Consider the following 57,671-nt stretch of genomic DNA (forward strand, 5'->3'; position numbering starts at 1 on the left):
GCGCGACTGCTTCGACCCAGCGGTCCGGCTCCCGCGGGTCGTCGGCCGGTGGAGCGTACGGACGCGCCCCCCGGCCGCCGTGCGGTGACGGCTGGCCGGGCGGCGCGCGCCGCCCGGCCCCTCAGGCGGCCGGGGCGAGCGAGGCCCCGGCCGCCTCGACCGCCTGACGGGCCTTCGCCCGGTGGCCGCCGAAGCGATCGGCCGGCGCGTCCGGCGCGAACCGGTTCGCGTTTGCCTCCCGTTCGATCCCCTCGCCGCCGCTGCCGGCCACGTCCAGGGCCGGGGCGACAAGGGCGAGCTGGAGGAAGTTCCGGTACGCGTCGAGCCGGCGAGCTCCGCGGCCGGGAGCCGGGGCGGCAGGGGCAGCGCCGTCGCTCCCAGACCGAGGGGTGCCGTGCGCGCGGCGGTCACACCGCCGCCGGGACGAAGGAGCGCAGTTCGTCGGTGCCGGGCCGGATGACCCCGTAGGCGCTCTCCGGCACTTCGTTCCACGCGCCCGGCAGATCGCCCAGGGGCTCGGACACGACGAGACGGGTCTCCTCGGAGATGTCCCGCAGGAACGTGACATCGGGATGCAGTCTGCGCAGAGTCTCCACCCGGCCGCTGTAGAACAGCGACCGGGAGGCGTGCCCGCTGGAGTAGCGGAAGACCCAGGTGCGTTCGCCGTCGGTGATGGCCAGCGTCATCTGGAGGGGGAGCGCCACGCCGTGTTCGTGACCGGCGCGTTCCACCACCCCCGCCATGCGGGCGACCGCGGCGGGCGGGTCCTGTTCCAGGCCGAAGGTGAGGCACAGCAGGAACATCACCTCGGAGTCCGTCGTCCCCTCGATGTCGGCGTACAGGCCGGGGTCCACGAGCATGGTGAGGTCGCGGCGCACGAGGTGGAAGTCGGCGATGGCTCCGTTGTGCATGAACATCCAGCGGCCGTGCCGGAAGGGGTGGCAGTTCGACTGCTGCACCGCGGTCCCGGTCGACGCCCGGATGTGGGCGAAGAACAGGTGGGAATCGACGTGGTCCGCCAGCTCCCGTAGGTTCCGGTTGCTCCAGGCCGGCCCGATCTCCCTGAAGAGGGCCGGGGACTCGCTGTTCCCCGTGTACCAGCCGACTCCGAAGCCGTCGCCGTTCGTGGTCTCCACCCCGAGTTTCGAGTGCAGGCTCTGGTCGATCAGGGAGTGGGCCGGTTTGTAGAGGATGGTGTCGAGCAGTACGGGAGTGCCCGAGTACGCGAGCCATCGGCACATAGGTCACCACCTGGGCCCCTGCCGTGTTGCGGGACGGGGAATCCGCCGAGCCCGGCGGACCCCGGCGCCTTTCCCGCGGGGCCGGGACGGCATCGACGGGCGGCGTCGGTCCTCCCATTCTCGGCCCCTTCGCCCGGTGGTGCCAGGCGTGCCTCCCCGGCGGACGGCGCCCAGGCGTCCGCCCTGGACGAGCGGATACGCCGGCCGTCGCCCGTCGCCCGTCGCCCGTCGCCCGTCGCCTGCCGTCCGTCGCCTGTCGCCTGGCGTCCGTCGCCCGTCGCCTGGCGTCCACGCCGCGAACGAGGGCGGCGCCGGCCCTACGGCGTGGCGCCGGTCATCTTCCGTCGGCGCAAGCCTCCGCCTCCGCCAGGTACCGCGCCACCGGCCCCAGAGTCAGCAGCCCGCTCGCCCCGCCCGCGTGTTCGGCGCGGGCGGGGCGCAGGGCCGTCGCCGCGCGGGCGGCGGCCGGACGCTCGCCGAGGCGGGCGGCGGCGTGGGCGGTCAGGCACCAGAGTGCCTCCTGCAGGTGATCGAGGGGCGGTGCGGGCGCCACGGCCAGGGCGGTACGGGCCTCCTCGTCCCGGCCGCGGGCGAGCAGCACCAACGGGTGCGTCCAGGGACGGTACGGGCCCCAGTCGAGGGCGGGATCGGTGGGCGCGGGACGGCCGTGCAGGAGACGCAGGCCCAGCAGGGCGAGGGCGAACAGGCCCCGGTGCAGTCCCGGCATGCCCGCTGTCTCGGCGAGGGCCTCTTCGGCGGCGCGGTACCGCGCCGCGGCCGCGGCGGCGGTCGGCCCGCCCGGTTCGGCGCTGCGGGCGGCCGTGACCCGGGCCCGGAACCAGCCGGTGAGCACGGGGACGAGCGACGCCTCGGTGCTGACGGCGAGCCGCTCGGCGGCCTCGGCGTGTGCGGTCGCGGCGTCGAGGTCACCGAGGGCGGAGGCGGACTGCAGGCGGACGAGCCGGCCGAGCACGGCGAAGCCCGGCAGCTCGTGCCGGGTGGCCAGGTCGAGGATCTCGGCGCCGATCACGTCCCGTGCCGCCGCGAGCCCGGGCCGGGTGAAGGACTGGAGGAACACGCCGTTGAGGGCGAACAGCAGCAGGGCGGGATCGCCCAGCTCCCGGGCCAGCGCCTCGGCCTCGCGCGCCGCCCGCCCGGCGCGCCCCCGCTCGGTCGCGGACAGATCGGCGCTGCGGCTCTCGACCGCGACGGTGGCCAGCAGGCGGGCGCGCAGCTCGGCGGGGCCGTCGGGGCCGAGCGCGGCGAGCGTACGCTCGGCCGCCGCGACGACGGCACGGGACTGGTCGGGGTCGTCGGCCCGGCTCCAGAGGGCGGGCACGTCGTAGGCGCCGATGACGCGGGCGGTCAGGGCGACGTCTCCGGTGCGCTCCGCCGCCCGGACGGCGGCGAGGCGGTCGCGCCGTGAGTGGACGAGGGCGTCCCCGCCCGCCAGGGCCAGGGTCCGCGCCAGTTCCACGGTGGTGCGCGGGCCCAGCCGTACGCCCGCGGTCCACACGGTGCGCGGGGGCTGGAGCGTCGTGGCTCCGCGGAGGATGTCCGTCTCCAGACGTCGGAGGCCGGCACCGGGGTCGAGCCCGAGCTGGTCCGCCAGCATCGTGCGGGCGCGGCGCAGGGTGGCCAGGGCGTCCGCCTGACGGCCCGCCCGGTGCAGCGCGCGGGCCAGCAGTTCCCAGGCCGGTTCGCGCCAGGGGTGCTCGGCGACGTGGGCGCCCAGTTCGGCGACCAGCTCGGCGCCCGAACCGGAGTCGAGGACGAGGCGGGCGCGCAGCTCCACCCCCTCCAGCCTCAGCTCCTCCAGCCGGGTCCGCTCGCGCTGGGCCCACGCGGAGCCGGTCACGTCGGCGTAGGCCGGACCGCGCCAGTCCGCGAGCGCCGCGTCGAGGCCGGCCAGCCCGTCGGGTGCGCGCCGGGCCCGGGCCAGGGCGCCCTCGAACCGGTGGACGTCCACGGCGTCGCGCGGCAGGCGCAGCGCGTAGCCGGGTCCTTCCGTGATGAGGACGCGCGACGGAGTGCGGGGCGGCCGGTCGGGTTCGAGGGCGCGGCGCAGCGCGGCGACGAACGTACGCAACGCACCCACGGCGCGCACCGGCGGCTCGGGCCACAGGTCGTCCACGAGGGTGTCGGTGGGGACCATGCGTCCCCCGGCGGCGACGAGCCGGGCGAGAACCTCGCGGTGGCGGGGCCCGCCCAGGTCGATCGCGGTGCCGTCGTCGCGGAGGGCCCGCACGGCACCGAGTACGTCGATTCGCATGTCCTCCATCCTCCGTGCCGCCGGCCCGCGACGTCGAAGCGTACTGATCGGCTGCTGATCGCCGTCGCCCACGCTGGTTCCGTCAGTCCCCGGGCCGAGGCTTTCGCCCTGGTTCCGTCCGTCCTCGGGCCGAGGCTTTCGCCGACCCCGACCCCCGACCCCGACCCCGACCCCCGAGAGGGCCTTCTCATGACCCCCACCCTTCCCGGCTTCGACCACGTCCGTCTGCCCGGCGCCGACGGAGTGGAGCTGGCCGCCGCCGTCGGCGGCAGCGGCAGCCCGGTCGTGCTGCTGCACGGCTTCCCCCAGACCCACCTGATGTGGCGGCACGTCGCCCGGCGGCTCGCCGGCGAGCACACGGTGATCTGTCCCGACCTGCGCGGTTACGGCGCCAGCGACAAGCCGACGGCCACCGGCCCCGAGGTGTACTCCAAGCGCACCATGGCCGCCGACGTCGTCGCCCTGGCGGCGGCGCTCGGCCACGAGCGCTTCGCCCTGGTCGGCCACGACAGGGGCGCCCTGGTCGCCTTCCGGGCGGGCCTGGACCATCCGGAGACCCTCACCCACCTGGGCATCCTCGATGTCGTGCCGACCCTGGACATGTGGAACGTCCTGCACGGCGTCCCGGCGGCGGTCGGCTACCACCTGTTCCTCATGGCGCAGCCGCCGGGGCTGCCGGAGACGATGATCGCCAACAGCGCCGACGCCTTCTTCGGCTCCTTCCTCGACGCCTGGGCCAGGGACCCGGCCGCGATGCCGGAACCGGTCCGGGCCGCGTACCTGCGGGCGAGCGCGGCGGCCGTGCCGTCGATCGTCGCGGACTACCGGGCCTCGGCGGGCATCGACACGACGCACGACCAGGCGGACCAGGACGCCGGCTCCCAGCTGGCCATGCCCGTGACGGTCGTGCAGCAGGACTGGGGCGCGCGACTGGGCTACGACGCCGCCGCGGTCTGGCGCGCGTGGGCGCCGGACCTGGACCACCGGCTGACCGGCGCGGGGCACTTCATGGCCGAGGAGGCGCCCGAGGAGATCACGGAGGCGATCCGCGACCTGCTGCTCCGCTGAGTCCTCCTTCCCCCCGAGGCCGCGGGAGGCTGTGCCCGAGGCCCGATTTCGGCGCCGCCGCCTCGGGCACCGTGTCGGCGCGCGGACCGGTGGTACGCCTGGCTTGCCCGGTTCAGACCTGGAGGGCGGCGAGCCAGTCGGTCAGCAGGCGGTTGACTTCGTCGGGGCGTTCCTGCTGGACCCAGTGGCCGCAGCCGTCCAGGAGGTGGGAGGCGGACAGGGCGGGGAGCGTGGTGGGGTAGGCGTCGATGGCGTCGGACATCCAGGTGGTGGAGGCGTCCAGGGCACCGCCGACGAACAGCGACGGCTGCGCGATCGGGGCTCCGCGGTGGCGGGCGAGGTCTTCCCAGTCGCGGTCCATGTTGCGGTACCGGTTGAGCGCGCCGGTCAGACCGGTGCGCTCGAACTCCCCGGCGTAGACGTCGAGGTCGTCCTCGCTCAACCAGGCCGGGAGCGGGCCGCCGGGGAAGCGGTCGCGCAGCCGGCCGCCGCGGGTGACGAAGTGCGGATCGGGCTCGTCCCCGGCCGGCATGGTGTCGGCGGACAGGGCGGCGTAGAAGCCGGCGAGCCAGCCCCGCACATCGGGCTCGATCTCGGCTTCGGCGCGGCCGGGCTCCTGGAAGTAGGAGACGTAGAACTCCTGCTCCTGGCCGCCGATCCGGTCGAAGACGTCGGTGGGACGGGGGCCGCCGGGCGGCGCGTACGGCACGCTCAGCAAGCCGACCGCGTGGAAGACCTCGGGGTGCAACAGGGCGGAGGCGGCGGCGATGTTGGAGCCCCAGTCGTGGCCGACGACCACCGCCCTCTCCTCGCCGAGGGCGCGCACGACGGCGACGTTGTCCTCCACCAGGTCGAGCATCCGGTAGGCGTCGACCGCCTCAGGCCTGGAGGAGCGGCCGTAACCGCGCACGTCGATCGCCACCGCCCGGTAGCCGGCCGCGGCGAGGGCCGGGAGCTGCCGGCGCCAGGAGTACCAGGTCTCGGGGAAGCCGTGCACGAGCAGGACCAGCGGACCGGCGCCCTGCTCGACCAGGTGCAGACGTCCGGCCGGGGCCGCGACGGTGCGATGGTGGGGTTCGGTGGTCGGATCGGGCTGCATGGGCTTCTCCTCGGTTCGCGGCGACGCGGCTACGCATCGATCATGCGGCGCGCCGCCCGCCCGACGCGATCACCCTTGCCGTTCTGGCAAGCTCGCAGGTCAGCCAGGTGAAGCGGCACGACGGGAAGGAGCGGGGACGGTGCCAGGGAACGGAGCGGCCCAGGCACTGGCGTCGATGGGGGCCCGACTGCGGGCCGTGCGCGAGCGCCGTGGCCTCACGCTCGCCGGCGTCGGCGACGCCACCGGCATATCGTCCAGCACGCTGTCGCGGATCGAGACCGGGCGGCGCAAGCCCACCCTGGAGGTGGTGCTGCGGCTGGCGGAGGAGTACGGAGTCTCCCTGGACGAACTGGCCGCTCCCGCTCCCGCTCCTGCGACCGAGCGCCGTAGCCCGGCGCCTCGCACCGCCCGCGCCGACAAGACGGTGCTGCCGCTGACCCGCTACGTCGGCGGCCTGCACGCCCACAAGCACGTCCTGCCCGCCGTGGGGGAGCCGCCCGGACGGCCCCGACAGGTGTCCCACGAGGGTTACGAGTGGCTGTGCGTCCTGTACGGGCGGCTGTGGCTGGCCCTCGGCGACCAGGACCTCGTCCTGACCGCCGGGGAGGTCGCCGAGTTCGACACCCGCACCCCCCACGGAGTCGCGAACGCCGGCTCCTCCGGACCGGTCGAGTATCTGATCATGTTCGGGCCGCAAGGAGAACGCCTACGACCGCGCACCCCTCCAGTAGGTAAGCAGCGTTGACGGAAAGTTCGCTGAACGCGCTGAACGCGCTGAACGCGCCGGACGGTGTGTCCGGTGGCGTCGCCGTGCCGGATCGCGGCGGTCGGTGCGAGGCCGCGTTGCACGGCGCGGGCCGTGACACCTCCGGGCACGCGCCCTCGGCGCCGTTCGAGGGCAAGTCGTCCCAGGTAGTCCCGTGCTCCGGGCCGAGCCCTCGCCCCTTCGGCAAGTCGGCGAGGGTGCCGCGGCGCAGGGTGTGGACGCGGAGCCTTCCGCCGGAGGGCCGGGCCCTGCTCGTCGCGGCCTGCTGACGCACGGACCTGACCGCATGTCGGCTCGTCCCGCCGCTTGGGACCTCGAAGTCGGCGGTGGACCGGATCACCGCCGATTCACGAGGGAACACGCCGCTCGGCGGCGTCGAACGCGGCCGCGAGCGGGGACAGCGCCGCGCGGAGCTGGTCGGGCAGCGGGCCGGAGGGCACGACCAGTTCTCCGGCGCCGGAACTCCCGGCGGCCCCTGTGTTCCCGGCCGGTCGGAGCCAGCCTTCCAACGCGATGCGAACCGCCGCGGCCACGCTCGCCGCGAGGACGCGGGCCGTGTGCGGTCCGGCGTCACCCAGGCGCTCGGCGATCACCGCCGTGAGAGGGGGCTCGATGCCGGCGGTGGCGTCGAGGAACGCGTCGCGCAGCGCGGTCCGGGTGGTGATCAGCAGCAGCGCCTCGTGCGCGCGCTCACCGGTGTCCGTGTACTGCTCGACCACCGCTTCGGTGACGGCGTCAGCCAGGCGCACTCCCGCGGGCCGGGCCGCGACCGCTGCCGCGATGCGCGCCTCCCGGTCCGCGGTGACGGCGGAGACGATCGCCTGCTCGCGGCTGGCGAAGTAGTTGTTGTAGGTGCGCGGCGAGACCCCCGCCGCCTCGGCGATGTCCTCGACCCGTACCTGGTCGGGGCCGCGCTCCACGGCCAGGCGCAGGGCCGCTTCGCGTAGCGCCTCGCGCGTGGCCCGCTTCTTCCGCTCCCGCAGCCCCGGTGGTGGTGTCGTCACGGTGCCAGCGTTCCACACGGGGCTGCGTGCGCGCAAAGTTGCGCACACGCGAAGTTGCGCGCACGCGAAGTTGCGCGCACGCGAAGTTGCGGGTACGAAAAGTTGCGTGCACGCAGTTTTTCTGTCAGTCTCGGCCGACCGAGACCGGCAGAGAGAGGACGTCACCGTGCGAGCAAGAGGAATGACCTACGACACCGGGTTCGTCCTGCACGGCCGGACATCGCGCGAGCACTTCAGCCCCGCGGTGGTCCGGCGCGAACTCGCCGTCATCCGCGACGACCTGCACTGCAACGCGGTCCAGATCATCGGCGGTGACCCGGACCGACTGGAGCTGGCCGCCGGCGCCGCCGCCGAACTCGGCCTGGAGGTCTGGTTCTCGCCCTATCCGCTGGAGCTGGACCCGGAGCAGATCCTCACGCTCTTCCGCGACTGCGCCGAGCGAGCCGAACGGCTCCGGCGGCAGGGGGCCGCCGTCGTCTTCGTCGCAGGCGTCGAGCTGAGCGTGATGAACCGCGGCTTCCTGCCCGGGGAGAGCCCCGAGGAACGGGTCGAGCAGCTGATGGGCCGACCCGAGCGACGGGCCGAGGCGATGCGCGAGCTCGGCGTGCGCGTCAACGCGTTCCTCCGTGACGCCGTGGCCACGGTCCGCGAGTGCTTCCAGGGCAAGCTCACCTACGCGTCCATTCAGTTCGAACAGGTCGACTGGACTCCCTTCGACATCGTGACGTTCGAGCTGATCCGCTCCGCCGAGGTCGCCGACCGGTTCCGGGACGCGGTGCGCGCCCTGGCCCGAGGCCCGAAGCCGCTCGCCGTCACCGGGTTCGGCACCGCGGCCTACCGCGACGCGGGAGACCGCGGCGGGCGGGTGCTGGACGTGGTCGAGCACGACCCGGAGACCAGGGCCCCTGTACGGCTGAACGGCGTGTACGAGCGTGACGAGGCGGGCCAGGCCGCGTATCTGGGCGAACTGCTGGAGATCTTCGAGACCGAGGGCGTCGACAGCGCGTTCGTGTTCCTGTTCGCCTTGTCCGGCTATCCGCACCGTCCGGACGGAGACCCCAGGGACGACCTGGATCGCGCCGGCCTGGGCATCGTCAAACTCCTCGAAGGGCGCCGGGGGCAGACCTACCCCGACATGGAATGGGAACCCAAGGCCGCCTTCGCGGCCGTGGCGCAGCGGTACCGGAGGTGACAGGTCCCGCACACGACGGCCACGGCTCGGGATCCGAACCGCCCCGCCACGCGGATCCCGAGCCGAGGGAAGCGGCACTCGCCGTACTCGCCGTACTCGCCGCAGAGTTCGCGCCGGTCCGCCGCCGCGGCCTGCGGGCCGACGGCGTGCCGTACCTGCGCGGCTTACCGACGCCGTACCTGCGCGGCTTGCTCACGCCGGGCCTTTCGGGCCGGGCGTCCGCCTGCCCCGTCCGCGTTCCACGGGGTCCGCGGGCGGTACGCGGGCGGGTTCAGGCCGTGCGCTCGGCGACGAAGACGGGGATCTCCCGGTCGGTGTGGCGCTGGTAGTCGGCGTAGTCCGCGAAAGCCTCGACCGCGCGCTCCCACCAGATCCGGCGTTCCTCGCCCGTGACGAGACGGACCTTCATGTCCCACTGCCGGGTCCCGTCCCGCAGTTCGACGAGAGGGGAGGCGACGAGGTTGTGGTACCAGACGGGGTGGGTGACCGAGCCGCCGTTGGAGGCGACGAGGGCGTAGGCCCCCTCGTGCTCCACGCGCATGAGGGGGGTCTTGCGGAGCCTGCCGCTCTTCGCGCCGACGCTCGTGACCAGGACGACCGGCAGGCCGCGCATCGTGGTTCCCTCGGTGCCGCCGGACGATTCGTACAGTGCGACCTGTTCACGGACCCGTTCGTTCGTGCTGGGCTCATAGGTGCCGGTGAGGGGCATCGGGTGTTCACCTTTCCGAGAGGGACGGGGTGCGACCGGGGGCGGCGCACCGGGGTTCTGCCGACGCTATCGGACGGTCCCGCGCCCGCCCACCGGACACGGGACCCGGGCGATGCGGAAGGGCCCGGACTTCCCCGGCTGCGCCTTCGGCCCGGACCGCCCCGCCGCCGGACCGCCCGGAGCAGCTCTGTGGGCGGGTCCGGCGGACGAGGACGAGGTGCCGGGCGAGTCCGAGCTCGCCGGCCTCAGGACGCATGAGGTCGCTGGAGTCCCTGAAGGAGGAGGGCGATCAGGCGTCGGGGGTCGTAGCGGGGGTCGTCGTCGCGGCCGATGCAGAGGTTGCCGATGCCGCGCATCAGCTCGTACGGCTGTGTGCCGGGCCTGATGTCGCCGGCCTCGACCGTGGCGTCGAGCAGTTGGGCGCAGACGGGCAGCAGGCGGTCGAGGAAGTGGGCGTGCAGCGCGGCGAAGCGGTCGTCGTCGGACTGGAGGGCGTCGGCGAGTCCGTGCTTGGTGACCAGGAAGTCGACGAAGAGGTCGATCCACTGGCGCAGTGCTTCGAAGGGGGAGTCGGTGCGGGCCAGCAGGTTCGGGCCCGCTTCGGCGCACGCCTCGATCTGGTGGTGGTAGACGGCCGTGACGAGATCCGCCCGGGTCGGGAAGTGGCGGTAGATCGTGGCCATCCCGACGCCCGCCCGTGCCGCGATCCGGCGGATCGGTGCGTCGACGCCGGAGGTGACGAACACCTCGGCGGCGGCGGTGAGCACCGTCTGCCGGTTGCGCTGGGCGTCGGCCCGCTTGCCTCGGGACGGCGCGTCCCCTGCGGGGCTCTCGGTGGCCATCGCGTCTTCCTCCCACACCGATTGACAAAACGGAGCAGCGCTCCGGATAGTAAATGGAGCAGCGCTCCGTTTCAGGTTAGCCGAAACGGAACGCCCCTGACCGCCATGCCGCCCGCCGGACGCAGGAGACCGCCGGGCGACGTGCGCCACCGAAAGGGAACCCCACCGTGAGCACACCCACCGCCACCGCCATCGACGCCTTGGGCTCGCCCGTCCCGGTCCTGTCCTTCAGCCCCGTGGTCCTCTCCGTGCCCGGACGTCCCGTGGACCTCCAGGTGCGCGTCTCCGCACCCGCGACCGGAACCGGCCTCCCCGTCATCCTCCTCTCCCACGGCCACGGCCCCTCGTACCACCTCTCCTCGCTCAACGGCTACGCGCCGCTCGCCGACTTCTGGGCCGCGCACGGATTCGTCGTCGTCCAGCCCACCCACCTCACCTCCCGGACGCTGAGCCACCTGGTCGCCGACGCACCCGGCGCGCCCGACTTCTGGCGCTCCCGCGCCGAGGACATGATCCACATCCTCGACCGGCTCGACCTGCTGGAACGCACCGTGCCGCAGCTCGCGGGGCGGATCGACCCCGCCAAGGTCGCCGTCGCCGGGCACTCGCTCGGCGGCTTCACCGCCGCCCTCCTGCTCGGCGCCGGCCTCGCCGACCCCGACACCGGCAGCGTGGTGCACCTCGTCGAGCCCCGGATCAAGGCGGGCGTACTGCTCGCCGCGCCCGGCAGGGGCGGCGACGTCCTCAACGGGCCCATGGCCGAGCAGTGGCCGATCATCGGGGCCGTCGACTTCTCCACCATGACCGCACCCGCACTGGTCGTCGCCGGCGACAAGGACGACTCCCGGCACTTCACGGACATGGGCCCGGCCTGGCACGCCGACCCCTACACCCTCGCCCCCGGCCCCAAGACCCTGCTCACCCTGTTCGGCGCGGAGCACGGTCTCGGCGGGATCGCCGGATACGACGCCGCCGAGACCACGGACGAGAACCCCGGGCGAGTCGCCGCCCTCGCCCGACTCGCCGCGGCCTACCTCGACACCCAGCTCCACCCCGGCGCCCCCACGTGGCCGCACGCGTGCGAGGCCCTGGCGACCGACCCCGACCCGGTGGGACGGGTCGAGTCCAAGTAAGCCCCCATAGCCGGTCGGCCAGCCGGGCGGACGGGCATGCGAGGCGGAAGGCACATCGGGCCGTCCACCGCCCCGAGCCCCACCGCAACCCCCACCGCACCCCGGCCGACGCCCCCGACCGCCCCACGCGCCGAACCGGCGCCACCACCCGGGGGCAGTGACGCCGGCTCGACGGGGGCCGGCCCTCAACGGGCCGTCGTCACCTGCCGATCCACGCGTTGCTGATCGACAGCGTGGAGGTGTTGCCCTGCCGGTCCGTGACCTCGGCGGCGAGCGCGATCCCCGCGCCCTTCGCCGGGTTCCTCACGAGGATCCGGCCGCCGAGGACGGGCACGGCCTGCCACGTCTTCCCGTCGTCGTAACTGACCTTCACGGTCAGCGACTTGAGGTTCTTCCCGGCCGCCGAGCCCTGCACGGTCACCGGGACCGAGGCCCACGTCCGCTCCGGCGCCCGCGTCTCCAGGTCCACCGGCGCCGCGAAACGGACCGTAGACACCGGGAGGGCGGTGGTCTCCGCGACCTGTTCCGACCGGAACGCGAACGAGGTCTCGACCCGGGTGGACGCCCCGGCGACCTCCGCCGGCCGCTCCGCCGAGGTGACGAGGCGGTACGCGGCGTCGGCGCCGTCGACGACGAAGGGCTCCGAGCCGCTCAGCGGGTCCTCGTTCGACGCGACCTTCTCGCCGTCGCGGTACAGCGTCGTCGTGGCCGAGGAGTACAGGGTGGAGCCCGCGTGGCCCCGGCCGTCGGCCAGCAGGGGCACCGCGCCGACGAGCCGCTGCTCGCCCGTCGCCGGATCGGGCGCCGTGCGGAAGACCCCCGTGCCCTCGCCCAGGAGCGGGCCGAAGACGCCGGAGTTGAACCGCTCGCCGTACGTCCGGCCCGCCTCGTACCGCTTCGGCGCGGCCATCTCGTAGCTGCCCTCGAAGGCCGGGTAGCCCCACTCGTCGGGTGCGCCCAGCTGGTTGAACCGGGTCAGCCAGCGGACGCCGTCCGCCGTGGAGACGTGGAAGGTGCGCGTGCCGGGCGCCGGCTGCGGGGCGGAGAAGGCGTTGCCCTCGGGCGCCCCCGGCAGGTGGGCGTACGGGGAGGCGAGCGCGGACTTGCCGGGCGCGGAGGCGCCGAGCTCCACCTTCAGGGTGGCGAACTCCTCCGCCTTCACGTGCCGGGCGTAACCGGTCGCGACCGTCTCCGCCTTCCCGCCGAAGGCCACCGCGTACTGGCTGGTGGCGTCCTTCAGGAAGTGCGCGTCCCAGGTCTGGAGCAGCGAGCCGTCGGTGACGGCCGGACCCTGGTGGGCGGTCCGGAAGCCGGCGAAACCGCGCAGCACCCAGCCGTTGCCGACCCGCCCGATCTCGGTGTTCCGCTCGTAGTAGGTGCCCGCGTAGTCCGCCCGGTCGATCCCCGGCACGGTCAGGTCCACGGGCTTCGTCGTGCGCGCGTCGACCGTGACCGTGGTGTCACCGGAGACGTCGAGCCTCGGCTGCGCGATCCAGTCGGTTCCCTTGGCGTAGTCCGAAGGGTCCTCGTAGACGGCGGTGTTGAGGGTGTACGACCCCTTGGGCACGCGGATCGTGTGGCTGCCCGGCTCGTTGTCGATCCGGGTCTGGAAGCCGGCCGCCGGACCGGCGACGCCGGTCAGGGTGTTGGCGAAGTCCTGGGCGTCGGCGCCGTCGCGGCCGAGCGTGCGGACGGTGAGGTCGTACGACTCCGCCTCCCGCACGGCCACCGCGGCCGTGCGCACCGACTGCCCCGCACCCGTGGCGGTGACGTACCCGGTGAAGGTGCCGTCGGTCCCGCCCACGCGGGTGTCGGCGGTGAGCTCGACCTCCGCCGACCCGCCGGCCGGCACGGTGAGCCGGGTGGCGCCGAGCGTGAAGAAGCCCTCCGGGGCGGGCCTGCCCGCCGGGTCCAGGCCGGAGACCGACAGGTCGAGGGTGACGTCGGTCGTCCCGAGGTTGCGGTAGCCGACCTTCCGGGTGACCGGCTCGTCGTCGGCGTGCGGCCACCGGGCCGTGCCGAAGTTCAGCGACACCGGCCCGGGGACCACGGTCCCGGCCAGCGCCCGGTCGACCCGGACGCGGCCGGTGCCCTGCTGGAAGGCGGTGAGGCCGGCGCCGCCCTCGGCGGACCCGGTCAGCGCGCCCTTGAGTTCGGCGGCCGTCCAGTCGGGGTGCCGCTGCTTCAGGAGCGCGGCCGCGCCCGCCACGTGCGGGGTCGCCATCGAGGTCCCGTCGATCTGGAGGTAGCCCGGCGCCGGGTGCGGGGTGCCGGGGCGGGTGTCGATCGCGCTGCCGGGCGCGGCGGCGGCCGTGATGGCGACACCGGGCGCGGTCACGTCGGGCTTGACGGCGCCGTCGCCGAGGCGCGGGCCGGTCCCGGAGAAGGGGGCGAGCCGGTCGTCGTGGTCGACGGCGCCGACGGTCAGCGCGGCGTCCGCGCTGCCGGGCGAGCCGATCGTCGAGGCGCCGGCCTCGCCGTCGTTGCCGGCGGCGACGGCGAAGAGGATCCCCTTCTCGGCGGAGATCCGGTCGATCGCCGCCTCCAGCGGGTCGACACCGGGGCTGTCCGGGCTGCCGAGGCTGAGGTTGACCACGTCGGCGCCCTCGGCGGCGGCCCACTCCATGCCCGCGAGGACGGCGGAGTCGTCGCCGTACCCGTCGTCGTCGAGGACCTTCCCGCTGATCACCTCGGCGCCCGGCGCCACGCCCTTGAACCGGCCGCCCGACCGCGCGCCGGTGCCGGCGGCGATGGAGGCGACGTGGGTGCCGTGGCCGACGCGGTCCGCCGCGTCGGGGGAGGCGGAGAAGTTCTTCTCGCCGACGACCCGGGTCCGCAGGTCCTCGTGGGTCTTGTCGACACCGGTGTCGAGGACCGCGATCCGCACGCCGGTGCCGTCGAAGCCGGCCTCCCAGGCCCGGTCGGCGCCGATCCGGCGGACGCTGCGGTCGAGGCTCGCGCCCCGCACCCCGTCCAGCCAGACCGTGCCGATGCCGGCGGCCGCGGCCCGGGCGCCGCTCGCCCGACGGTCGGTCAGCGCCTCCCAGACCCGGGCCAGGTCGTCCTGGGAGGCGAGCAGGGCGTCGGCGCCGAGCGTCGGGAAGGTGCGGCGCACCTCGGTGTCCCCGGCCGCGCGGAGCGACGCCCGCGCGGAGGCGGCGCTCCCGTCGTACCGGACGATCAGCTTCAGCCCGGAGCGGTGGCTCGCCCGCAACCGGGGGTCGGTGAGCACGGAGAGGTCGAAGAGCCGCTGGTCGAGCCGGCCGTCCGCGATCAGGGGCCGCGCGTCGGCGGGCACCACGAGGGTGCGGTCGCCGGTGCGCCGCACCTCGACGGGTATGCGCTCGCGGCCGGGAGCGGCTTCGAACCGCACCATCCGGCCCTCGGCGTCCACCACCACCCGGTCGCCGGTGACGAGCGGGATCCGCTGGTCACCGCCGATCCGGGCCGGGTGCGGAGCCGAGGCGTCCGAGGTGCGCGGGGTGGTCGGGACGTTCGCGGTGGCCGGGCCGGTCATGCCCGCCACGAGGGCCACCGAGGTGGCCGCCGCGATCGTGAGGGCGCGTGCTTTCTGCACGGGTGCGCGCAAGTCTCCCCCAGGAGCTTGGGATGAGGTCGAGTGGTCGAATCCGGCCAGCGGCGCGAACGGCGCCCGCGGTCGGTCAGCGCAGTATCCGAGGTCACCGGGATGGTGATCAACGGCGGTGGGGGAGTGGGGCCTTGGAGCGCATGGTTTCCGGCCATGCCGGAGGGCGTGAGTTCGATGGGGTGACGACGGGTGTGTGACGAGCGTGTGACACCCGTGCGATGCCTGCGCGACAGCGGCGCCGGACGAAGCGCCGACACCCCAGGTGCGGAGGGGTTTTCCGGGCGCGCCGCCGCCCCGGCCGGAGCGCCCCTCTCCGATTGGCCGTATCCGGGCCGCAGACCCCGAAGTGCCCCAGGACGTCGCCGCCCGACTGCGCTCGCGCCTGATGGCCGCACGACGTGCCGTGGCCGCGACCAGGCGCGCCCAGGACGCCCGGGCCGAACGCGCTGCCCGGACCCGGGCGCACGCCGCGAAAGTCGTCACGGGACGGCGCCCGGGCGCGGACGGGCCGCTTCGGTCGCCGGCCCGTCCGTGGCGCTCAGCCCCTCCGCCGGGCCGCCTCCCCCCGGCACCGTAGACGCTCGGACATCTTTCTGCGACGGGAAGATATTCAGCGGCTCCTTCGATCTTCCTAATGTGGAGGCACACGAGGGGCGGTCGCCCCCAAGACCACCACCACAACAGGGAGTTCACCATGCGCGCTGTCATCCAGAAGTCCTTCGGCGGCCCCGAAGTCCTCGAACTCGCCGAGAGGGACAAGCCCGCCCCGCTCGGCGGCGAGGTCCTGGTCCGCGTTCACGCGAGCGGTGTCAACCCGGTCGACGTGGCCGTGCGTTCCGGCGCCTACCCGCTCCTGGGCGAGCCCCCGTTCGGTGTCGGCTGGGACATATCCGGCGTCGTCGAGGAAGCCGGACCCGGTGCCCGCTTCAAGCCCGGGGACGAGGTCTTCGGCATGCCGTTCTTTCCGCGCGCCGCCACCGGCTACGCCGACTACGTGGCGGTGCCCTCGCGCCAGGTGGCCCGCAAGCCCGCGACGCTCGACCACGTGCGGGCCGCCTCCGTGCCGCTCGCCGCCCTCACCGCCTGGCAGGGCCTGGTCGACGCGGCCCGAGTCGCCGAAGGGCAGCGGGTGTTGATCCACCGGGCGGCCGGTGGCGTCGGCCACTTCGCGGTGCAGATCGCCAAGGCGCGCGGCGCCCACGTCACGGCCCTGACGAGCGCCGCCAACCACGATTTCGTACGCGAACTCGGGGCGGACGAGATCATCGACCACCGCACCACCGACTACACCGAAGCGGCCGAGGAGATCGACGTCGTCTTCGACTCCAGCTCCGAGGGCGAGCGCGCGCTGAGCGTCCTGAAGCCCGGCGGCACCCTGGTCAGCATCATGGAGCACTGGAACACCGAGCTCGCCGCCTGCGTCGAGAGCGAAGGCCGCCGCTTCGCCGGGGTCTCGGTCGAACCGGACTACGCCTCCCTGGAGGCGATCGCGGCCCTGATCGACGCCGGCCGCATCCGCCCGCACGTCTCCGTGTCGCTCCCGCTCGAACAGGCGGCGAAGGCCCATGAGCTGGTCGGTTCCGGCCGCACCCGCGGCAAGGTCGTCCTGACCGTGGCCTGAGCGGGGCGGGTTAGAGTGCGGAAGAAGACCGGAGTCCCACGGAGAGGGGCGGGAGTTGGACATCCTCACCGAGGTGCTGGCCTCGATGCGCACCGGCCGACCGGTCTCCGTCCGCACCACCGGACGCGTGCCCTTCGGACTGAGGCTGCCCCCCGTGGCCGGCGCGGGATTCCACGTGGTGCTGTCGGGTACGTGCTGGCTCGTCCCGCTGGAAGACACGGCCCCCCAGCCGCCCCTCCCGCTCGGCCCGGGCGACGTGGTCTTCCTGCGGGACGGGTGCGGTCACATCCTGGCCGACCACCCCGACACCCCCGCCGAGGTCGAGCGGGCCTCCCAGTTCAGCCCGGGCTCACCGCTCGGCACGGTCACCGTCGGCGGCGAGGGCGCCCCCACCAACCTGCTGTGCGGCAACTACCACCTCGACCAGGCCCGCCCCCACCCCCTCGTACGGCAGCTGCCCGAGATCATCCATCTGCCCGCGCACCCCCTCCGGCACCCCGAACTGGCTTCGGCCGTACAGCTGTTGCGCACGGAACTGGAGCAGCCGCGGCCGGGCTCCGCCGGCATCGTGCCCGCGCTGATCGACTCGCTGCTCCTGTACATCCTGCGCGCCTGGCTGGAGGAACGTCCGGCCGCGCAGGCCAAGGGCTGGGCCGCCGCGCTCGCCGACACGGCGGTCGCGCCGGCCCTGGCGGCGATCCACGAGAAGCCGGCCTTCCGGTGGACCGTGGAGTCGCTGGCCACCCGCGCGGGTCTGTCCCGCGCGGCCTTCGCCCGCCGCTTCAACGACCTCGTCGGGGAGCCGCCCATGGCGTACCTGACCCGCTGGCGCATGACGACCGCCGCGCGACTCCTCCGGGAGTCCGAGGCCCCGCTGTCCACGGTCGCCGCGCGCACCGGCTACGGCTCCGAGTACGCCTTCGCCAAGGCTTTCAAGCGCGAGTACGGCCAGGCCCCGGGCGGCTACCGGCGCGAGGCCCGCGCGGCCTGACCGGGAACCCCACCGCAGCGGAGCTTCCGTGGAAGGCGCCACCCTTCGAGGGAGGCCGTGTCCCGCTCGCCGAGGCGGCGGATCTCGGCGTGGGTGGTGCGGTGGCGGCGCTGCCACCGCTTGAGGCGCCGGCCCCGAAACGGAGCGGTAGGCGATCGCGCTCCCGATACCGAACCGGGCGTGGGTCTCACCGCACCACAACCGCACCGGATCACGCGGAGAGCGGGGGAAACCATGGTGAGACGGTGGCTGACCCGGAGAAAGGGACCGCGGTGATCTACAGCTGAACGGCGGGATCGATCGCGCTCACCACGTGACCACCTGTGGTCCCGCCCGTGCATTCCCAGACCGCGGTCTCCTGGAAGTAACCCACATGCAGACCACGGCCGTGCTCGCCGCAGACGGGCCAGGTCACGCGATGGTGGCTCATGACGAATTCCTGCACTCCTTCCGCCACGGCACCCAGAACCTCTGCCGAATCGGGTGTGGAGACCTCCGCCGACTTGATGTGGACCACGCCGACCGGTCCCAGGTCCGGGTCGCGGACGTAGTCGATGAAGCAGAAGTCGTCGCCGGTGGCCGCTTTCCCGGTGTCCTGCTCCGCCGACTCGGTGACCGTCTCGAAGGACCGTCTCGCCATGGAGAAGGTTCGCGCGGTCCAGGATTCACAGAACTCCGACTCCGGGATTTCTCCACGCTCGCCGTACAGCTCGGCCATCCACGTCAGCACCTCCTCGGGGAGTCGCTCCCCGTGCCGCCAGACCGCTCGCAGCATCCGGTCCTGCCAGTCCGAGAAATCCGACATCATCGTTGCCTCCTCATGGCAATGAAAGCCGGGGGAGAAGCGGCTGCCCACTTCTCCCCCAGCGGTGATCAACCCGAAGGATCTCAGGTGAGGAGACCGTTGACGTCCAGCGTCGGGTTCCTGACGCAGATGTTCATGACGGTGAGCTTCTTCGACCTGTGGCGTGGATCGGGTAGTCGGCGTGACAGACGAGTGAAGCCCCCGGGAGACAGGTTCACGGCCGAGAGCACCCGCGTCGCCAGAGGCTCGACGTGCTTGTCCACCCGTCCGGACCGGACCTGTCCAGCGCGTATCTCCATTTCCTCACCGCCCGCGTCCGCGAACGCCGCCGTGCGATCGGCAGCCGGTGGTGCCGGTCGAGCGCCGGCCGACAGGCCCTGCCCGCCCTCGCTCGCCGGGGCAACGGACATCCCTACGCCCAGCTCGTGGCCGGGTTCGGCATCGGTGCAACCACGGCCCACCGGTCCATCACCGAAGCCGTCGATCTCCTGACCGCCCTGGCCCACCCAGCGGGACAGCTCATCTCTCGCCGTTTCGATGCCGAGATCCGTGACGGACAGTACCCCTGCCGGGCCTGGCCAGACGCATCGCCTCGGCGATCGCCGTGGACAGGTGCTCGCTGTGCCCGCCGCCGTAACCCCAACCGGCCACTCCTCCTGCGCGCAGGAGGCGATCATCGAAAGGACCACGGCCGGAATCGACGGAGAAACGGAGCCGGGCGTGTGCGCGGTTGACGGCTGCCTGTCGGGTGGCGTGGGGTCGTCCCGGGCGGCGTTCGAACGGCACCCGGGACGTTCCGCCGGTTCCTGCACAGGCATTGTTCGACGAACGCGGGGATCTGCGGCCTTTCACGGGCCGTGACGATGCGATGGGTGCGGGCGGTGGTGATGCAGCCGTGCGGCCGGGCGATGCCGGCGCGTACTGGATCAGCCCGCCGGCGGACCCGGTGACGGCCTGGATGTCCACTCCGTGCCGTCGGGCCTTGCCCGGCGCAGGGCCTGTGTCAGGGGCGGTGCCCTCGCGTGGCCCGGCCGCCTGCGCGGCCACGCCCGAGGTTCAGGCGACGGACGGACGCCTTGGATCGGTCGGGACGATCGCGTGCTCGTCGAAGAGCTGTTCAAGGGCTTCGTGGCCGTGCTCTCGGCGGTATGCCATCTCGGCTGCGGTGACCGGCAGGGCCCAGAGGATGCGGGCATGGCCGTCCGGCAGCGGGCAGTGCTCCAGGCCGGGACCATGGAGGTAGGGGAGGCTGATCAGCAGGTGGTCGCAGGGGGATCCGGGCAGCCACGGCTCTCCGATGGGCAGGCTGTGCTCGACATCGAGGTGGTGATCGGCGTGGTAGCAGGCGATCATGGCCAGGAGATCGTTGAAGCGTTCGTCGCGGACGGGAGCGGTGAGGACGAATTCGAGGCCGTGACCGTCCGTCTCGACCGCGGACCAGCAGCCGGCGGTGATGTAGGCCCAGCTGTCGGCGCGCGGTCCTGGGCTGACGGTGAGGATTCGGAGGCCGGGCACCGTTTCCCTTCGTCCAGGCCCCAGGTCGTAGTCGCCGACCGTAACCAGGTGGCCGGTGAAGAAGTCGCGGACATGGGCCTCGATGCCTGCTGTCGCCCGCTGGCTGCGCTCGTTCTCGAACATGATGGAGAGGGTTTCACGGCCGGCCCACTCCGGGGCGTACCCCGTGGGGCGGAAGGCCACCGGTGACGCGCCGCCCCTTCCCGGCCTGGACCGGCGATTGGGGCGGCTCGACGTCGGTGTCGCGCGGCGCGCCCGGCCCGGGTCCGAGATCGGGGTGCTCTCCTGCCCGCCGCGGCGGTCGGTGGAGGACCGCGCCACGCTGCTGGCCACCGTACGTGCCTGGCTCGAAGCCCACGGAGCGGTGGCGGAGGCGGGCCGTCGCCTCTTCTGCGGGAAAGCCCGGACCGACCGGCCCGGATGCCCGTTCCACGAGGTCACGAGCCGGTGCGGCGCAGGGCGAGAAGCGTGGCGTCGTCGAAGCGGTGGGGTCCGTCGAGGTGGGCCATGAGAGTGTCGGCGTACGCCTGGAGGCTCGCGTGGTCACGTACGGCGGGGTGGTCGCGGGACACTTCCTCGGCGGCCTCCAGGAGGCGGGCGGTGTCCTCGTCGGGGTCGCTGTCCCGGCGTTCGATCAGCCCGTCGGAGTACAGCAGCACGATGTCGCCCTCGACCAGCGTCGTCTCGGCCGCCGCATAGGGCAGGCCGGGGAGGACCCCGAGGGTGAGGCCGGGCCCGCCGGGTGGGGCGGGGAGGAGGGTGGCGCGGCCGTCGCGGAGGAGGACCGGGAGGGGGTGGCCGGCACACGTCCAGCGGAGCAGGGACCGTTCGGGGTGGTAACGGGCGATGACGGCGGTGGCGGTGGATTCGGTGCCGTCGTCGCAGGCCACGTCGTTGAGCCAGTGGGTGAGCTGCTCGACCGGGGTGTCGGTGAAGGCGAGCCCGGCCAGGGCGTAGCGGAGTTTGGCCATGAGGGTGACGGCGTCGAGGCCGTGGCCGCGGGCGTCACCGAGGGCGAGGAGGAGCCGGCCGCTGGGGATCTGGCGGGCCTTGTACCAGTCGCCGCCGACGCCGGAGGCGTTGGAGTCGGGCCGGTAGACGGCGGCCGTGTCGATGCCGTACGAGGCGAGTCCGTCCGCGGGGCGGGGCAGGACCGCTTCGCGGAGGGCGTCGGCGATCTCGCCGAGGGCTTCGGCCCGGGCGCGCTGCCGCCGCGCTTCGGCGTCGGCGGCCTCGGCGTAGGCACGGCGGCGGGTGGCGTCGGTGATGTCGATGAGGACGGCGCGGACGGCCCAGACCGGTCCGCCACGGTGGCGGACCGGTTCGGCGACGACCCGGATGACACGCTCGTGGCTGCCGCGCAGACGCAGGGCGCACTCGGAGCGGTGCTTGCGCAGGAGGACGTCGTAGAGGAGGCGGTAGAGCTCCGGGAGGCTGTCGGGGGTGGCCAGGTCGGCCAGGCCGAGGAAGTCGCCGGGCACGGGGCCGTCGGGGGCGAGGCCGAGGACGTCGCCGAAGCCGAGGGAGGGGGCGACGGTGCCGTCGGCGAGGTTCCACTCGGCCCAGCAGGCGCGGACGAGTCTCTGCGCGGCGGCGGCCATCCGGACGCGGTGGCCGCGTTCCCAGGTGACGAGGAGGCGGTTGCCGCAGGGGGCGACGACGACGTCGTCGCTGAGGAGCGCCGGGGGCCCGTCGGGCCGGGGGACGAACCACTCCACGCTCTCCGGGCCCTGGGGCACGCGCTCGTGGTGGGCGTCGGCGAGCATGCGGGGGAGACCGGTGCCCTCCAGGACGGGGAAGCGGTCGAAGAGGCGGACCGGCCCGGACCAGGGGGGCACCGACGCGGTGGGGATGTGGGCGCGGGAGTAGTCGACGGCGCGGGCGTTCTGGGTGAGGTAGAGGAAATCGGTGATCCGGCCGCTGTCGCCGACGACGGGAGCGACCAGGATCGCCGCCGTCGGCAGGGCGTCGAGGACGTCCTGGACGGCGGCGGGCACGGGTTCGGGCGGCTCGAGTACCGGGACGGAAGGGGCGTGCGACCGTGGCCGGCGGGTGCGCGCGTAGGCGGTGATCCGGTCTCGCTGGGCGGCGAGGAGGGTGTGCAGGGCCTGGCGGTTCAGTGTCGGGCGGAGTTCCTGTCCGGTGGGCGGATGCTTCATGGGCAGGACCTTTCCGGGCGGGTGCGGGTGTGGGGCCGGGTTCGGCGGGGTGCGGGCCCTGCGCTTGCTGACGTCTCTCGGGGTCGGTTCGGGAACGGGCGGGCAGCGGGCAAGGATCGGACGGTGGCGGGCAGCGGCGGACGGGGGCGCGCAGGGAGCGGACGGAGGGGTGGACAGGGCGGGTCCTCATCCTGGGGAGAGGCCCGCACCACCCTGCAATGCCCACCATATGTCTGGATTATCAAGCAATGTCGGAGGGCGCGACCGCCGCGGCATCGCTCCCGGCCGCCCACCCCGCCCCGTGCCGCCCCGTGCCGCTCGCTGGAGCCCGCCGGAGCCCGCGCGCTCCCCGGGGGCCCCTCTCTCCTTCGTCACGCGATCGCGATGATGGCGGGCAAGGCGGACGAGGATCAGGGCTCGGGCCGTGAGGGTCGCCAGGGGTGGACGTGGCCGCGCTTTCCGGCGCATGAGCGGAACGCCACGACTGCCGGCTCTCTCCTGGCGGCGGGTGTGGAGGTGGACGCGCCCGACGGGCAGGGCGATGCGCCTTCGTGCCAGGCGGTGTCCACCTACCGGGGCGATGGCGCGGTGCTTGCCCTGGGGGATCTTCTTGTCGTGGGTCTGGCCGTCACCACTCCGGACTCCGGCGGGAGCGGACGGTGGCACGGCGGGCACGTACCGAGCCCGGAGAAGCCGCCGCTCAGGCCCGTGATCTATCGCGCCGATGACCGCTGTGCCGGGTGCTCCCCATGGCCGGACACCGAATGGGTCGTCCAGGGCGAAGGCGACCGGCTCGCCGGCCGGGCCGCGTCCTGGGAGGGGGGGACCGGCCGGCGGCGCCGAGCCACGGCACATCCGCGACGCCCGTCGCCCCACCCCGCGCCGCTTCCTCGCCTCAAGACCTCAAGACCTCAAGACCTCAAGGCGGAGATGGTGGTCTCGATCGGCGGGTCCGAGACCACCACCGGTGCTGTGCCCGCCGGTTACTCCGAGGTGGGCTCGCCGCGAAGCGCCTGGCTGACACGGGCCGGGCTCAGACGGACCGCGCGGGCGATCGTCCCCTTGTCGACGCCACGCTCGTGCGCGGCGCGCATGGCGGCGTTCCGGCGGGCGACGAGGGCCCGACGGCGGTCACGGGAAGCGACGGTGTGCTGGAGAAGGCGTGCCCAGTGCAAGAGCACGCGGCCGGTCCACAGAGTGAGGGGTCGGGGTTCGGGTGCGGTCGGGTAGGCCAACAGGTCCCCCTTCGTCAGACGCGGGTGTCGCTCCCGAAGGTGACGGCCCGCGAGGTTCGGCCACAAGCGGGCAAATCCAGCCGTCGTGACGGGTGGGGCAGGTGGGAGCACCCGTCGCGGGGCCGAGGGGGGGGGGGCAGGCGCAGCCGGCCGCGCTGTTGTCGGCCGTCCACACCACCCCGGACGAGCGGCGGAGGACACGCGTACTCGGCCGATTCCGACCGCTCCGGGGGTGGGGATCCCGCCCGTCGGGTCCGAGGCGTCTCACCGGAGGGCCGGGTGAAGGTCCGACGGAACTCGTCGATCGGCTCGGGCGGCGGTGGCGGAGCGGCGGCGATCCCGGCCTCGATGCGCGCTACGACAGCGAGCCGAAGTTCCTCCTCGTCATCTTCGAGCGGACCCGCTGTCATCGGTGATGCCGGCATTCACCGGTCTGCCGCGCCGGAGGGTTGTCAGGGTTTCCCTGACGGCCTAGCGTGTCAGGGAAACCCTGACACGATCGGAGAGTCGGCCATGGCGGCGATCACCGAGCCCACCGGCCCCACGCACTGCTCCTTCTGCGGGAAACCCGTCACCGAGGTCGGCGAGCTGATCGCGGGCCCGGGCGTCCACATCTGCGACCGGTGTGTGGCCCTGGCGGAGCGGATCGTCACCGAGACGCTCGGGGAGCCCGACGCGGAGCGCGCGCAGATCTGGGCGGCCATGACGGACGAGGACCTCCTGGACCGTCTGCCGCACGTCGCCCGGCACATCGAGCGGGCCGAGGCCGACCTGCGGTTGTGGGTGCGGGAACTCCGGCGGCGGGGCGTGACCTGGAGCCGGATCGGCGAGACGCTCGGCATCACCCGCCAGTCGGCGTGGGAGCGGTTCTCCGGCGAGGAGTGACGAGAAAGACCCCGGTCCGCGCCTGCGGCCGGCCGGCGGGCCGGGTCCAGCCGGGGAAGGCCCAGCCGGTCCTGCCGCTCCCGTTCCCGTTCCCGCTGCCGCTGCCGCTGCCACTGCCGCCGGCCTGCGGTGCGGGCCGGCGCCCCCCGTCCCGCCCCGCACGGACGCGGACGCCGGAGGAGCCGCCGACCGGGGTGCGGGTGGGCGGCGTCCTCGATGCCTACAGGGTGATCGTTCTCCTGCGGGAGTCCGGGTGGAGCCGCCTGGACCGTGAGAGCGCGACGGCGCCCGTGGCGTGCGGTGAGATCGACGTCCGCGCGCAGCTTCGCCCAGCCGGCCCCGGGTGTTCGGCGGGCACCGCGTCGACGGAGACCGTGGTGGGGAGGGAGGCCGTGGCGGTAGGGGCACGACGCCGACGGCCCCGGCCCGGCTGGGGCGGCCCTCCCCGGTCCCTCCCGTGACGGGGTGGTCGTCTCCCGCGCCTCCCCGCCTCCGCCCCCTGATCGCCCTCTGCGCCTCCTCCGCGCAGGGCCGGCCGGGGGCGGAGGCGTGTCCGGCGCCGCCGCGGCGCGCTCGGCCGGACGAATCCCGCCTCTCGCGTACGTGAACGCGCCTCGTGCGGCGCCTCCGGCCTCCCCAAACACCAGGAACGACACGCAAGTTGAAGGTGCGGGGTCCGGAAGGGCATCCGTTGCGTGGAGTATCTTCACCTGCGTTCAAGGGTTCGGCCTCCGACAGCGGTGGCCAGGGGGAGCCGGCGGAGTGTGTCGGCGTAGGGGGACAGCATGCGGCAGCTCACGGCCGACGACCCGTCACACATCGCGCGCCACCGGCTTTTGGGCCGGCTGGGTGAGGGCGGAATGGGGCGGGTGTACCTGGGGCGGTCCGAGAGCGGGCGGACCGTCGCGGTCAAGGTGATCCAGGAGGCATACGCCCAGGATCCGGAGTTCCGGCGCAGATTCGCGCGAGAGGTCAAGGCCGCGCGTAGCGTCGGTGGGCAGTGGACAGCGGCCGTGCTGGATGCCGATACCGACGCCGCCGTACCCTGGGTCGCCACCCAGTACGTTCCCGGGCCGGACCTGCACTCGGTCGTCGCCCGTGATCACGGCCCGCTGCCGGAGCACTCCGTGCGCACCCTGGCCAACCGGCTGGCCCTGGCGCTGGAGGCCATTCACGGAGCCGGGCTGATCCATCGCGACCTGAAGCCGGCCAACGTGCTGATCACCGTCGACGGGCCCCGCGTCATCGATTTCGGGATCGCCCGCGCACTGGACGGACTCGGCACGGACGGCGTGATGACACGCGGCGGCGCGGTCATCGGATCGCCCGGCTTCATGTCCCCCGAGCAGGTCCGCGGCCTCGAACTCACCCCGGCGAGCGATGTGTTCTGCCTCGGCGCGGTTCTCGCGTACGCCGCCACGGGACGTGCGCCCTTCGGCACCGCCGACAGCGGCGCGCACGCACAGATGTTCCGCATCGCGCAGGAAGAGCCCGACCTCGGCGGCGTCCCGGACACCCTGCTGCCCCTCATCCGCGCCTGCCTGCACAAGGACCCCCGATCGCGGCCCACACCGCAGCAGATCGCCGCGGAGACGAGCGCCCTTCCCGACGGCCCGTGGCTGCCGGGTGAGGTACTGGCCCAACTCGGCAGCCACGCCGCGCGATTGCTGGACCTCGACCCGGCACCGCGGCCGCACCTCCCGCCGACACCCACCGCGCGCGACCACCAGCCCGCACTCCCGCACGTCCTGCCCACGCAGACCGCGTCCGCGCCCCCCCATGCCGGCTGGTCCGCCAGCCGGGCTCCACGCCCCTGCTGCCTCTGCCGGACCCGCCTTCCCTCCGGTACATCCACTGCGCGCGGAGCCGAGGGTGCGGCGGGGCGCCCTTGTCGGGGCCGTGCTGACCTGTGTGGCCGTGCTGGCGCTGTGGGGCGGCGCCCTGCCGCTCATGGCGTTCCAGGCCGACATCCACATCGGCAGCGCGCAGCCGCATCACTGGAATCTGTCGGCCTACGAGGCCCTGGGACTCGACGAGGCCCCTGGGCCCGCTCTGCACGCCGAGCTCTTCGCCTGGCCCTGGCTGCTCACCGTACTCATCGCCCAAGCCACCCTGATCTACAGGGCCGCCGCACCGCATCGCTCCCGCGACGCCCCACGGTTGATGGGTTACGTGTGTGCCGTCGCCCTCCCCCTGCGGCTCCTTGTGGCCGACGTGGCGTGGGAGCCCCCTCTCGACAACCTGCCCTCTGCGGCCGCGGCCGCGTCCCAGTTGTCGTTCTCCTTCGAAGGCGGCTGGTGGCTGCTCCACGCAGGAGCTCTGCTCGGTCTCGTGGCCTTCGTCTGGCAGGACATCCGAGCACGAGCCGCGTACCGCTGACCACCGGCGAAGGCACGGCGACGCGACGGGAGAACGGCTGCCTGCCGCCGGCCCCCAGCACTCACCGCGGCATTCGACCGGGGAACAGCCGTATGGCGAAGGCGACCGGCCCGCCAACCGAACGGAGGACCTGGCAGTGAAGCCGTACGCCACCGCTCAGCGGCCCGGCGACCGGATGCTCCAGCGCGACGCGACCGCCGTGTGCACGGCGCCGGCCGGCACCCGCGCCGACGCCCTCCTCGGCGGACCTGCCGGGCCCCGCGGCTGCTGAGGGAGGACCACAACGCCCGCCGCGCGGACGACGGCCCCCCGGCGACCGCAGCCTGTCCGCCGCCTGCCTCGGCGAAACCCGCGACGACGAGGAGACCGGACACATCCGGGGACACCGGACCATCGCGTACCTGTCCGGCCCGGCCCGACCGAGGTGGCTGCTCCTCACCTCCGACAGCGCCTGCGCGCTCCACGGCCGCCGGCGCCCACGCCGCCCGGGCCGGCCCCGGGACCAGGAGCCGGACGACGAGGAGCCGGACGGCGAGGAGCCGGCCGAGAAGGCCACCGCCGAGCTGACCGCCGCCGAGCGCGCTCCGGTGCTCCGAAGGCCGAGCGGCCGGCTTGGCCTGGTGACGCTCATGCCGCAACGGCCCTGTCGCAGCGATGAGTTCAGCGATCCAGCCGACCGGCAGCCCCGTGGTCAAGCGATTGCCGCCGATCACCGAGCCCTGAACGATTGCGTTCGGCTGGCGCTTCCTCGCCGGAAACTGTCGCGCGCTCAGGTTCACGAGCGTGGCAAGGAAGGTTGGTGAGGGGCGCCCCGTCGTGTCGGACCTCAGGCGGGCCCTTCGGCACGTGGAGGGAGGAGGCGGGATCGGTGGGCTCGGCGATCCCCAGCGGGTCGGCAAAGGCGTGGTGGGGGAGATGCCGTCACCGAGGACCTTCGGAGGTTTCCCTGGCTGTCTTCTGTCCGGGTGGCTCGGTGTCCGCGGGTGCGAACGCACAGAAGCACAGTCAATGACCTTCTTCGTCTCGACGGTTCCCGACCGGATGTGTTGACCGCCCTGGAACTCCCGTTCGTCGAAGCCCTGGTGGGCGAGCGCTTCACCGGCGCGAACGTTCGAACCGTCCCCGATAAGGTGGGGCGATCATGTCGAACAACGGGACCACAGGGGGACTTCGGATGAGGGCAGGCGTGAGGAGGGCCGCCGCGACGGGGGCACTGCTGATCGGGCTGACGGGCTGCGGAGGCGGTGACGGGACCGGCGCGACCGGAGGGGCCGCAGGCGAAGGGCAGCCGGTCGCGCTCGACGCGACGGGTCTGACGAGCGCGCTGCCACTTGCGCACGAGATCGGCGACGTGTATCTCGACGGCGAGACGGTCACGGTCCAGGCGAGCGAGGCCCAGGAGTTCTGCGCGTCGAAAACGAACGCGCCCTGCCCCGGGATCACCGGCGGCGGCCTCAAGGAGACCGTGGTCCGCGGCACCGACGACGAGATCGAGTTCCTGCTCTTCTCCTTCGGGACGGAGGACGAGGCGGCAGCGCACCTCGGGAAGCTGGTGGCGGAGCGGAAGAAGGCCGCCGTGGACGGCTACCCCGTGAAGCCGGTGACGATCGACAGCGGTGCCGACGAGACGCAGGCCCTGCAGACGGAGGTCGGCATCGACGTGTACATGCGCATCGGAGCGGTCGTCTCCTACGTCGACGCCAATGGCGTCCTTCTGGAGAACGCTCAGCGCGCCTCCAAGGTCCAGGTCGACCGGATCAGGACCGTTGCGGCGGGTGGCACCCCCGGCCAGTGATCGGCCCCGGCCGGCCGAACCCGTGAAGAGGCGGTCCACGGCGCCCTCGCCGGCTGGCACTGGCGGCGGCCTTTCGTACCCTGCCGCCGCGAGGCCGCCCCATGCCGTCCGCGACCCCGTCCCCGGCAAGTGGTCCTCTGCCGAGCCCTTTCGGAGTGGCCACTGACCGGGCGGCGGGCCGGCGTCCCGCAACGGGTGCGGGTCACCCACGCCTACCCCGGCGTCGCGTACGGCAGGATGCTCCGCCGTGGGTGGGCACCACCCAGATCCGGCTGACCTGCCCGTAGCGGACGCCGAACGCGGCCAGGGCCACGACGACGCCGGCTCGCAGGGCCACCAGACCGGCCACAACACCGGTGACCGACCGCTCCAGGTGCCCGAGGCCCAGCGCCCTTGACCGGGCGCAGGACCGTCCTGACCAGGCCGCCGTCGCCGGAGCGTGCACGGCGCTCACCCACCACCGGGCGGAGGCCGCGGACGGGCGGTTCGGACCCCGCGTCCGTGACGTGACCCGACCGGCCGCGGATCACTCCGGACACGGTCCGCACCTGGCGGCGCCGCGGGTGCCGGGTCGGGTGACAATCCGGGACGTCTCCGGGACGTCTCCGGGACACCACCGACCGAGCTGTCGCGCCGGCCACGCATCTGCTTCCCGGCCGGTGCTTGCGTACGACGGTGTGCGGCAGCGAGCGCCGGTCGAAGAAGGCACGCTTCCGGGCCGGCCGCCGGGCCTGCGCGCCGGCGTCGGGCCCGGAGAGCCGGCACAGGTTCCGGACCGTGATCCGCTACGCGGCCGGCCACCGAGGCAGATCGAGCCGGACCAGGGCCTTCGCCCGCTGCCGCACCACACCGGCGAGTTCCGAGAAGTCCCCCTCGACCACCCGCGAGCCCCGACCCGCCGCTGCACGGAACTCGACCAGAGGAGCGGCATCGGGCCCTGTCCCCACAGCAACCGAGCGGAAGACCCTGCCGCGCATGAAGGTGAGCGAGCGTGAGGGGGCGTAAGGGGGTAGCACCACAGCCGTACCCCCTGCGCCGCGCAGCGCGTCGAAGCGCTCTCGCTCAGGCGCCGCCGGCGGGGTCGCAGGACCGCAGCCCCGTGACGTAGTTGCCGTCCGTCCCGTAGCCGGCGAAGGTCGCCCACTCGCCGGGCTGGAGCGCGCGGCACGGGGCCCACTGGCCGTTCGTGTACTCGACCGTGACGGAGACGGTGCTGCCGCAGCCGTTGTGGACGTCGGTGTAGCGCCAGCCCTGGAAGTACTCCACGCACTCCGGGGCCGGCGATCCGGTGTCCGCCACGGCGGAGGGGGTTGCGGTCAGGGCCATCAGGAGGCCCGCCGCGGCCGTGGCGGTGAGGGAGACGGGGCGCGATATCTGCTTCATGAGGTTTGCCATGGGCCGGATCCTCTCCGCCCTTGTGATTCTTGCGCAAGCATCAGCAAGAATTTTCAGCCAAGGGTCGGATCGAGAGGCTAAGTAGCAGGTCAACTGCACTTCTAAGGACCGAAATAAGTTGCATGCCTGTCGTTCAGCGCGGCCGAAGAAGTCCTGCGTCCGCACTGTCGGCGACACCGGGAGCCGACCAAAGGTGGCGTGAGACCAGGAGTGCACAGTGGCCGAGATTCGACGCAATGCTCGGCCACGCCCGGGGCTCCGGCGACGATCCGTGCAGAGAAGCCGGGCCTCCGCCTGGACCACGAAGCGCCGCACCGTCGCCCACCCGGCTACTGATCTTTTCGTTGGTTCTGTGGGGTTCTCGGGTGAAGGGCGAGACCGGCGTGGGCGAGGAAGGCCCGGGCAGGGGGTGCCGTTGATGCGGTGGGCGCCCTGTGGGGGACGGCGGCGGGCTCGCGTGTGAGCGGACAGCCCGCCCCGGAACGGGACCACCCACTTCAGGGTGATCATGCGACAGTTCCGGCCGGATCGGCCTTCCGCCGGTGTCGAGGCGGGAGGCCGATCGCGGTTCCCGTCAGGCGAAGGCGCCCCAGCCGAGGTCCACGGCCTTGCGGGGGGCGAGCCTGCCGTCGGCGGTGCCGGGGTAGAGGTGGGCGGTGCCGTCGTTCCAGACGGCCATGAGGTCGGGCAGTCCGTCTCCGGTGAGGTCGCCGACGCCCGTCATGCTGCGCACGATGCCCCAGCCCTTGGAGAGCTCGACGCGGGGTCCGAGGCCCTTGTCCACGCCCGGGTAGAGCCACAACACGCCCTGCTCGTCGACGGCGAGGACGTCCGGCCGGTTCGACGGGTCATCGCGCAGGTCGCCTATGCCGGTGGAGAGCGGCATGGTGTTCCAGCCGCCCGTGCCGATCAGGATCGCCTGTCCGAGGCCGCCGGTGGCGGTGCCGGGGTAGAGGTGGGCGGTGCCGTTGTTCCAGACGGCCATGAGGTCGGGCAGTCCGTCTCCGGTGAGGTCGCCGACGCCGGACATGGACGTGACGACGTCCCAGCCGGCGGAGAGGTGGACACGGTTCAGGAGGCCGCCCGACCCGCCCGGGTAGAAATAGAGGTTCCCGGTGGAGTCGACAGCCAGGAAATCGGGCTTGGAGTCGCCACGCATGTTGCCGACTCCCGTCAGCAGCCTCATCCCGTCCCAGTTCGTGCCGATCGACCCACGGGTACCGATGCTGCTCGGCCTCCCCGGGTAGAGGACCAGGTTGCCGTTGCCGGGGCCGCTGCCCGGCGACGCCGCCGCCTGGGGGCGTACGGCGAGCAGGTCGGGCGCGCCGTCGTCGTCGAGGTCGCCCCACGCACCGGCCAGGGAGCGCACCGGGACCGGCGGTTTCGGCCACGGGATGTGGAAGACCGTCCGGTTGCCCGACTTCTCGTTGATCGTCCACATCTCATTGGTGGACGGCCAGTACATGACGTTCTGCCCGTAGATTCCCGTCCGGGTCCACAGACGGACCGGCTCGCCGGGCCAGGCATGGTAGAGACAGCCGGGGATGACCGTCTTCCCGCCGATGAACTCGGGACAGGCCGCCGAGATGACGATCCGGCCGCGGTTCATCGCGATGCCGTTGGCGCCGCTCACCGTCGACTCGAAGGCGGCCTCCGGGCGGGCGATGCCGCCTTGGGTGGCCAGGAGCCCGCTCGCCCGGTCCAGCGGCCAGCGCACGATCGTCCGGACGGTGCTGAAGGACTGCGGCTGGTCCTTGAGGAGGTGACCGACTTCGGTGGTCACCAGAGCGGGCTGAGCGCCGCTGTCATCGAGGGAGACGCCCGCGAAGCACGGCGGGGGGTTGCTCGCGTTCCCCGTGTCGCAGTTCTCGGGGTCGTATTGTTCGGGCGCCGTGTCGGCGTCGTAGCCCGGGGAGCCCTCGATGCCCCACTGGTGCTGGTAGCGGTTCACCTCCGGCAGGGCGTACTTGTGCCAGGCGGCGGCGTTCCGGCCGTTCGTCACCCCGACGCCGCCGAGGCTCTCGTCCATGAGCCAGACACGGTTCAGATCGAACACCGCGAAGCCGGAAGCGGTGGAGACGTACAGGAAGTTCTTGTACCAGGTCACCGAGTCGGCATGGCCCGGCAGCGCCTCGTAACCGGTGGACGTGGGCGTGACGAGCAGGACGTGGCGGTAGCTGATCCGAGTGCGGTCCGTCACGTCGGCGAACGTGACGCGCATCAGCTGGTCGGTGGCGTAGACGGGCTCGCTCCCGTCCCTGTCGCTGTGCCAGCCGGCGACGACGACCTGGCGATCGCCGACGATCTGCTGGTTGGCTGCCGACTCGCCCGATCCCGCGATGCCCTGCGGCACCCAGTGGTTCTTCGAGTCGTCGCCGTAGGTGTCGTCCCAGCAGAACCCTTTGGCGCCCGCCGCGTTCGTCTCGTGGCACGGGGCCCCCAGCGGCGACCGGGCGGTCATGTTGAGGTCACCCAGCACGTCCGTGACCGTCTTCTTCGGGATGCCGCGCGCCTGGGCGGCGTCGGCGTGCTGCGTCAGCGTCGTGCGGTGCGCGGAGGCGAACGCGTCCGTCTCGGTGGAAGCCAGGACCCAGTACGGCTTCGCGTCCACCTTCTTGACGGTCCCGGCGACGATGGCCCCGTTCGGCACCTCGGCGTGGGCCGGTTGTGCCAGCAGCCCCACCGACAGCAGCGCCGAGGCCACTGCCCCGGCCCACCGTCCGTGCCGGCTCTTCCTCGTCCTTTTCACCTGTCTCCTCTTCCGTGTCACAGAAACAAGGCGCCACCTTACGAGGGGCATCCGAACCCCGGCAGCCCTGCGCCGGACCGGCAGGAGATGTCTCGGTCCTGTCTGCGCAACCGCGAGTTCTCCGGACCGACCGGCCCGCCGGGGCGGCTCCGGAAGCAGCCGCGCGCCGGCACACCGGCCTGCCGGGCGAGAAAGTAGAAGTACGTCCACCGCACGCCGGCAGTTGATTCCCAGGGCCCCTATCAGACGGCCCGGTCCGCGGAACGTCGGCCGGGCGGCCGGTGAGAGGGGCCGGGCCGTCCACGACGCCACCGCCGGCATCTGGCCCCGGGACGGTTGGACGGGCGGGCCCGGTTCGAAGATCTGTCCTTCTGGACGGGGGCGGTTCTATGATCACCGGCATGCATTCCGCCCTGGTCCTGGTCGACCTGATGCCGCGCATCATCTCCCTCCCTCTCGCTCCCCACACGGGAGAGGAAGTACTGGAGCGCGGCCGCGAGCTGGCGGAGTCGTTCCGAGCGCGGAAGCGGCCCGTGGTGATGGTACGGGTGGACCGTCCGGACGTCGCCGAACAGCCGCCCGGCAGCGACTTCGCCGACGGCCTGGTGCACGACGGCGACCTCGTGGTGGTCAAGCGAACCATCGGTGCCTTCTACGGCACCGGCCTGGACGAGCGTCTGCGCGCCCTGGACGTGGACACGCTGGTGATCGCCGGCCTGGTCACCACGATGGGCGTCGAGTCCACCGCGCGGGCCGCGTCCGACCACGGCTACCGGCTGGAGTTCGTGGCCGACGCGATGTCCGGACTGGCCGCGGACGAACACGACTTCGCCGTGGAGCGGGTCTTCCCCCGCTTCGGCGAGGTGCGGAGGACCTCCGACTACCGGTGACACCGCCCCGTGAGCCCTCGCTTGTGCGAGACCCCTCGGGGAGACGTCCGCACGGGAACGACTGAGCGACGCCGACCGACGAAGCCCCGCTTGCCCGGGCAAGGGCAAGCGGGGGGCGATCTGCGTCCGCGTGCTCGGGACGCGCACGGCAGGGCTCCCGGCGGTCAGGCTCCGGGGGTGACGGACTGGGCGGTCGCGAAGGCGGCCTTCTCCTGGTCGCCGAAGTTCGTGCCGGCCATGTAGGGGCTCGGAGCGCGGTTCTCGGACTCGGCGATCGCGTCGAGGCCCCCGGTGCTGGACTGGGCCAGGTGCGACGTGACACCGACCAGGAGGCCCTCGCCACTGGCGTGGTCGAAGTCCTTGAACCAGGGGCCGCCGCTGGCACCGGGACTGAGCTGGGTCTTCATCAGGTCGCTGTTGGTGTCCCACCACCACTCGCGGTTGATCCACGACGGCCCCTGGCTGAACATCAGGCCGCGCCCGTCGTAGATGCGCTGCTGTGCGGCGGGGACGTTGTTCACGTTCGGGGAGCCGTCGATCACCGCCGTGCCGCTGCTGGTGAAGTTGGGCCCGCTGTAGCTCTTGAAGTTCGCGGCCGGGTAGCCGAAGTTGGTCCGCGGCGTCGTGCGGGCCACGTGGAAACCGATCGGCTGGCCGCCGCCCACGACGTCCTCGACCGGACGGTCGTCGTCCGGGTCGTCGACGACCATCGCGACCATGTCGTTGTTGTTGAGGTGGTTGGCCTGGGCGGCCCAGCCCTCGGTCAGCCACGCCCGCGTCACTGCCCACACGCCGTACGGCGCGACGTCGGGCCCGATCGCCGGGCCGCTGTTCAGGTCGGTGCCGGGGGCGACGCGGGGCAGGTTCTCGCCGCGGAAGCCGGGGATGAACAGCGCGTTCGTCGCGATCTGGTTGGTGTCGAGCGGGGCGTTGAGGCCCCAGTTGACGCGCAGGCAGTGGGCCGCGGAGACCACGACGCTCTTGTTCTGGCTCTGGACCACCGTGGCGGTGCAGGCCGCGAGGTTGTCGGTGCCGGTCGCGCCGTCGGCGTTGCGCATGCGCATCACCAGTTTGCCCGTCGTCCGGGTGATCTTCCCGCCGCTGACCCAGGGGCGGGCGGTGTCGTCCCAGCCCGCCGCCGGCGCGACGGCCTCGGCGCCGTCGCCGTTGAGCGCGGCGGCCGACAGCCGGTTCAGGTTCCAGTAGTCGACCTGCTGCTGGAGTCCGGCCTCGTAGCCGGCGCCGAGGGGAACGAGGCGAAGCTCGGCGGGCCCAGCGGCATGCGCGGCCGGGGCGCCGCCCACAGCGGCCGCGGTGACGGCGGCCAGCGCAACGGCCAGGACCGGCATCCGGCGGCGGGATAACTGGCGTGCTCTCATGGCGTTCTCCTCACGGTGAAGGAATGTCCCCACGAAACTACCAGTCAGTAATAGAACGTGGTTCCAGATAGGGGAAACGCCCGCCGTGACAGCGGCCGACCAGGCTCAGGGAGCCGGTCTGTCCTGGGGGGCGGGCTGGCTGTCGTGTTCACGGAGGGTCGCGGCGAGGACGGTGACGTCGTCGCGGTCCCAGTCGGCGCCGTGGTCCTCGACCGCCCGGTAGAGAGCGCCGACCACATCCCGTGGGTCGATCCCGGCACCGGCCACGGTTGCGGTGACGGCTTCCCGGCCGAGCAGGGTGCCGTTGTCGGCGCGGGCTTCGGTGAGGCCGTCGGTGGCCAGGACGACCAGTTCGCCGGGGGCGAGTGGGCGGTCCTGGACGTCCCACATGCCGTCGGGGTCCATGATGAACGGGCCGATGACCGGGCCGGTGGGCCCGAGCTCCTCGACGGTGCCGTCGGTGCGGCGGAGCAGGAAGATCTCGTGGCCGGCGTTCAGCCAGGCGAGGCGGCGGCCCCGGGGATCGAGGACGGCGATGACGAGGGTGGTGAAGCGTTCGTCCTCAGGGGCGACGACGGCCCAGGCGGCGGCCGCCGCGGCGCGGAGGTCGGGAGCGAGGCGGAGGGCGGCGACGACGGCACTCTTGATCTGGACGGCGAGCAGGCCGGCATCGGTGCCGTGGCCGGCGACATCGCCCTGGAGGAGCACCGTGGTGCCGTCCGGCAGGGGGAGGATGCCGAGGAAGTCGCCCGCGATGACGCCCTCGGCCGTGTGGATGCGACCGTGCGTGACCACACCGGTCCCCGGGGAGTACCTGGCGTTCAGGATGCGGCGCAGTCCGTCGGAGGCGGCGGCATCGATGCGCAGGGCCTCGCGGTGCTTGTCGGCCTGCTGCTGGGCCTGTTTCAGGACCAGGAGGGTGTGTTCGGCCTGGCCGAGGACACCGCCGAGCCACGGGGTGGGCCGGTGGGGGATGCGGGTGTCGGGAGCGGTGTCGGCGGCGGTGCGACCGAGGTGGGATTCGAGGTCGGCGAGGGGCGTGACGATTCTGCGCCATACGGTGAGAGCCAGGCCGCCCAGGATGAGCAGGAGGGTGGCGACGCAGGCCAGCTGGAGGGTGAGCAGGGCTTTCTGGGCGGCGACGGCACCCTTGCGGTTCCGCCTTGTGTTCGTCGAGGGCTGCCGCCAGGACGTCGGCGGTGGACAGAAGAGGATGAAGGCCGGTGTCGGGCCGGGCGAGCCAGTCGGTGAGCGCGGCGGTCAGCGCGGCACTCTCCTGTTCCAGACCGAGAGGACGGGCGTCGGCGTCGATGTCCCGGGCCAGCGCCCTGGCGCGGATCGCGTACGGGGCCTGCACCGGGTCGTCGGCGCGAGCGGAGGCGTGACCGCCGTCCTCGTCGGCGGTGTGGATGGTGGCGAACAGCGCGCCCATGGTGCGGCTGGCGTTCTCGGCATGACTGCCGGTCATCGCGCTGCCGGTGTAGACCTGGAAGGCGATCACGACGTCCACCACGGTCAGTGCGACCGCCACGATCACGGCCGCCACCAGCGCCGCTCCGGCCGACCTGAAGACGGAACGTCTTCTTGTCACGATGCTCTCCGATCCACCGATCTCGAGGTCCGAACTCCGGCTGTGTGTCAGTCCTGGCGGGGGAAGAGGGGTTCCCGGGTGGTCGGGCAGCGGCAGGACTCGGCGCCGGGCCGGATCGGCGCGCGGCGGAAGAAGCCCTTCGCCGACTCCAGCACGCCCTTGCCGGGCGGTGACTTCCGTTTCGGTGGCACCGACGACCCCGGCGCCTTCCGCACCGCGCTCCGCGACACCTCGAACCGTACGGCGAGCTCCCGCCCCGACAGCCCCTGCTCGCGGCGAGTCCGACGGACCCTCTCGAACAGCCACTCACGTGCCCTGCGCACCAGCGGTCTCCCCAACCTGGACCGTGATCAACAGAGACAGCGTGACGACCGAATGGCGCAGCCTCTCATGATTACTCCGAAAGCGGCATGTTCCCCACCATCACACCGTCTTACCCCACCATCACACCGCTCGGCCCCCGAACTCACCTCGCGGGCCTGCTCCGTGTCGCCCGCGGCCCCGAGGCGCACACCGGGGCCGACCCGGCCCCGCAGCCGGTAGAACGGGTTTTGACCGGAAGGTTCGGTGACCGGCACGTCCTGTTCATCGCGAAGGGCGGCAGGACGGTCTGTGCCGCCCCCGGCGACCGGCCCGAGGTCCTCGCCCACTTCGCCAGGCAGGCGTTCGCCGCCACCGGCGGGGGACGGGCGGCGATCGACCGGTCGACCGGCACCGACCCCGTCGACCCCACCGTCCCCGCGAGCCGCTGCACCCCCCCAGACCGCCGTGACCGGAGCCCGCCCGTTCGGCCGGACCGGGTGGAGAAGCGCGGTCACGCCGGCCGGAGCGGCGCATGGCGGGACGTACGTGTTGTCCGTGTCGGCGGACGGGACCTGCCCGTGCCGGGTGCTTTCACCAGCCGCCGGTACGACGGCGGGTTCGATCGGAAGCCCCTGCCCGTCGAGGACCGCCCGAAGCGCGCGGCACGATCGTGACGGTCTGGATCGCCTCACCGGGGACAGACGGGACCCGGCATGAAGAACCCGTCAAGATTGCCGGGATTCGGCAATGCGGCTCCCGTTGCCGTCGCGCCAGAATGGCTGAGGCGGCGGCAGCGTCCCGCCGTGGATGCCGGGGGCCGGAAGCACTGTTGCGGGGGAGGCGGGATGGGCGAGTTCGCCGGAGCGGCCTTCGGTTTTCCCGGTCTGGTGCTGACCGCCGCGTTCGTCGCCGCGATCGGGTTCTGGGTGCTGGTGCTGTGCCGGGTCGTCGCCCCGGACGCGTTCGACGGCGACGTGGACTCCGAGGCGTGGGGCCTCGCCGGCACGTCGGTCGCCCCGGCCGCATCCGTCGTCATCGCCGCCGGATGGGCGTTCCATCTGGCCGGCACGGTGCTGCTCGGCCGGGCAGGGCTGTCCGGCGCCTGGTTCCTGCTGCTTTCCGTGGCTCTGCTTCCGTGTGCTCTGACGTTGTCCTGGCTGCTCACGAGGCGGCTGTTCGGCCGACGGCGACGGAGCGCGCCCTCCGGTGCCCACCGGTGCGCGGCCGGCGGTGTTCCGCCCGAGCCGGAATCCGCGCGTACCGCCGGCTGAGCGGGTACGTCTTCTTCTTCGATCGACACGGGGTTCTCTCATGGATGCCATCACCTCGGGCATCGGCGTGCTCGTCGCCGTTGTCCTGCTCGTCGCCGTCGCGGTGTTGTTCATGGTCGGCAGGCTGTTCCGGAAGGTGGAGCAGGGCAAGGCGCTGATCGTCTCCAGGATGCGGAAGGTCGACGTGACCTTCACCGGGCAGGTGGTCCTGCCCGTGCTGCACAAGGCCGAGGTCATGGACATCTCGGTGAAGACCATCGAGATCTCGCGGACCGGCCGGGACGGTCTGATCTGCCGGGACAACATCCGGGCCGACATCCGCATCTCGTTCTTCGTCCGGGTCAACAAGACGGTCGAGGACGTCATCAAGGTCGCCCAGGCGATCGGCACGGCCCGCGCCAGCGACCAGGCCACCCTCCAGGAGCTGTTCAACGCCAAGTTCTCCGAGGCGCTGAAGTCGGTCGGCAAGCAGATGGACTTCACCGACCTGTACACCAAGCGCGAGGAACTCCGCTTCCGCATCATCGAGTTGATCGGCATCGACCTCAACGGCTACAGCCTGGAGGACGCCGCCATCGATTACCTGGAGCAGACCCCGCTGACCCAGCTCGACGCCGGCAACATCCTGGACGCCCAGGGCATACGCAAGATCACCGAACTGACCGCCGCCGAGAACGTCCGCACCAACGAACTGCGGCAGCACGAGCAGAAGGAGATCACCCGCCAGAACGTGGACGCCCGCGAGGCGATCCTGGAGCTGGAGCGCCGCCAGGCGGACGCCGAGATCAAGCAGCGCCGCGAGATCGAGATCGTCCGCGCCCGCGAGGAGGCGGAGACCGCGAAGGTCGTGGAGGAGGAGCGGCTGCGCGCCCAGAGCGCCTTCCTGCGCACCGAGGAGCAGCTCGGCGTCCAGCGGGAGAACCAGGCCCGCGAGGTGGCCGTCGCGCAGAAGAACCGCGAGCGGGTCATCGCGATCGAGAACGAGCGGATCGAGAAGGACCGCCTTCTGGAGGTCATCGCCCGCGACCGGGAGACCGAGCTGAACCGGATCGCCGCCGAGAAGGAGGTCGAGGCCGAGCGCCGGGACATCGCGGAGGTGATCCGGGAGCGGATCGCCGTCGACCGGACCGTCGCCGAGCAGGAGGAGTCCATCAAGCGGCTGCGGACCGTGGAGGAAGCGGAGCGGGAGCGCCAGGCCCTCGTCATCGCCGCCGAGGCCGAGGCCCAGGAGAAGCTGGTCAAGGACATCAAGGCGGCCGAGGCCGCCGAGCAGACCGCAGTCCACCGGGCCGCCGAGGAACTGACCCTGGCCGAGGCCCGCCACAAGGCCGCCGACCTGGACGCCCGCGCCAAGATCCGGATCGCCGAAGGCGTCCAGGCCGAAGCCGCCGCCGAAGGGCTCGCCGCCGTCCAGGTGCGCGAGAAGGAGGCGGACGCCATCGAGAAGGCCGGCCGCGCCGAGGCCGAGGCCACCGAGGCGCGGCTCCGGGCCGAGGCCGAGGGCCTGCGGGCCAAGGCGCTCGCCGAGGCGACCGCGGTCGGGGAGAAGCTGAAGGCGGAGGCCGAGGGCCTCAACCAGAAGGCGATCGCCGTCGCCGCGTTCGACGAGGCATCCCGTACCCACGAGGAGTACCGGCTCCGCCTGGAGGCCGAGAAGGACATCCGGCTCGCCGGCCTCGACGTGCAGCGGCAGGTCGCCGAGGCACAGGCCACGGTCCTGGCCACCGGTCTGGAGAACGCCGACATCAACATCGTCGGTGGCGAGTCCGTCTTCCTCGACCGGCTCGTCCAGTCGATCGCGCTCGGCAAGTCCGTCGACGGCTTCCTGGACCACTCGCGGACCGCGCGGGCCCTGGCGGGGCCGTGGCTGAACGGGGAGGGGTCCTTCACCGACGACCTGACGAAGGTGCTCGGCTCGCTGTCCAGCGCCGACGTGCAGAACCTCAGCGTCTCCGCGCTCCTCGCCAAGGTCATGAAGTCCGGCCTGCTGGACGCACCCGCACAGGCCGCCGCGCCGGCGGAGACCACCGCGCTGGGCGGCGCGACCACGAGCTGACCGCCCACGGGGGTGCGGTCGTAACGGGCCCGGCGCCGGCGAACGGGGGAGTCACCGGCACCGGACCCGTCCATCACCACGGTACAAGGAGCGGCAGAGCATGAGCGCCGAGATCGACCAGGACACGTACGCGGTGCTGCGCGACCGCCTCAGCGCCCAGGCCGCCGACCTCGCCCGGCGCGCCGAGGCACTCGACGAGGCCCGGATCGCGGAGTTCGGGTCGGGCGAGATGACCCTGGCGGCCACCCTCCGCGTGCGCACCGAGCGCGCCTGCCTGCCCCGGGACGTCGTCGGCGCGGGTGACGGCCTGCTGCTCCTCGGCCGACACACGCCGAGCGCGGAGGGCGCCGAACCGTCGGTGGCCGACGTCTTCGCCCTGTACGACCGGGACCTGAACCCGCTGCCCGAGGACGCCGTGCCCGGCCTCCTCGACGATCCGGACTTCCGCCGCGAGTTCGCGGCCCTGCACCGCTACTTCCGAGGCGCCCGCCTGCTGCGGTTGCGGCGGGTGGAGGGCCGCCTCCTCGCCGTGTTCCGGACGGGGGAGAAGGCCGACGACCTCCGCGTGCTGCGCTGGTCGACCGACTCCTCCGGCGCGACGCGGTTCCTGGACGCCCGAGGGGAACGGGACCACGTCCTGCCTCCGTCCCAGGAGGTCGAGTGGGTGGAGGCGACGCGGGAGGACCACGTCCCGGGCCGGTTCCCCCACCTCGCGATCGGCGGCCGCCTCTTCGTCTCCACGGTCGGCGGCACGCTGACCGTCAAGACGGAGAACGACACCGAGACCGCCGGAGGCATCCACACCGAACCGGTGGACGAACCGCTCCAGTCCCTGGCCGACGCCGAAGTCGCCCACGCGACCGTCGGGCCCCTCACCCTCGTCCGCGTCCGCCCCTACAAAGAGGGGACCCACCGGCACCTGGTCTTCAACACCCTGACCGGGACGGTGGTCCGTCTCGACGGACTGGGACAGGCGTGCCTGCGCCTCCCCGACGACGCGGGCCTCGTGTTCCCGGGGGGATACTGCCTGGCCTCCGGCCCGTCCAAGACGTTCGACACGGACACCTCGGGGCTCGCGTTCGACCACGCGGTCCCCTCTCCCAACGGGGAGGACCTGCTCTTCGTCTTCCACGCCCAGGCGGAGGGCCGCGCCCTCCTGCTCCCCTACAACCTCGTCCGCAAGGAGATCGCCGCCCCCGTCTCCTGCCGCGGGCACGCGCTCCTCGACGACGGCACGATGGTGACCCTGCGCACCGGCGACGGCGAACCCGGGCGTGTCCACCCGGTACAGGTCTGGCGGACGCCGTACGCCGCCGACACCCACGTCACGTCGACCGGGGACGGCCCCCTGGGACGCATCGGCAACGCCGACCTCGTGCGCGGAATCTCCGACTGCCTGTCCCTCGCCCGGCAGGCCACCGAGCTCACCCCTGCCGGCGAGGTGTACGCGGCGCTGCTCTCCGCCTGCGTCCGCGCCGCCGACGTCCACCACTGGCTGGGAGAGCCGGAGGCAGGTGACCTGCGGGCCCCGCTGGACGAGCTCCGCGGCACGCTCACGCAGGTGATCGACGAGTTCGATACCGTGGCGACCCTCCGGCGTCAGGCCGCGGAGGCGCTCGCGGCGTCCGCCGGGGGCATCGCCCGGCTGGTCCGGCGCGTCCAGGGCGAGGCTCCCGCCACGGCCGAGGAGTGGATCTCCCGGATCACCGAACTGCGCCGGGCGCAGGGACGCCTGGTGACCCTCAAGGAGATGCGGTACGCCGACACGGACGCCGTCGACGCCCTGGCCGCCGACGTCGAGTCCGACATCCTCTCCGCGGCCCGCAGGGCCGTCACCTTCCTCGGCCGCGACGACGCCTTCGCCCCCCACCACGCCGAGGCGGAGAGCCTGGCCGCCCAGGCCCAGGAGCTTGCCACCGCGGCGGAGACGGACCCCGTCGGCGACCGGATCGACGAACAGGCCCTCGCGCTGCGGGCCCTCAGCGAGATCATCACCGGCCTCGACATCGCGGACGCCACCGTCCGCACCTCGATCCTCACCCGGATCGCCGACGTCCTCGGCGCCCTGAACCGCGCCCGCGCCCTCCTCGCCACCCGGCGCGCCGAACTCCTCGACCGGGAAGGCGCGGCGGAGTTCGCGGCCGAACTCGCCCTCCTCGGCCAGGCCGTCACCGGCGCACTCGCCGCGGCCGACACTCCGGAGGCGTGCGACGACCAGCTCGGTCGCCTGACGGTCCGACTGGAGGACCTGGAAGCCCGCTTCACCGGATCGGAGCGGTTCCTGGAGGGCCTCGCGGACAAGCGCGCGGAGATCCACGACGCCTTCACCGTGCGCAGGCAGTCCCTCCAGGACGCCCGCGCCCGGCGGGCGGAGCGGCTCGCCGGGTCCGCGGGCCGCGTCCTGGAGGCGATCGGCCGCCGCTCCTCGGCCCTGGCCGGCCTCGACGAGATCCACACGTACTTCGCGTCGGATCCCCTGGTGGTCAAGGTCAGGCGCACGGCGGCGGAACTGCGCGAACTCGGCGATCAGGCAAGGGCGGAGGAGCTGGAGAGCCGCCTCGCCACCGCCCGTCAGGAAGCCGGCCGCGCCCTGCGGGACCGCGCCGAGCTCTACTCCGACGCGGGTGACACGATCCGGCTCGGCCGGCACCGCTTCGCCGTCAACCGCCAGACCCCCGAACTCACGCTCGTCCCGGCGGGGGACGGCCTCGTCCTCGCTCTGACCGGCACCGACCACCGCACGCCCGTCACCGACCCGGCCTTCGCCGAGACCCGCCGCTTCTGGGACCGGCCCCTGCCTTCGGAATCACCGGACGTCTACCGGTCCGAACACCTGGCCGCCCGCCTCCTCGCCGACCACGGCGCCGACCGGCTCGCCGGGGAAGACCTCCACGCGCTCGCGCGGCGGACAGCCGAGAACGCGTACGACGAGGGGTACGAACAGGGCGTCCACGACCACGACGCGGCCGTCATCCTGCGGGAGGTCCTCAGGCTGCACGAGACCGCCGGCCGGCTCAGGCATTCCGGCCGCGCCCGAGCGGCCGCCCAGTTGCACTGGGCCTCCACCGCCACCGCGGAGGACCGCGCCCAGTGGACCGAGCGCGCGATCTCCCTGACGCGCGCTCGCGAGCTCTTCGGCACGCCCTCCGCGCTCGACGGACTGCGCCGCGCCCTCGCCCAGGAGATCGGGGATCCGGCCGCCGCCGCGTACCTCGTCGACGAACTGGCCTCCGAACCCGCGGGCTTCGCCCTGTCCACGCCGGTGCGCACCCTCCTGGAGGAGTTCCGCCGGGCCGTCGGCACCTCCCGGTACGAGGACTCCCTCGCCGCACTCACGACCCCGGACGCACGCCGACAGCACGTCGAGGCCTGGCTCGGCGCCTACCTGACGGCGTCCGGCGGGACCGCCGACGAGGACGTGCTCGCCGAGGCGGTCGCCGTCGAACTCTGCCCCGGCCTCGAACGGTACGACGCCGACGGCCCGACCACGGCGCGTGCCACCGGCCTCCTCGGAAGCCACCCCCGGATCCGGGACCGCGCCCTGGAACTCCGGCTCGACGAGTTCCTGGCCCGGACCGAGGCGTTCGCCCTCGACGACGTACCCGCGCACCGCGCCTACCGGCAGTGGCGCGCGACCCTCATCGAGCAGGAGCGCGCCCGGCTGCGCGTGGACGAACACCGGCCCCGGGTCATGGCGTCCTTCGTCCGCAACCGGCTCGTTGACGAGGTCTACCTCCCCCTGATCGGCGACAACCTGGCCAAGCAGCTTGGCGCGGCGGGCGACGCCAAGCGGAGCGACTCCCACGGCCTGCTGCTGCTCCTGTCCCCGCCCGGCTACGGCAAGACCACGCTGATCGAGTACGTCGCCGACCGGCTCGGCCTGCTCCTCGTCAAGATCGACGGCCCCGCCCTCGGGCACCGCACGGTCTCCCTCGACCCCGCCCGGGCTCCCGACGCCACCGCCCGCAGGGAACTGGAGAAGATCGCCTTCGCCCTCGCGGCGGGCAACAACGTCCTGCTGTACGTCGACGACATCCAGCACTGCTCGCCCGAGTTCCTGCAGAAGTTCATCCCCCTCTGCGACGCCACCCGGACCCTGAACGGCCACGACCTGCGCGGCAAGCGCTTCGCCGTCTGCATGGCCGGCAACCCCTCCACCGAGTCCGGCCACGCCTTCCGCGTCCCCGACATGCTCGCCAACCGCGCCGACGTGTGGAACCTCGGCGACGTCCTCACCGGCAAGGAGGACGCCTTCGCCTTCAGCTTCGTGGAGAACGCCCTCACCTCCCACCCCCTCCTCGCCCCGCTCGCCGGCCGCGACCGCTCCGACGTGGAACTCCTCGTCCGCCTCGCGGCCGGAGACCCGACCGCCCGGCGCGACCGGCTCGCCCACGCCTACGCCCCGGCCGAGACCGACCGGATCCTCGCGGTCCTGCGCCACCTGCTGACCGCCCGCGAGACCGTCCTGGCCGTCAACGCGGAGTACATCGCCTCCGCCGCCCGCTCGGACGGGGCCCGCACCGAACCGCCCTTCCGGCTCCAGGGCTCGTACCGCACCATGAACAAGATCGCGGCCCGCCTCTCGCCCGCCATGAACGACGCCGAGCTCGCCGCCGTCATCGACGACCACTACACCGCGGAGGCCCGGACCCTCACCACCGACGCCGAGGCCGACCTCCTCAAGCTCGCCGACCTCCGCGGCGTCCTCACCCCCGCCCAGGCCGCCCGGTGGGCCGAGATCACCGCCGCGTACACGCGCACCCGTGCCCTGGGCGACACCACCGACGACCCCCTCTCCCGGGCGGTCGCCGCCCTCGGCCTGCTCGCCGACCGCATCGCCGCGGTCGAAGCGGCGATCGGCCGGGCGACGGACCCCCGCCACCTGCTCGCGCGCCCCGCCGGACGTCACGCCGCACCGCTCGACGGCGCGTCCGCCGGACACGGCCGGAACTGAAGGGAAGCGGGGAACGCCGCGAGGGACGCACCAGACCGGAGCGCCTCGGCGGGGAGGAGGAGCCGGAGGGCCGCCCGTGAGGCGGGCCGGACGGACACGTGACAGGTCCCTCCGCCCTGCACGCTCCTGACCCGAGGAAGCAAGTGCCCCCTGAACGGATCACTGTGTTCGAATAACGGTCACGTCACGGATGCTGCCAGTTTCCCGCATTACTGCACGTTATGTGATTCAGGTCACGTGCTCGGGGGTGTGGTCTGTGTTAGGAATGCGCAACTCCGCAGGTGGCACCACCCCTCGCCACCTCACCGGAGCGCCGGGCGAGACCCGGCGTACGACCGAGGTGATCACTCTCCGAGTCCGCGGAGACCGCTCACCCGCTCGCCGACCGGACAACGGCGTTCGCTCACAGACCGCACCCCCACACCGGCACCGCCTCCCGCACGCCGGTCCTGCGCACCTGAGGTCCCCACCGTGTCACTCGATTCCCTCACCCGGTCCGTCGACGAAGCCGTCAGCGGATTCTTCGAGCCGATAGCCACCTGGCTCGGCGAGGTCGTCTTCTACTCCGTGCCCGTCGCCGGCACCCAGCTCCCGCTCATCGTGGCCTGGCTCGTCGTCGCCGGCCTGGTCTTCACCGGCTGGTTCGGCTTCGTCCAGCTCCGCAAGTTCCGCCTCGCCGTGGACGTGGTGCGCGGCAAGTACGACGAGAAGGGGTCGGCCGGCGAGGTCAACCACTTCCAGGCCCTGACCGCGGCCGTCTCCGGCACCGTCGGCCTCGGTAACATCGCCGGCGTGGCCGTCGCCGTCTCCATCGGCGGCCCCGGCGCCACGTTCTGGATGATCCTGTGCGGCCTGCTCGGCATGGCCACCAAGTTCGTCGAGGTCACCCTCGGCGTGAAGTACCGCGAGGTGCACGCCGACGGCACCGTCTCCGGCGGCCCCATGCACTACCTGCCCAAGGGCCTGGCCGAGCGCTTCGGCCGCAACGGCAAGACCCTCGGCAAGGTCCTCGCGGTCCTCGCCTCCTTCATGGTCCTGTTCTTCGGCCTCTTCGGCGGCAACCTCTTCCAGGTCAACCAGTCCTACGCCCAGCTCGTCTCCGTCACCGGCGGCGAGGACGGCCTGATGGGCTCCTCGGCCGGCGCCCTGTTCTTCGGCATCCTGATCGCCGCCCTCGTCGGCGTCGTGCTCCTCGGCGGCATCCGCTCCATCGCCTCCGTCACCAGCAAGCTCGTCCCCGCCATGGCCGGCATCTACATCGCCGCCTGCCTCGTCGTCATCGCCGTCAACGTCACCGCCGTCCCCACCGCGGTCTCCACGATCATCGAGGGCGCCTTCAACCCCCAGGGCGTCGCCGGCGGAGTCCTCGGCGCGCTGATCATCGGCTTCAAGCGGGCCGCCTTCTCCAACGAGGCCGGTCTGGGCTCCGCCCCGATCGCCCACTCCGCGGTCAAGACCAAGCACCCCGCCAGCGAGGGTCTGGTCGCCCTCCTGGAGCCGTTCATCGACACGGTCGTCATCTGCACCATGACCGCGCTCACCATCGTCATCGCCAACCCGGCCAGCTACGTCGAGGTCCGCAACGGCGGCGAGTCCATCGGCGGCGTCACCATCACCTCCGACGCCTTCGGCACGGTCCTGCCCTGGTTCCCGTACATCCTCACCGTCGCGGTCATGCTCTTCGCGATCTCCACCGTGCTGACCTGGGGCTACTACGGCCTCAAGGCATGGACCCACCTCTTCGGCCGCGGCCGCGCCAGCGAGATCACCTACAAGGTCGTCTACACCGTCTTCGCCGTCGCGGGCTCGCTGCTCACCCTGCAGACCCTGATCGACATGGCCGACGCGGTGCTCTTCATGCTCGCCGTCATCAACATCATCGGCCTCTACCTCCTCGCCCCCGTCGTCAAGCGGGAGCTGAACTCCTTCCTCGCCTTCGTCAAGCGCCGCGACGCCGGCCTCGACACCGACGAGGAGACCGACCAGGAGCCGGTGAAGACCACCGTCTGACCGCCCCCCGGCGGCCCGGCTCCCGAGGGTGCCCGCGTCCACCTCGCGCCTTGGCGGACGCGGGCACCCTCACCCCCGACCCGGCCACCGGCCACCGGCTGCCCTGGTGACCGCCAGGACCGGCCGATAGGCTGTGAAGAACGCATCAAGAAACGACCGATGCTGGTGTGCCGGGAAGTCTGGTCGGCGTCCGAGGGCCTGTGCGCCCGTCCGCCGACACGCCCCGGAGGGCTCTCCCCATGACCCAGGCACACCCCCGCAAGACCGTCTTCGGACTGCTTCCCTGGCCCGAACGCCAGGCCGTCGCCGAAGCCCTCCGAACGGAGACCGTCGGCGGACTCGTCCTCCTGGCCGCGGCCGTGGTGGCCCTGGTCTGGGCGAACAGCCCGTGGAGCGGCGCCTACGAAGCCGTACGCGACTTCCACTTCGGCATACCCGCCCTCGGCCTGGACCTCTCCGTGGGCCACTGGACCGCCGACGGCCTCCTCGCCGTCTTCTTCCTCGTCGCCGGCATCGAGCTCAAACGCGAACTCGTCGTCGGAGAACTCCGCACCCCCGCCACCGCCGCGCTCCCCGTGATCGCGGCCCTGTGCGGCATGGCCGTCCCGGCGGTCCTCTACGTCCTCACCGCGAGCGCGGGCGGCGGCTCGCTGGACGGCTGGGCCGTGCCGATGGCCACCGACATCGCCTTCGCCCTCGCCGTCCTCGCCGTCATCAGCACCCACCTCCCCTCCGCCCTGCGGGCGTTCCTGCTGACCCTCGCGGTCGTCGACGACCTCGGCGCCATCCTCATCATCGCGGTCTTCTTCACCTCCGACCTGAACTTCTGGGCCCTGGGCGGAGCGTTCGCCGGCCTCGCCCTCTTCTACGCCCTCCAGCGCCTGCGGGTCCGCGGCTGGTGGTGGTACGTGCCCCTCGGCATCGCCGTCTGGGCGCTGATGTACAACTCCGGCGTCCACGCCACCGTCGCCGGCGTCGCCATGGGCCTCATCCTGCGCACCACCCGGGACCAGGGCGAGACGGCCTCGCCGGGGGCCCGGGTCTCCCACCTCGTCCACCCCTTCTCCGCGGGCGTCGCCGTCCCCCTCTTCGCCCTCTTCGCCGCCGGCGTCGGCGTCTCCGGCGAAGCCCTCGGCCACGTCTTCACCGACCCCGAACCCCTCGCCGTCCTGATCGCCCTCGTCGTCGGCAAGATCCTCGGCATCTTCCTCGGCACCTACCTCGCCGCCCGCTTCACCAGGGCAACGCTCAACCCCGACCTCGCCTGGGCCGACGTCCTCGGCCTCGCGACCCTCGCCGGCATCGGCTTCACCGTCGCCCTCCTCATCGGCGAACTCGCCTTCCCCGACCCCGCCCGGGCCGAACACGTCAAGGCCGCCGTCCTCATCGGCTCCCTCACCGCCGCCGCGCTCGCCGCCCTCCTCCTGCGCCGCCGCAACCGCCTCTACAAGCAGCTCTACGAGGCCGAGAACCGCGACGCCGACGGCGACGGCATCCCCGACTGCTACCAGACGGAGAGCGGTGCCAGGTCCGGCGGCAGCCGGTGAACGAGGAGGGGTTCGGCCCTTCCCTCCTCGGCGCGGCCGTCGTCCTCGCCGTCCTCGTGATCCGGACCGCCGTCGGCGAGATGAGACACCCGGGCAGCGCACACCGGGCATGGGGCTTCCTGCACACCCGGCGAGGGCTGGTCACGCTCCTCGTGACCAGCGGCGCGCTCGCCGCCACCGCCTGGGCGACGGCCGGCCCGTCATCTCTGCCCTGGGTCCTGCTCGCCGCCCTGCTGATCGCCCGGCTCTCGTCGGACTCGCGCTGACCGCGCACCCCGTGAAGGCACGGCGGGACATGGACCGGCCGCCGGACACGGACGGCGAGCGAAAGGCCGGCCCGGACGATCAGCGCGACCTCGATCACGTCGTCGTACAACCCTGAACGTCTGTCACGAGTCTGCTGGGTCGATCCCGCCTTCGGCGTGCCGCTCCCGCTGATCGTCAACGGACCCGTACGCCTGCCGCACCTCGGCACCGAGCCCAGGTTGCAGCCCCTGCTGCCGCTGGCCATCGGGACCATCCTGTACGCCGCCCGCCACCTCACCCGCGCCAACCCCTACCTCGCCGCCGTCGCACCGGAGCCCCACAAGGCGTTCGAGGCGCTGGGGGAGGCGCCGGCGGAGCCGGCCACGTCCGCCGCCCTGCTGGTGTTCGGAGCCCTGCTGACCCCGCAGCTGTTCGGAGACCTCTCCTGGGGCGGCCACGCGGCCGCCGTCCGCACCACCGGTCGTCAGCCCCGACGCCTCACCCCGCCACATGGCCGCCGTGATGGAACGCACCGGCAGCCCCGTCGCCCTGGTCGTCGACCGCACCGCCGACAGCCTCACGCACCCCGGTCCCCCCGGACACCGGACCGCGCCATGAACACGCGCCGGCCGGTACGCGCGGACGCGGGCATCCCGGAGCCGCCGGCACCGCGGTCGGGGCCGCCGTGGCCCCTTCGAAACGCCGCGAAACGCCGTCGGAGCCGCTCCACGCAGCACCGTGGGCACAGGTCCGGCAGCGCCGGGTGAAAGTGATCCGGCCCACAGATCGATCCGTTCTGTCACAGCCGTCGACGGCGCGGTGACTTATGGGCGAGCACCTGAAAACGGAGGAGGCATCATGACGGGGAACACGCGTGTGGTCGTGATCGGTGGCGGATACGCGGGCGTGATGGCCGCGAACCGGCTGACGCAGCGCGACGACGTGTCCGTGACGCTGGTCAACCCGCGCCCGGACCTTGTCCACCGGGTCCGTCTGCACCAGCTGGTGGGCGGGTCCGACGACGCCCTCATCGCGTACGGGGACGTCCTGGCCGGGCGCGTCCGGCTGACGGTCGACACCGTGACCCGGATCGACGCGGCCGAGCGCAGCGTGACACTCGCGGCCGGCGGCACGCTCGGCTACGACTACCTGATCTACGCCGTGGGAAGCGGCAGCGCGGAACCGGGCGTGCCCGGGGCGGCCGAGTTCGCCTACCCGCTCGCCACCCTGGAGGAGGCCCAGCGGCTGCGTACGGTCCTCGACGCCACGCCCGCGGCGGCCCCGGTGACGGTGGTCGGTGCCGGTCCCACCGGCATCGAGACCGCGGCCGAGCTGGCGGAGACCGGCCGTCGGGTGACCCTGGTCTGCGGCGGCGTCCTCGGCCCGTACCTGCACACCCGGGGCCGGCGCTCGGTCGCCGGACGACTGGCCAAGCTCGGTGTGACGGTGATCGACGGTGCTGACGCGAAGGTGACGGCGGTGACCCGTGACGCCGTGCGGCTCGCCGACGGGCGTGCGCTGCCGAGCGAGGTGACCGTCTGGACCGTCGGCTTCGGCGTTCCGGACCTGGCCGCGCGCAGCGGGCTGAGCACCGACGCGGTGGGCCGGCTGCTCACGGACGAGACGCTGACGAGCGTGGACGACGAGCGCATCCTCGCGGCCGGGGACTCGGCAGCGCCGTCGAACCAGCCGCTGCGGATGAGCTGCCTGAACGCCACACCGCTGGGTGCGCGGGCCGCCGACACCGTGCTGAGCCGACTCGCGGGCGAGCAGCCGCAGACCATCCACCAGGGGTTCTACGCCCAGTGCATCAGCCTCGGCCGGGGCGCCGGGATCTACCAGTTCGCCAACCGGTCGGACATCGCCGTGTGGCTGCACATCGACGACAGCATGGGCGCCAAGATCAAGGAGATGGTCTGCAAGGGCATCCCCGGCCACCTGTCCGGAGAAGCGCACAAGCCCGGTTCGTTCCGCCTGCACCGCGCGCCCGGAGGCGTCGCCAAGCGCCGCCGACTGCTGCAGGCCGACGGCACCCACCACGCCGAGGCACCGACCGCCCCCGACCGGACGGCCTGACCGGACGGCTTGACCGGACGGCTTGACCGGGCGGCCTGACCGGCGCCTGTCGGGAAGGACTCGCTGTGAACGCACGCGAACGCGGTCGGCCGCCAAGGCCGACCGCGAAGGACAAGGGGAAGAGACGAGAGTTGAGCGACGACGCCACCGAACCGGCGACCGAAACGTTCCTCGCCCACCGCAACCTGCTCTTCACGGTGGCCTACGAGGTGCTCGGATCGGCGGCCGACGCCGAGGACGTCCTCCAGGAGACCTGGTTGCAATGGGCCAAGGCCGAGCGGGGGCAGGTGCGCGACGAGCGCGCCTTCCTGGTCCGGGTCACCACTCGCCAGGCGCTCAACCGGCTGCGCGCCATCAGGCGCCACCGGGAGGCGTACGTCGGGCCCTGGCTGCCCGAGCCGCTGCTCACCGCGCCGGACGTGGCCGAGGACGTCGAACTCGCCGAGAGCGTGTCGATGGCCCTGATGCTGGTCCTGGAGACGCTGTCGCCGACCGAGCGGGCCGTCTTCGTGCTGCGCGAGGTCTTCGACGTCGGCTACGACGAGATCGCCGCCGCCGTCGACAAGAGCCCCGCGGCCGTCCGCCAGATCGCCCACCGCGCCCGCCGGCACGTCGACGCCCGACGCCCCCGCCGGATGGTCTCCTCGGACGAGGGCCAGGCCGTCCTGGAGTCCTTCCGGCGCGCCGTCGAGACCGGGGACCCGCAGGCCCTCCTCGACGTGCTCGCCCCCGAGGTCGTGCTGATGAGCGACGGCGGCGGCATCAAGCACGCCGCGCTGCGGCCGGTCACGGGCGCCGAGCGGGTGGCCCGTATGTTCGCCGGCGGCATCGGCAGGTTCGAAGGCGAGTTCACCACCGAACCGACCCTGGTCAACGGCCACCCCGCCCTGCTCGTGCGCATGGACGGCGAGATCGACGGCGTCATGGCGATCAGTGTCGCGGACGGCCTCATCACCGGCCTCTACTACGTCCGCAACCCCGAGAAACTCTCGCACGTCAGCTCCGCGACCCCGCTCACCCTGCGCTGAACACCACCAGCCCCGACGGGCGGAGGCCGGCCCCCACCACCAGAGGGCCCCGGGCAGACACCCGGTCAGCCTTGAAAGCAAGCGAAGGAGAGAAGTCATGAAAGCGGTGCGCTACCACTTCTACGGCGGCAGCGACGTCCTCGTCCACGAGGAGGCGGACCGGCCGGTGGCGGGTGCGGGCGAGGTGGTGGTGCGGGTGGCCGGCACCTCGTACAACGACGCGGACTCCGGCCTCCGCGCGGGACTGCGCCAGGACCTGCTGCCCCTGGCCTTCCCGCACACACCGGGCCTCGACCTGGCCGGAGTCATCACCGAAGTCGGCGAGGGGGTGCCCGGCTGGAGCGCGGGGGACGCGGTGGTCGCGCTCCTGCCGGCGGACGCGCCCGGCGCGGCAGCCGAATACGTCGCCGCACCCGCCGGGGCGCTGGCCCCCGCGCCCCGCACCGTCGAGCCGGCCGACGCCGCTGCCCTGCCCCTGGTCGGACTGACGGCGTGGCAGGCGCTGTTCGACAACGCCGACCTCAAGCCCGGACAGAGCATCCTGATCAACGGAGCGGGCAGCGCGGTGGGCGGATACGCCGTCCAGCTCGCCGTGCGGACCGGCGCGACCGTGACCGCGACCGGATCCGGTCCTACGGAGCGCACCGGCTCGTCGACTACGTCGTGACCCCGGTGGCGCGGGCGCTGGCCGGACAGCGCTTCGACGTGGTGCTGCAGCCGGCTTCCGCCGGTCCCGAGGAGAACGCGCGGCTGGTGGACCTGGTCGCCGACGGCGGAGCCTTCGTCAGCGTCACCACCCCAGGCCCGCCGGACGCCGGGCGCGGGGTGCGCACGGTGCACGTGTTCGCGCGCGGCGACGCCACCCAGCTCGCCGAACTGGTCGCCCGTGTCGACGCCGGAGACCTGGCGATCGAGGTGGCCGAGCGGCTGCCCCTGACCGACCTCCCCGCGGTCCATGCCCGCGCCGCCGGCCGGTTCGCCCGCATCGCCGAGCTGGCCGCCCAGGCCGAGGGCGGGGCCCTGGCGGAGCGACTGCGCGCCGACCCGGCAGCCGTGCTCCGCGCCCCGACCGCCGCCGGAGAACTGGTCGGCAAGACCGTACTGATCCCCATGCCGTCGGCCAGCGCCATTCCCCACCACTGAGCCCCCGGCCCGCCGAGTCGACTTCCGCGCTCGCCGATTCCGTCCGGCTCGGCCGAGACCGTGAGGAAGCGCCACGCTCATGAGACCGAGCGCTGTGCCACCGACCTGAGACGGCGAAAGCACCACTGGCCGGCGGATACGGCTTGTGCCACGGAACGCGGGCCCCTGATCCGTAGGCACGAGCGATCCGCAGGAACATGGGCTTCTCGGAGCGTTCGCGTACCAGACCGTGACCTCCGGGTGCGGCCGGGCCGTCGGGGCCCCAACGCAGCTCGGTGCGCGGTCGTGGTGCTCAGGGGCGGTGGCGGCCACCGTGGATCGTGAACGATCTTGGGCCTGGTGTCATGCCAGGGTGATGCGGAGCGCCGGGGAGTGGGGGAGGCCCGGTGCATGGGCGGGGGCGGGTGAACAGATGGCGGCAGCAGAGTCTCACGATGTTGTGAAGAGACCGGTCCGGGTCGACTGGGAGCTGATGCCCTTGGAAGGCGTAGGGCCGCTGCGTTTCGGCATGCCTGTCACTGAGGTCGCCGCGGTGCTGCCCGGCATGGCCGAACTGCGTCGGTTCCAGGCTGACCCGTCGTTCCGGGAAATCCTGGGTGTGGAGTTCGGAACTGGGCCGGCGGAGCCCGCCGTGTACGCCTACTTCACCGACGGCCTGCTCTTCTGCGTCGCGGTCGACGCAGCGCACGGCCCCCAAGTGATGCTCTGGGGACGAGAGTTGACCGCATGCGTTCCGGACGATCTGGAGCGGTTCCTCCTGCATGCCCATGATTGCGGGGTGCTCGATGTGAGGTACGGTCCGCGAGGAAACCCCGGAGCCAACGGGCTCGGTCTGGTCGTGCGGGTACAAGAGGCCGCCGGAAGCGTGGTGACCCGGCCGGTTCTGGTGGGCCGGGCCTGGGCCGGCCGCTGCACCGACGACTGGGAAGGCGCGATCCCGGAATGCGAGTGGGTGGGCCGCCAGTGGACGAACCCCGGTCATCCAGAACATTGGCCCCCGCCCGGCTATGCGCCGAACTGGCATGACTGGCAGCCCCCCTTCTGGAATATGTCTCTTTGACCGGTGATTCTCGTGGTGGGGCTGGTTAGGCCGTTTCGTTTGGATCACCGAGCGGACCAGAGAAAGATGCCCGCGATGTGGAGTCCGGCCAGGTAGATGGACGCGGTCTTCTCGTAGCGGGTGGCGATGCCCCGCCACTGTTTCAAGCGGTTGATGCAGCGTTCAACGGTGTTGCGCTGCTTGTATGCCTCGCGGTCGAAGACGGGTGGCCTGCCGCCCCGGCTGCCGCGCCGCAGCCGATGACCGCGTTGATTGGCCGGCACTGGGATGACCGCCCGGATCCCGCGCTTGCGTAGGTGCTCGCGGATCGCACGGGAGGAGTACGCCTTGTCGGCCAGGACCACGTCCGGCCTGGTGCGTGGTCGTCCTCGCTGTCGAGGAACGCGAAGGCGGGCCATGACGTGTGTGAAGGTGGGTGCGTCACCGGCCTGTCCCGCGGTGAGCACGAAGGCCAGTGGCCGGCATTGGGCGTCGGAGGCGGGGTGGATCTTTGTGGTCAGTCCGCCGCGGGACCGGCCGATGGCGTGGTCTGCCGGTTCGCCTGCTGGGGCCCCTTTTTGCGGGCGCCGGCCGCGTGCTGGTGTGCGCGCACGATGGTGGAGTCCACCGAGACAGTCCAGCTGAGGTCGTCGTCGGCGTCGGCCTGCGCGACCAGCGCGGTGAACACCCGTTCCCAGGTGCCGTCGATGGCCCACATCCGCAGCCGGTTGTAGACACCTCGCCAGTTTCCGTACTTCTCCGGGAGGTGAATCCACTGCGATCCAGTCTGGAACTTCCAGGCGATCGCGTCGATCACTTCTCGATGGTCTCTCCACCGGCCACCCCGCCGCGGTGTCCGATCTGGCAGTAACGGCTCGATCCGCGCCCACTGCGCGTCAGTCAACGGCACACAGGAACAACGAGCCGCTGCTCTCGACGAAACTGCTTAGGTATCCGACGAGTCCGCGGAGACCAGTCCGGTGCCCGACGGCTTACCGGGTTGATCGCCCAGCAATAGGGCGAGCCCACACAGGCCACCCGCCAACCAGCTGGCTATCATCCATGTCCCCCAGCCGAAGCCCAACGTTACGACGAAGGCGACAGCCGATGCCGTGAGACCGGCAACAGCGGCACGCCGCGGACCGCTGCCGGCACCCCACTCACGGCGCAGTACGCCAGTGTGCCGCCAGATTCTCCAGAGGACGACACCGACGATTGTCGCTTCCACCACGACGAACCAGATGGGAATTGGAGGCAGACGGTCCGACCGCGCCTCGCCGCGCCACACGTCCATGAGCCCGCCGACCAAGACGACCGGACCCACCAGGGCGAACACCCCTGCTAGCAAGCGGAAGAAGCCGACGCCCACGACCGACACGCCGACACCACCAAACGGCATGACAGCGTGGGACAACGCGTGGAAGCGGTGGGCAGCTCCCCGAAAATCCGTCGCGACGATCCAACCCAAGGCCGTCGCGAACACCCCCCAAGCCACCGAGAACATCGCACCCCCTTCGCTATGCATCCGCCCCGCCAGCGACGCCACCGGTTGTGCCCGCCACGGTATACCGGGGTCATCAGCTCTCGGCATGCCGGATTTCGGCAAGGTACGCACCCACCGGATGCCGGATGGACGCCCACGCACAGACGGGTTGCGCATTGTGGCTGACGACTCACTCGGCAGGGATTTCGTGTTCTCCGGTGCCTCGTGGTTGTCTCCCGGTGCCTCAAACGCGCAAAGTCCTCAACCTGGATCGCTCCCTGTTTCGGAAGTGATCCAAACGAAGGGCCCTAGTCTGCTGCGATGACGGACAGCGAGCTGATCGTCGACCTGCGGGGTCGGCCGATCGAGACACTCAACGACTTCTGGGACGCGGTGAGCGAGCCGTGCGGACTGCCAGAGTGGTTCGGCCGGAACCTGGACGCGTGGTCGGACACGATCGAGACCCGGGGCATCTCCGAGGTGATCGACAGCCACGACGTCCTGATCGTGCGTGTCGACCAGCGGGGCCTCTTCGACGGGCACCGGCAGGAGGCCGACGCCCTGGCCGGCACCTTCGACGGAGAACAGAACCGGCTCATCGTCCATGGGCGCCCCTGACGAACCCTTCGGACGTCCGGCTCAGCGCCGGCTCCAGATGAGGAGGGCGGCGAGATGGAGCGCGGCCTGGTAGGCGATGGCGAGCTTGTCCGTTCGCATGGCCAGGCCGCGCCACTGCTTGAGCCGGTTGGTGCACCGTTCGACGGCGTTGCGCTGCTTGTACGCCTCGGCGTCGAAGGCGGGCGGTCGGCCTCCGTCGCGGCCTCGCCGCAGCCGAGGAGGGTCGAGACCCTTCGGGCACGGACTCGCGAGTGGTGGGGATACCCGGAGTGAACGGCGCCGAGAAGGTGGCCGTCGTGATCGATGTGATGCGGGCGTTCACCACCGCCGCCTGGGCTTTCCACCGCGGGGCGGACAAGATCGTGCTCGCCGCCGACGTGGGAGAGGCACTGGAGACCAAGGCACGGCACCCCGACTGGCTCGCGCTCAAGGACGGAGCCCTGATCAGCGGGTTCGACCTGGTTAACTCTCCCGGGCTCCTCCGGGGTGCCGACCTGGCCGGCCGCACCCTGATCCAGAAGACCACCACCGGAACGGTCGGCGCTCCGGCCGTCGCCGAAGCGGAACTGGCGCTCTGCGCCGGCTTCGCCGTGGCCGGGGCGACGGCAAGGACTCTGGTGAACGCCGGCGCCGACTCGGTGACGTTCGTGGCCACCGGCGAGGACGGCCGCGCGGCCGAAGACCTGGTCTGCGCCGAGTACCTGGACCTGTTCCTGACCATGGACCGCTCCGACCCCGGCCCCTATCTGCACTGTGCCCGCACTTCCTCCGCTGCGGACGACCTGCGCGATGGACGACGCTTCGGCGCCCATCCGGCCGACGTGGACCTGTGTCTGGAGGTGGTCCGGTTCGACCAACCGTGCACGTCCGGCTCCGCTTCCCCGTCGAGCGGGCCCTCGCCCGGCCCAAGGCCCGGCGGACCTTCCGCGAAGCACGGATCAGCCCCAACCGACTCACGCCCCTCACCAAGGCCGCCCTCACCCTCGAAAGACGACGCTGAAGACCCATACGGGGACCTTCGTGCTCGTGGCGTCCGCGATGATCGCCGCCGTGGTCCTCCAAGGCGACGACGTCACCGTTGCGGCCGTCTGCGTACCGGTCAGGGGCACCGACCGCGACAAAGCGGCGTCGTCGAGCACATCGCCGTGGCGACGGCCGGCGAACAAGGACGACACGGACCCCGAGACCCGCGCCGCCTTCTTCGCCACCAGCAGCGACGGCACACACCTGCAGACCGAACGGGCACGAGAGAAGGACGCCATCGCCCACCAGAGCCCGGAGTGGATCGGCCCCGGCTGCACCGACATCGTCCACGCGCCGTAACCGCAGGACGGGCTGTCTCCCGCCCCCCAAGAGAGGTGAAGGCCTATGCGTGAGCCCCTGCACCCCTGCCTCTGTCCGTGAGGCCGGCTCAAGGTGCCGCCCACAAGCCACAGTGGCCGATTCGCGCTCTGACGGTACGCGACGTCAAATGCTCGACTGGTCGCCGTGTCGGGGATTATCGCGGCGGCCATCGCCGTCATGGGAACTCTGCTGGGCGCTGTCGTCGCCCACCGTTACCAGGAGAAGACCGCACTCAGATCTGCGGACCGC

General features: G+C 72.6%; 43 protein-coding genes and 6 pseudogenes (1 of these 49 running past the window's edge). 31 read left to right on the top strand and 18 right to left on the bottom strand.

Annotated features, from left to right (window positions below; genetic code table 11):
- Positions 1 to 407 precede the first annotated feature (407 nt).
- Together AB0E83_RS08210 and AB0E83_RS08215 are read right to left on the bottom strand one after the other, a co-directional pair.
- Positions 408 to 1,241 (bottom strand): class II glutamine amidotransferase, encoded by an 834-nt coding sequence (locus AB0E83_RS08210; protein ID WP_362107722.1) that lies wholly within the window; start codon positions 1,239 to 1,241, stop codon positions 408 to 410.
- 334 nt (positions 1,242 to 1,575) lie between these two features.
- The gene (locus AB0E83_RS08215; RefSeq protein WP_362107725.1) at positions 1,576 to 3,513 is read right to left on the bottom strand and encodes an AfsR/SARP family transcriptional regulator; all 1,938 of its coding nucleotides are present in this window, start codon (positions 3,511 to 3,513) and stop codon (positions 1,576 to 1,578) included.
- A 189-nt stretch (positions 3,514 to 3,702) separates the two neighbouring features.
- Here AB0E83_RS08215 and AB0E83_RS08220 point away from each other — a divergent pair, with 189 nt between their 5' ends.
- Complete coding sequence (locus AB0E83_RS08220; protein WP_362107728.1) at positions 3,703 to 4,581, top strand: alpha/beta hydrolase; 879 nt, start codon at positions 3,703 to 3,705, stop codon at positions 4,579 to 4,581.
- 112 nt (positions 4,582 to 4,693) lie between these two features.
- Here AB0E83_RS08220 and AB0E83_RS08225 read toward each other — a convergent pair whose 3' ends face one another.
- Positions 4,694 to 5,680 (bottom strand): alpha/beta hydrolase, encoded by a 987-nt coding sequence (locus AB0E83_RS08225; protein ID WP_362107729.1) that lies wholly within the window; start codon positions 5,678 to 5,680, stop codon positions 4,694 to 4,696.
- Between the two features lie 175 nt (positions 5,681 to 5,855).
- Between AB0E83_RS08225 and AB0E83_RS08230 the strand changes: the two genes are divergently transcribed.
- A complete protein-coding gene (locus tag AB0E83_RS08230; protein WP_362107944.1) occupies positions 5,856 to 6,425 on the top strand; it encodes a helix-turn-helix transcriptional regulator in 570 nt (189 codons plus the stop codon).
- A 368-nt stretch (positions 6,426 to 6,793) separates the two neighbouring features.
- On the opposite strand, the gene AB0E83_RS08235 is transcribed toward AB0E83_RS08230, so the two are convergent.
- Positions 6,794 to 7,450 (bottom strand): TetR/AcrR family transcriptional regulator, encoded by a 657-nt coding sequence (locus AB0E83_RS08235; protein ID WP_362107731.1) that lies wholly within the window; start codon positions 7,448 to 7,450, stop codon positions 6,794 to 6,796.
- A 181-nt stretch (positions 7,451 to 7,631) separates the two neighbouring features.
- Between AB0E83_RS08235 and AB0E83_RS08240 the strand changes: the two genes are divergently transcribed.
- Entirely contained in the window at positions 7,632 to 8,642 is a 1,011-nt protein-coding gene (locus AB0E83_RS08240; protein WP_362107734.1) for a hypothetical protein, read from the top strand.
- A gap of 271 nt (positions 8,643 to 8,913) precedes the next feature.
- Here the strand turns inward: AB0E83_RS08240 and AB0E83_RS08245 are convergent, their stop codons facing one another.
- Both AB0E83_RS08245 and AB0E83_RS08250 read right to left on the bottom strand, forming a co-directional pair.
- Positions 8,914 to 9,351, bottom strand: a complete 438-nt coding sequence (locus AB0E83_RS08245) for a nitroreductase family deazaflavin-dependent oxidoreductase (RefSeq protein WP_362107737.1) — start codon at positions 9,349 to 9,351, stop codon at positions 8,914 to 8,916.
- 245 nt (positions 9,352 to 9,596) lie between these two features.
- The gene (locus AB0E83_RS08250; RefSeq protein WP_362107740.1) at positions 9,597 to 10,193 is read right to left on the bottom strand and encodes a TetR/AcrR family transcriptional regulator; all 597 of its coding nucleotides are present in this window, start codon (positions 10,191 to 10,193) and stop codon (positions 9,597 to 9,599) included.
- Positions 10,194 to 10,360: 167 nt separating this feature from the next.
- Here AB0E83_RS08250 and AB0E83_RS08255 point away from each other — a divergent pair, with 167 nt between their 5' ends.
- Positions 10,361 to 11,326, top strand: a complete 966-nt coding sequence (locus AB0E83_RS08255; protein WP_362107743.1) for a chlorophyllase — start codon at positions 10,361 to 10,363, stop codon at positions 11,324 to 11,326.
- 199 nt (positions 11,327 to 11,525) lie between these two features.
- On the opposite strand, the gene AB0E83_RS08260 is transcribed toward AB0E83_RS08255, so the two are convergent.
- Entirely contained in the window at positions 11,526 to 14,903 is a 3,378-nt protein-coding gene (locus tag AB0E83_RS08260) for a S8 family serine peptidase (RefSeq protein ID WP_362107746.1), read from the bottom strand.
- A 706-nt stretch (positions 14,904 to 15,609) separates the two neighbouring features.
- On the opposite strand from AB0E83_RS08260, the gene AB0E83_RS08265 reads away from it, so the two are divergent.
- Both AB0E83_RS08265 and AB0E83_RS08270 read left to right on the top strand, forming a co-directional pair.
- Positions 15,610 to 16,536, top strand: a complete 927-nt coding sequence (locus tag AB0E83_RS08265; RefSeq protein WP_362107749.1) for an NADP-dependent oxidoreductase — start codon at positions 15,610 to 15,612, stop codon at positions 16,534 to 16,536.
- Between the two features lie 55 nt (positions 16,537 to 16,591).
- Positions 16,592 to 17,527: an AraC family transcriptional regulator gene (locus AB0E83_RS08270; RefSeq protein ID WP_362107752.1), complete on the top strand. Its 936-nt coding sequence runs from the start codon at positions 16,592 to 16,594 to the stop codon at positions 17,525 to 17,527.
- Positions 17,528 to 17,804: 277 nt separating this feature from the next.
- On the opposite strand, the gene AB0E83_RS08275 is transcribed toward AB0E83_RS08270, so the two are convergent.
- Entirely contained in the window at positions 17,805 to 18,383 is a 579-nt protein-coding gene (locus tag AB0E83_RS08275; protein ID WP_362107755.1) for a hypothetical protein, read from the bottom strand.
- A 200-nt stretch (positions 18,384 to 18,583) separates the two neighbouring features.
- Between AB0E83_RS08275 and AB0E83_RS08280 the strand changes: the two are divergent.
- A pseudogene (locus AB0E83_RS08280) lies at positions 18,584 to 18,835 on the top strand (IS5/IS1182 family transposase); the annotation flags it as partial.
- Positions 18,836 to 19,388: 553 nt separating this feature from the next.
- On the opposite strand, the gene AB0E83_RS08285 reads toward AB0E83_RS08280, so the two are convergent.
- Both AB0E83_RS08285 and AB0E83_RS08290 read right to left on the bottom strand, forming a co-directional pair.
- Positions 19,389 to 19,970 (bottom strand): suppressor of fused domain protein, encoded by a 582-nt coding sequence (locus AB0E83_RS08285; RefSeq protein WP_362107758.1) that lies wholly within the window; start codon positions 19,968 to 19,970, stop codon positions 19,389 to 19,391.
- 314 nt (positions 19,971 to 20,284) lie between these two features.
- Positions 20,285 to 22,006, bottom strand: coding sequence for a PP2C family protein-serine/threonine phosphatase (locus tag AB0E83_RS08290; RefSeq protein WP_362107761.1), 1,722 nt, complete (start codon positions 22,004 to 22,006; stop codon positions 20,285 to 20,287).
- A gap of 1,748 nt (positions 22,007 to 23,754) precedes the next feature.
- Between AB0E83_RS08290 and AB0E83_RS08295 the strand changes: the two genes are divergently transcribed.
- The 5 genes and pseudogenes from AB0E83_RS08295 to AB0E83_RS08315 all read left to right on the top strand — a co-directional run bounded on the left by AB0E83_RS08295 (position 23,755) and on the right by AB0E83_RS08315 (position 28,300).
- A complete protein-coding gene (locus tag AB0E83_RS08295; RefSeq protein WP_362107764.1) occupies positions 23,755 to 24,126 on the top strand; it encodes a ClpX C4-type zinc finger protein in 372 nt (123 codons plus the stop codon).
- A gap of 785 nt (positions 24,127 to 24,911) precedes the next feature.
- Positions 24,912 to 25,805, top strand: a pseudogene (locus AB0E83_RS08300) (serine/threonine-protein kinase); the annotation flags it as partial.
- Between the two features lie 232 nt (positions 25,806 to 26,037).
- Positions 26,038 to 26,505, top strand: coding sequence for a hypothetical protein (locus AB0E83_RS08305; protein ID WP_362107956.1), 468 nt, complete (start codon positions 26,038 to 26,040; stop codon positions 26,503 to 26,505).
- A gap of 136 nt (positions 26,506 to 26,641) precedes the next feature.
- Positions 26,642 to 26,776 (top strand): hypothetical protein, encoded by a 135-nt coding sequence (locus AB0E83_RS08310; RefSeq protein ID WP_362107767.1) that lies wholly within the window; start codon positions 26,642 to 26,644, stop codon positions 26,774 to 26,776.
- A gap of 915 nt (positions 26,777 to 27,691) precedes the next feature.
- On the top strand, positions 27,692 to 28,300 hold the full coding sequence (locus AB0E83_RS08315; protein WP_362107770.1) for a hypothetical protein: 609 nt from the start codon (positions 27,692 to 27,694) through the stop codon (positions 28,298 to 28,300).
- A 1,062-nt stretch (positions 28,301 to 29,362) separates the two neighbouring features.
- On the opposite strand, the gene AB0E83_RS08320 is transcribed toward AB0E83_RS08315, so the two are convergent.
- Together AB0E83_RS08320 and AB0E83_RS08325 are read right to left on the bottom strand one after the other, a co-directional pair.
- Positions 29,363 to 29,695, bottom strand: coding sequence for an alpha-amylase (locus tag AB0E83_RS08320; protein WP_362107772.1), 333 nt, complete (start codon positions 29,693 to 29,695; stop codon positions 29,363 to 29,365).
- A gap of 574 nt (positions 29,696 to 30,269) precedes the next feature.
- A complete protein-coding gene (locus tag AB0E83_RS08325; RefSeq protein ID WP_362107775.1) occupies positions 30,270 to 32,444 on the bottom strand; it encodes a hypothetical protein in 2,175 nt (724 codons plus the stop codon).
- 401 nt (positions 32,445 to 32,845) lie between these two features.
- Between AB0E83_RS08325 and AB0E83_RS08330 the strand changes: the two genes are divergently transcribed.
- Entirely contained in the window at positions 32,846 to 33,334 is a 489-nt protein-coding gene (locus AB0E83_RS08330) for an isochorismatase family protein (RefSeq protein WP_362107777.1), read from the top strand.
- 164 nt (positions 33,335 to 33,498) lie between these two features.
- Here AB0E83_RS08330 and AB0E83_RS08335 read toward each other — a convergent pair whose 3' ends face one another.
- Together AB0E83_RS08335 and AB0E83_RS08340 are read right to left on the bottom strand one after the other, a co-directional pair.
- Positions 33,499 to 34,713 carry a hypothetical protein gene (locus AB0E83_RS08335; protein ID WP_362107780.1) on the bottom strand — a complete coding sequence of 405 codons (1,215 nt, stop codon included), beginning with the start codon at positions 34,711 to 34,713 and terminating at the stop codon, positions 33,499 to 33,501.
- Positions 34,714 to 34,818: 105 nt separating this feature from the next.
- The gene (locus tag AB0E83_RS08340; RefSeq protein ID WP_362107782.1) at positions 34,819 to 35,508 is read right to left on the bottom strand and encodes a PP2C family protein-serine/threonine phosphatase; all 690 of its coding nucleotides are present in this window, start codon (positions 35,506 to 35,508) and stop codon (positions 34,819 to 34,821) included.
- Here AB0E83_RS08340 and AB0E83_RS08345 point away from each other — a divergent pair.
- Positions 35,497 to 35,964, top strand: a complete 468-nt coding sequence (locus tag AB0E83_RS08345; RefSeq protein ID WP_362107785.1) for a hypothetical protein — start codon at positions 35,497 to 35,499, stop codon at positions 35,962 to 35,964. The genes AB0E83_RS08340 and AB0E83_RS08345 overlap by 12 nt on opposite strands.
- Before the next feature lie 387 nt (positions 35,965 to 36,351).
- On the opposite strand, the gene AB0E83_RS08350 is transcribed toward AB0E83_RS08345, so the two are convergent.
- Entirely contained in the window at positions 36,352 to 36,627 is a 276-nt protein-coding gene (locus AB0E83_RS08350; RefSeq protein WP_362107788.1) for an HTH domain-containing protein, read from the bottom strand.
- Positions 36,628 to 36,714: 87 nt separating this feature from the next.
- On the opposite strand from AB0E83_RS08350, the gene AB0E83_RS08355 reads away from it, so the two are divergent.
- From AB0E83_RS08355 to AB0E83_RS08410, 12 genes are all read left to right on the top strand, one after another.
- Entirely contained in the window at positions 36,715 to 37,281 is a 567-nt protein-coding gene (locus tag AB0E83_RS08355) for a hypothetical protein (protein WP_362107791.1), read from the top strand.
- A 171-nt stretch (positions 37,282 to 37,452) separates the two neighbouring features.
- Positions 37,453 to 37,878 carry a hypothetical protein gene (locus AB0E83_RS08360; RefSeq protein ID WP_362107794.1) on the top strand — a complete coding sequence of 142 codons (426 nt, stop codon included), beginning with the start codon at positions 37,453 to 37,455 and terminating at the stop codon, positions 37,876 to 37,878.
- A 40-nt stretch (positions 37,879 to 37,918) separates the two neighbouring features.
- A complete protein-coding gene (locus tag AB0E83_RS08365) occupies positions 37,919 to 39,934 on the top strand; it encodes a flotillin family protein (protein ID WP_362107797.1) in 2,016 nt (671 codons plus the stop codon).
- A 100-nt stretch (positions 39,935 to 40,034) separates the two neighbouring features.
- Positions 40,035 to 44,888 (top strand): DNA repair ATPase, encoded by a 4,854-nt coding sequence (locus AB0E83_RS08370; protein ID WP_362107800.1) that lies wholly within the window; start codon positions 40,035 to 40,037, stop codon positions 44,886 to 44,888.
- Positions 44,889 to 45,359: 471 nt separating this feature from the next.
- Positions 45,360 to 46,898, top strand: a complete 1,539-nt coding sequence (locus AB0E83_RS08375; protein ID WP_362107802.1) for an alanine/glycine:cation symporter family protein — start codon at positions 45,360 to 45,362, stop codon at positions 46,896 to 46,898.
- 239 nt (positions 46,899 to 47,137) lie between these two features.
- On the top strand, positions 47,138 to 48,445 hold the full coding sequence (gene nhaA / locus AB0E83_RS08380) for a Na+/H+ antiporter NhaA (protein ID WP_362107805.1): 1,308 nt from the start codon (positions 47,138 to 47,140) through the stop codon (positions 48,443 to 48,445).
- Positions 48,442 to 48,711, top strand: a complete 270-nt coding sequence (locus tag AB0E83_RS08385) for a hypothetical protein (RefSeq protein WP_362107808.1) — start codon at positions 48,442 to 48,444, stop codon at positions 48,709 to 48,711. The genes nhaA and AB0E83_RS08385 overlap by 4 nt, the downstream gene beginning before the upstream one ends.
- An 838-nt stretch (positions 48,712 to 49,549) precedes the next feature.
- Entirely contained in the window at positions 49,550 to 50,767 is a 1,218-nt protein-coding gene (locus AB0E83_RS08390; RefSeq protein ID WP_362107811.1) for an FAD-dependent oxidoreductase, read from the top strand.
- A gap of 131 nt (positions 50,768 to 50,898) precedes the next feature.
- A complete protein-coding gene (locus AB0E83_RS08395) occupies positions 50,899 to 51,795 on the top strand; it encodes an RNA polymerase sigma-70 factor (protein ID WP_362107813.1) in 897 nt (298 codons plus the stop codon).
- Between the two features lie 97 nt (positions 51,796 to 51,892).
- On the top strand, positions 51,893 to 52,462 hold the full coding sequence (locus tag AB0E83_RS08400) for an alcohol dehydrogenase catalytic domain-containing protein (protein ID WP_362107816.1): 570 nt from the start codon (positions 51,893 to 51,895) through the stop codon (positions 52,460 to 52,462).
- Positions 52,459 to 52,938, top strand: coding sequence for a zinc-binding dehydrogenase (locus AB0E83_RS08405; protein WP_362107819.1), 480 nt, complete (start codon positions 52,459 to 52,461; stop codon positions 52,936 to 52,938). Before AB0E83_RS08400 ends, AB0E83_RS08405 begins: the two co-directional genes overlap by 4 nt.
- A 412-nt stretch (positions 52,939 to 53,350) precedes the next feature.
- Positions 53,351 to 53,998: a hypothetical protein gene (locus AB0E83_RS08410; protein ID WP_362107822.1), complete on the top strand. Its 648-nt coding sequence runs from the start codon at positions 53,351 to 53,353 to the stop codon at positions 53,996 to 53,998.
- Positions 53,999 to 54,042: 44 nt separating this feature from the next.
- Here the strand turns inward: AB0E83_RS08410 and AB0E83_RS08415 are convergent.
- Positions 54,043 to 54,887: pseudogene (locus AB0E83_RS08415) on the bottom strand (IS5 family transposase).
- A gap of 36 nt (positions 54,888 to 54,923) precedes the next feature.
- Positions 54,924 to 55,481 (bottom strand): hypothetical protein, encoded by a 558-nt coding sequence (locus AB0E83_RS08420; protein ID WP_362107825.1) that lies wholly within the window; start codon positions 55,479 to 55,481, stop codon positions 54,924 to 54,926.
- A gap of 300 nt (positions 55,482 to 55,781) precedes the next feature.
- Here AB0E83_RS08420 and AB0E83_RS08425 point away from each other — a divergent pair, with 300 nt between their 5' ends.
- Complete coding sequence (locus tag AB0E83_RS08425) at positions 55,782 to 56,078, top strand: barstar family protein (protein ID WP_362107828.1); 297 nt, start codon at positions 55,782 to 55,784, stop codon at positions 56,076 to 56,078.
- 21 nt (positions 56,079 to 56,099) lie between these two features.
- On the opposite strand, the pseudogene AB0E83_RS08430 reads toward AB0E83_RS08425, so the two are convergent.
- Positions 56,100 to 56,294, bottom strand: a pseudogene (locus AB0E83_RS08430) (transposase); the annotation flags it as partial.
- A 53-nt stretch (positions 56,295 to 56,347) separates the two neighbouring features.
- On the opposite strand from AB0E83_RS08430, the pseudogene AB0E83_RS08435 reads away from it, so the two are divergent.
- The 4 genes and pseudogenes from AB0E83_RS08435 to AB0E83_RS08450 all read left to right on the top strand — a co-directional run.
- Positions 56,348 to 56,929 (top strand): annotated as a pseudogene (locus AB0E83_RS08435) (2-phosphosulfolactate phosphatase); the annotation flags it as partial.
- A gap of 23 nt (positions 56,930 to 56,952) precedes the next feature.
- Positions 56,953 to 57,078: pseudogene (locus AB0E83_RS08440) on the top strand (IS5/IS1182 family transposase); the annotation flags it as partial.
- A gap of 26 nt (positions 57,079 to 57,104) precedes the next feature.
- Positions 57,105 to 57,401 (top strand): hypothetical protein, encoded by a 297-nt coding sequence (locus AB0E83_RS08445; protein WP_362107831.1) that lies wholly within the window; start codon positions 57,105 to 57,107, stop codon positions 57,399 to 57,401.
- Positions 57,402 to 57,566: 165 nt separating this feature from the next.
- On the top strand, positions 57,567 to 57,671 hold the beginning of the coding sequence (locus AB0E83_RS08450) for a hypothetical protein (RefSeq protein WP_362107834.1). 381 nt of this gene lie beyond the right edge of the window; only the first 105 of its 486 coding nucleotides appear in the window; its start codon is at positions 57,567 to 57,569; the stop codon falls past the right edge of the window.

This window comes from Streptomyces sp. NPDC035033 (genome assembly GCF_040636735.1).
Lineage (GTDB): Bacteria > Actinomycetota > Actinomycetes > Streptomycetales > Streptomycetaceae > Streptomyces.

What these genes read in the sequence shown, in the direction of transcription:
- AB0E83_RS08210 (WP_362107722.1), bottom strand. Translation starts at nt 1,241, where the DNA reads ATGTGCCGATGGCTCGCGTACTCGGGCACTCCCGTACTGCTCGACACC.
- AB0E83_RS08215 (WP_362107725.1), bottom strand. Translation starts at nt 3,513, where the DNA reads ATGCGAATCGACGTACTCGGTGCCGTGCGGGCCCTCCGCGACGACGGC.
- AB0E83_RS08220 (WP_362107728.1), top strand. Translation starts at nt 3,703, where the DNA reads ATGACCCCCACCCTTCCCGGCTTCGACCACGTCCGTCTGCCCGGCGCC.
- AB0E83_RS08225 (WP_362107729.1), bottom strand. Translation starts at nt 5,680, where the DNA reads ATGCAGCCCGATCCGACCACCGAACCCCACCATCGCACCGTCGCGGCC.
- AB0E83_RS08230 (WP_362107944.1), top strand. Translation starts at nt 5,856, where the DNA reads ATGGGGGCCCGACTGCGGGCCGTGCGCGAGCGCCGTGGCCTCACGCTC.
- AB0E83_RS08240 (WP_362107734.1), top strand. Translation starts at nt 7,632, where the DNA reads ATGACCTACGACACCGGGTTCGTCCTGCACGGCCGGACATCGCGCGAG.
- AB0E83_RS08245 (WP_362107737.1), bottom strand. Translation starts at nt 9,351, where the DNA reads ATGCCCCTCACCGGCACCTATGAGCCCAGCACGAACGAACGGGTCCGT.
- AB0E83_RS08250 (WP_362107740.1), bottom strand. Translation starts at nt 10,193, where the DNA reads ATGGCCACCGAGAGCCCCGCAGGGGACGCGCCGTCCCGAGGCAAGCGG.
- AB0E83_RS08265 (WP_362107749.1), top strand. Translation starts at nt 15,610, where the DNA reads ATGCGCGCTGTCATCCAGAAGTCCTTCGGCGGCCCCGAAGTCCTCGAA.
- AB0E83_RS08285 (WP_362107758.1), bottom strand. Translation starts at nt 19,970, where the DNA reads ATGTTCGAGAACGAGCGCAGCCAGCGGGCGACAGCAGGCATCGAGGCC.
- AB0E83_RS08290 (WP_362107761.1), bottom strand. Translation starts at nt 22,006, where the DNA reads ATGAAGCATCCGCCCACCGGACAGGAACTCCGCCCGACACTGAACCGC.
- AB0E83_RS08295 (WP_362107764.1), top strand. Translation starts at nt 23,755, where the DNA reads ATGGCGGCGATCACCGAGCCCACCGGCCCCACGCACTGCTCCTTCTGC.
- AB0E83_RS08320 (WP_362107772.1), bottom strand. Translation starts at nt 29,695, where the DNA reads ATGGCAAACCTCATGAAGCAGATATCGCGCCCCGTCTCCCTCACCGCC.
- AB0E83_RS08330 (WP_362107777.1), top strand. Translation starts at nt 32,846, where the DNA reads ATGCATTCCGCCCTGGTCCTGGTCGACCTGATGCCGCGCATCATCTCC.
- AB0E83_RS08335 (WP_362107780.1), bottom strand. Translation starts at nt 34,713, where the DNA reads ATGAGAGCACGCCAGTTATCCCGCCGCCGGATGCCGGTCCTGGCCGTT.
- AB0E83_RS08355 (WP_362107791.1), top strand. Translation starts at nt 36,715, where the DNA reads ATGTTCCCCACCATCACACCGTCTTACCCCACCATCACACCGCTCGGC.
- AB0E83_RS08360 (WP_362107794.1), top strand. Translation starts at nt 37,453, where the DNA reads ATGGGCGAGTTCGCCGGAGCGGCCTTCGGTTTTCCCGGTCTGGTGCTG.
- AB0E83_RS08365 (WP_362107797.1), top strand. Translation starts at nt 37,919, where the DNA reads ATGGATGCCATCACCTCGGGCATCGGCGTGCTCGTCGCCGTTGTCCTG.
- AB0E83_RS08370 (WP_362107800.1), top strand. Translation starts at nt 40,035, where the DNA reads ATGAGCGCCGAGATCGACCAGGACACGTACGCGGTGCTGCGCGACCGC.
- nhaA (WP_362107805.1), top strand. Translation starts at nt 47,138, where the DNA reads ATGACCCAGGCACACCCCCGCAAGACCGTCTTCGGACTGCTTCCCTGG.
- AB0E83_RS08390 (WP_362107811.1), top strand. Translation starts at nt 49,550, where the DNA reads ATGACGGGGAACACGCGTGTGGTCGTGATCGGTGGCGGATACGCGGGC.
- AB0E83_RS08400 (WP_362107816.1), top strand. Translation starts at nt 51,893, where the DNA reads ATGAAAGCGGTGCGCTACCACTTCTACGGCGGCAGCGACGTCCTCGTC.
- AB0E83_RS08410 (WP_362107822.1), top strand. Translation starts at nt 53,351, where the DNA reads ATGGCGGCAGCAGAGTCTCACGATGTTGTGAAGAGACCGGTCCGGGTC.
- AB0E83_RS08420 (WP_362107825.1), bottom strand. Translation starts at nt 55,481, where the DNA reads ATGTTCTCGGTGGCTTGGGGGGTGTTCGCGACGGCCTTGGGTTGGATC.
- AB0E83_RS08425 (WP_362107828.1), top strand. Translation starts at nt 55,782, where the DNA reads ATGACGGACAGCGAGCTGATCGTCGACCTGCGGGGTCGGCCGATCGAG.